This is a genomic window from Pseudomonas sp. GW821-FHT02H09 (genome assembly GCF_059421425.1).
Genome location: NZ_JBWKVA010000014.1, coordinates 113,901 through 162,539, shown reverse-complemented (window position 1 = coordinate 162,539; position 48,639 = coordinate 113,901). Strand labels below are relative to the sequence as shown.

Annotated in this window: 47 protein-coding genes (1 of these 47 cut by a window edge); 25 read left to right on the top strand and 22 right to left on the bottom strand. The window is 59.7% G+C overall.

Annotated features, from left to right (window positions below; genetic code table 11):
• Both AC07VR_RS19660 and AC07VR_RS19655 read left to right on the top strand, forming a co-directional pair.
• Window positions 1-2,856, top strand: a 2,856-nt coding sequence (locus AC07VR_RS19660) for a beta strand repeat-containing protein (protein WP_495012249.1), incomplete at its 5' end; no start/stop codon positions are given.
• Window positions 2,857-2,935: 79 nt separating this feature from the next.
• Window positions 2,936-3,064, top strand: coding sequence for a hypothetical protein (locus tag AC07VR_RS19655; RefSeq protein WP_494994289.1), 129 nt, complete (start codon window positions 2,936-2,938; stop codon window positions 3,062-3,064).
• Window positions 3,065-3,128: 64 nt separating this feature from the next.
• Here AC07VR_RS19655 and lapD read toward each other — a convergent pair whose 3' ends face one another.
• From lapD to AC07VR_RS19635, 4 genes are all read right to left on the bottom strand, one after another.
• Complete coding sequence (gene lapD / locus AC07VR_RS19650) at window positions 3,129-5,069, bottom strand: cyclic di-GMP receptor LapD (protein ID WP_495012248.1); 1,941 nt, start codon at window positions 5,067-5,069, stop codon at window positions 3,129-3,131.
• A gap of 22 nt (window positions 5,070-5,091) precedes the next feature.
• The gene (locus AC07VR_RS19645) at window positions 5,092-5,268 is read right to left on the bottom strand and encodes a hypothetical protein (protein ID WP_495012247.1); all 177 of its coding nucleotides are present in this window, start codon (window positions 5,266-5,268) and stop codon (window positions 5,092-5,094) included.
• Window positions 5,269-5,458: 190 nt separating this feature from the next.
• Complete coding sequence (locus tag AC07VR_RS19640) at window positions 5,459-5,857, bottom strand: YbaN family protein (RefSeq protein WP_494994286.1); 399 nt, start codon at window positions 5,855-5,857, stop codon at window positions 5,459-5,461.
• A 10-nt stretch (window positions 5,858-5,867) separates the two neighbouring features.
• Complete coding sequence (locus AC07VR_RS19635) at window positions 5,868-6,455, bottom strand: UPF0149 family protein (protein WP_494994285.1); 588 nt, start codon at window positions 6,453-6,455, stop codon at window positions 5,868-5,870.
• A 446-nt stretch (window positions 6,456-6,901) separates the two neighbouring features.
• Here AC07VR_RS19635 and recQ point away from each other — a divergent pair, with 446 nt between their 5' ends.
• From recQ to AC07VR_RS19615, 4 genes are all read left to right on the top strand, one after another.
• Window positions 6,902-9,028, top strand: coding sequence for a DNA helicase RecQ (gene recQ, locus AC07VR_RS19630; RefSeq protein WP_495012246.1), 2,127 nt, complete (start codon window positions 6,902-6,904; stop codon window positions 9,026-9,028).
• 119 nt (window positions 9,029-9,147) lie between these two features.
• On the top strand, window positions 9,148-9,582 hold the full coding sequence (locus tag AC07VR_RS19625) for a MarR family transcriptional regulator (protein ID WP_494994283.1): 435 nt from the start codon (window positions 9,148-9,150) through the stop codon (window positions 9,580-9,582).
• Between the two features lie 259 nt (window positions 9,583-9,841).
• The gene (locus tag AC07VR_RS19620) at window positions 9,842-10,960 is read left to right on the top strand and encodes a type IV pilus assembly protein FimV (RefSeq protein WP_495012245.1); all 1,119 of its coding nucleotides are present in this window, start codon (window positions 9,842-9,844) and stop codon (window positions 10,958-10,960) included.
• 47 nt (window positions 10,961-11,007) lie between these two features.
• Entirely contained in the window at window positions 11,008-11,295 is a 288-nt protein-coding gene (locus AC07VR_RS19615) for an Rdx family protein (RefSeq protein WP_494994281.1), read from the top strand.
• On the opposite strand, the gene AC07VR_RS19610 is transcribed toward AC07VR_RS19615, so the two are convergent.
• Together AC07VR_RS19610 and AC07VR_RS19605 are read right to left on the bottom strand one after the other, a co-directional pair.
• A complete protein-coding gene (locus AC07VR_RS19610) occupies window positions 11,289-12,182 on the bottom strand; it encodes a DMT family transporter (protein ID WP_495012244.1) in 894 nt (297 codons plus the stop codon). The two genes, AC07VR_RS19615 and AC07VR_RS19610, sit on opposite strands and share 7 nt — an antisense overlap.
• A 113-nt stretch (window positions 12,183-12,295) precedes the next feature.
• Entirely contained in the window at window positions 12,296-13,054 is a 759-nt protein-coding gene (locus tag AC07VR_RS19605; RefSeq protein ID WP_495012243.1) for a helix-turn-helix transcriptional regulator, read from the bottom strand.
• A 134-nt stretch (window positions 13,055-13,188) separates the two neighbouring features.
• Here AC07VR_RS19605 and AC07VR_RS19600 point away from each other — a divergent pair, with 134 nt between their 5' ends.
• Entirely contained in the window at window positions 13,189-14,010 is an 822-nt protein-coding gene (locus AC07VR_RS19600) for a UDP-2,3-diacylglucosamine diphosphatase (RefSeq protein WP_494994278.1), read from the top strand.
• A gap of 53 nt (window positions 14,011-14,063) precedes the next feature.
• Here AC07VR_RS19600 and AC07VR_RS19595 read toward each other — a convergent pair whose 3' ends face one another.
• Together AC07VR_RS19595 and AC07VR_RS19590 are read right to left on the bottom strand one after the other, a co-directional pair.
• Window positions 14,064-14,654: an HD domain-containing protein gene (locus AC07VR_RS19595; protein WP_495012242.1), complete on the bottom strand. Its 591-nt coding sequence runs from the start codon at window positions 14,652-14,654 to the stop codon at window positions 14,064-14,066.
• Window positions 14,655-14,754: 100 nt separating this feature from the next.
• Window positions 14,755-15,066 carry an Mpo1-like protein gene (locus AC07VR_RS19590; protein ID WP_494994276.1) on the bottom strand — a complete coding sequence of 104 codons (312 nt, stop codon included), beginning with the start codon at window positions 15,064-15,066 and terminating at the stop codon, window positions 14,755-14,757.
• Between the two features lie 160 nt (window positions 15,067-15,226).
• On the opposite strand from AC07VR_RS19590, the gene AC07VR_RS19585 reads away from it, so the two are divergent.
• Window positions 15,227-16,288 (top strand): AraC family transcriptional regulator, encoded by a 1,062-nt coding sequence (locus tag AC07VR_RS19585; protein ID WP_494994275.1) that lies wholly within the window; start codon window positions 15,227-15,229, stop codon window positions 16,286-16,288.
• On the opposite strand, the gene AC07VR_RS19580 is transcribed toward AC07VR_RS19585, so the two are convergent.
• On the bottom strand, window positions 16,245-17,699 hold the full coding sequence (locus tag AC07VR_RS19580; protein ID WP_494994274.1) for a TrkH family potassium uptake protein: 1,455 nt from the start codon (window positions 17,697-17,699) through the stop codon (window positions 16,245-16,247). The genes AC07VR_RS19585 and AC07VR_RS19580 overlap by 44 nt on opposite strands.
• A 161-nt stretch (window positions 17,700-17,860) precedes the next feature.
• Between AC07VR_RS19580 and AC07VR_RS19575 the strand changes: the two genes are divergently transcribed.
• Window positions 17,861-18,427, top strand: a complete 567-nt coding sequence (locus tag AC07VR_RS19575; RefSeq protein WP_495012241.1) for a nitroreductase family protein — start codon at window positions 17,861-17,863, stop codon at window positions 18,425-18,427.
• A gap of 117 nt (window positions 18,428-18,544) precedes the next feature.
• On the opposite strand, the gene AC07VR_RS19570 is transcribed toward AC07VR_RS19575, so the two are convergent.
• The 6 genes from AC07VR_RS19570 to AC07VR_RS19545 form a co-directional block, all read right to left on the bottom strand.
• Window positions 18,545-19,879: a sensor histidine kinase gene (locus tag AC07VR_RS19570; protein WP_495012240.1), complete on the bottom strand. Its 1,335-nt coding sequence runs from the start codon at window positions 19,877-19,879 to the stop codon at window positions 18,545-18,547.
• 65 nt (window positions 19,880-19,944) lie between these two features.
• Window positions 19,945-20,382, bottom strand: coding sequence for an LTXXQ domain protein (locus tag AC07VR_RS19565; protein WP_495012239.1), 438 nt, complete (start codon window positions 20,380-20,382; stop codon window positions 19,945-19,947).
• A 317-nt stretch (window positions 20,383-20,699) separates the two neighbouring features.
• Window positions 20,700-21,377, bottom strand: a complete 678-nt coding sequence (locus tag AC07VR_RS19560) for a response regulator transcription factor (RefSeq protein WP_494994270.1) — start codon at window positions 21,375-21,377, stop codon at window positions 20,700-20,702.
• A gap of 7 nt (window positions 21,378-21,384) precedes the next feature.
• The gene (locus tag AC07VR_RS19555; RefSeq protein WP_494994269.1) at window positions 21,385-21,795 is read right to left on the bottom strand and encodes an SH3 domain-containing protein; all 411 of its coding nucleotides are present in this window, start codon (window positions 21,793-21,795) and stop codon (window positions 21,385-21,387) included.
• Between the two features lie 110 nt (window positions 21,796-21,905).
• The gene (locus tag AC07VR_RS19550; protein ID WP_495012238.1) at window positions 21,906-22,205 is read right to left on the bottom strand and encodes a YciI family protein; all 300 of its coding nucleotides are present in this window, start codon (window positions 22,203-22,205) and stop codon (window positions 21,906-21,908) included.
• Window position 22,206: 1 nt separating this feature from the next.
• Entirely contained in the window at window positions 22,207-22,803 is a 597-nt protein-coding gene (locus AC07VR_RS19545; protein WP_494994267.1) for a septation protein A, read from the bottom strand.
• 87 nt (window positions 22,804-22,890) lie between these two features.
• On the opposite strand from AC07VR_RS19545, the gene AC07VR_RS19540 reads away from it, so the two are divergent.
• The 5 genes from AC07VR_RS19540 (at window position 22,891) to rluB (ending at window position 27,735) form a co-directional block, all read left to right on the top strand.
• On the top strand, window positions 22,891-23,754 hold the full coding sequence (locus AC07VR_RS19540; RefSeq protein ID WP_494994266.1) for a PHP domain-containing protein: 864 nt from the start codon (window positions 22,891-22,893) through the stop codon (window positions 23,752-23,754).
• Between the two features lie 13 nt (window positions 23,755-23,767).
• Window positions 23,768-24,397, top strand: a complete 630-nt coding sequence (locus AC07VR_RS19535; RefSeq protein WP_494994265.1) for an L-threonylcarbamoyladenylate synthase — start codon at window positions 23,768-23,770, stop codon at window positions 24,395-24,397.
• On the top strand, window positions 24,398-25,216 hold the full coding sequence (locus AC07VR_RS19530) for a segregation and condensation protein A (RefSeq protein WP_495012237.1): 819 nt from the start codon (window positions 24,398-24,400) through the stop codon (window positions 25,214-25,216). It abuts the gene before it with no gap.
• 13 nt (window positions 25,217-25,229) lie between these two features.
• Window positions 25,230-26,213, top strand: a complete 984-nt coding sequence (gene scpB / locus AC07VR_RS19525; protein WP_495012236.1) for an SMC-Scp complex subunit ScpB — start codon at window positions 25,230-25,232, stop codon at window positions 26,211-26,213.
• A 292-nt stretch (window positions 26,214-26,505) separates the two neighbouring features.
• Window positions 26,506-27,735, top strand: a complete 1,230-nt coding sequence (gene rluB / locus AC07VR_RS19520) for a 23S rRNA pseudouridine(2605) synthase RluB (RefSeq protein WP_495012235.1) — start codon at window positions 26,506-26,508, stop codon at window positions 27,733-27,735.
• Window positions 27,736-27,981: 246 nt separating this feature from the next.
• Here the strand turns inward: rluB and AC07VR_RS19515 are convergent, their stop codons facing one another.
• Window positions 27,982-28,341, bottom strand: coding sequence for a hypothetical protein (locus AC07VR_RS19515; protein WP_495012234.1), 360 nt, complete (start codon window positions 28,339-28,341; stop codon window positions 27,982-27,984).
• 406 nt (window positions 28,342-28,747) lie between these two features.
• Between AC07VR_RS19515 and AC07VR_RS19510 the strand changes: the two genes are divergently transcribed.
• Both AC07VR_RS19510 and arfB read left to right on the top strand, forming a co-directional pair.
• Window positions 28,748-30,169: an amino acid permease gene (locus AC07VR_RS19510; RefSeq protein WP_495012233.1), complete on the top strand. Its 1,422-nt coding sequence runs from the start codon at window positions 28,748-28,750 to the stop codon at window positions 30,167-30,169.
• A 116-nt stretch (window positions 30,170-30,285) separates the two neighbouring features.
• Window positions 30,286-30,699, top strand: a complete 414-nt coding sequence (gene arfB / locus AC07VR_RS19505) for an alternative ribosome rescue aminoacyl-tRNA hydrolase ArfB (RefSeq protein WP_495012232.1) — start codon at window positions 30,286-30,288, stop codon at window positions 30,697-30,699.
• Window position 30,700: 1 nt separating this feature from the next.
• On the opposite strand, the gene AC07VR_RS19500 is transcribed toward arfB, so the two are convergent.
• The 6 genes from AC07VR_RS19500 to phhA form a co-directional block, all read right to left on the bottom strand.
• Window positions 30,701-31,906 carry an MFS transporter gene (locus AC07VR_RS19500; RefSeq protein ID WP_495012231.1) on the bottom strand — a complete coding sequence of 402 codons (1,206 nt, stop codon included), beginning with the start codon at window positions 31,904-31,906 and terminating at the stop codon, window positions 30,701-30,703.
• 138 nt (window positions 31,907-32,044) lie between these two features.
• A complete protein-coding gene (locus tag AC07VR_RS19495; RefSeq protein ID WP_495012230.1) occupies window positions 32,045-32,227 on the bottom strand; it encodes a hypothetical protein in 183 nt (60 codons plus the stop codon).
• Window positions 32,228-32,302: 75 nt separating this feature from the next.
• Window positions 32,303-32,434, bottom strand: coding sequence for a hypothetical protein (locus AC07VR_RS19490; protein ID WP_494994257.1), 132 nt, complete (start codon window positions 32,432-32,434; stop codon window positions 32,303-32,305).
• Window positions 32,435-32,655: 221 nt separating this feature from the next.
• Complete coding sequence (locus AC07VR_RS19485) at window positions 32,656-33,849, bottom strand: amino acid aminotransferase (protein WP_494994256.1); 1,194 nt, start codon at window positions 33,847-33,849, stop codon at window positions 32,656-32,658.
• Window positions 33,849-34,205, bottom strand: coding sequence for a 4a-hydroxytetrahydrobiopterin dehydratase (locus AC07VR_RS19480; protein WP_419119313.1), 357 nt, complete (start codon window positions 34,203-34,205; stop codon window positions 33,849-33,851). The genes AC07VR_RS19485 and AC07VR_RS19480 overlap by 1 nt, the downstream gene beginning before the upstream one ends.
• Window positions 34,206-34,275: 70 nt before the next feature.
• Window positions 34,276-35,067: a phenylalanine 4-monooxygenase gene (gene phhA, locus AC07VR_RS19475; RefSeq protein WP_494994255.1), complete on the bottom strand. Its 792-nt coding sequence runs from the start codon at window positions 35,065-35,067 to the stop codon at window positions 34,276-34,278.
• 407 nt (window positions 35,068-35,474) lie between these two features.
• Here phhA and AC07VR_RS19470 point away from each other — a divergent pair, with 407 nt between their 5' ends.
• The 9 genes from AC07VR_RS19470 to AC07VR_RS19430 form a co-directional block, all read left to right on the top strand.
• Window positions 35,475-37,046: a sigma-54-dependent transcriptional regulator gene (locus AC07VR_RS19470; RefSeq protein WP_495012229.1), complete on the top strand. Its 1,572-nt coding sequence runs from the start codon at window positions 35,475-35,477 to the stop codon at window positions 37,044-37,046.
• A gap of 336 nt (window positions 37,047-37,382) precedes the next feature.
• Entirely contained in the window at window positions 37,383-38,123 is a 741-nt protein-coding gene (locus tag AC07VR_RS19465) for a flagellar basal body rod protein FlgF (RefSeq protein WP_494994253.1), read from the top strand.
• 45 nt (window positions 38,124-38,168) lie between these two features.
• On the top strand, window positions 38,169-38,954 hold the full coding sequence (flgG, locus tag AC07VR_RS19460; RefSeq protein WP_494994252.1) for a flagellar basal-body rod protein FlgG: 786 nt from the start codon (window positions 38,169-38,171) through the stop codon (window positions 38,952-38,954).
• Between the two features lie 51 nt (window positions 38,955-39,005).
• Window positions 39,006-39,701: a flagellar basal body L-ring protein FlgH gene (gene flgH / locus AC07VR_RS19455; RefSeq protein WP_494994251.1), complete on the top strand. Its 696-nt coding sequence runs from the start codon at window positions 39,006-39,008 to the stop codon at window positions 39,699-39,701.
• A gap of 15 nt (window positions 39,702-39,716) precedes the next feature.
• Window positions 39,717-40,826 carry a flagellar basal body P-ring protein FlgI gene (locus AC07VR_RS19450; protein ID WP_494994250.1) on the top strand — a complete coding sequence of 370 codons (1,110 nt, stop codon included), beginning with the start codon at window positions 39,717-39,719 and terminating at the stop codon, window positions 40,824-40,826.
• Between the two features lie 10 nt (window positions 40,827-40,836).
• Entirely contained in the window at window positions 40,837-42,114 is a 1,278-nt protein-coding gene (gene flgJ / locus AC07VR_RS19445) for a flagellar assembly peptidoglycan hydrolase FlgJ (protein ID WP_495012228.1), read from the top strand.
• A 10-nt stretch (window positions 42,115-42,124) separates the two neighbouring features.
• On the top strand, window positions 42,125-44,170 hold the full coding sequence (gene flgK / locus AC07VR_RS19440; protein ID WP_495012227.1) for a flagellar hook-associated protein FlgK: 2,046 nt from the start codon (window positions 42,125-42,127) through the stop codon (window positions 44,168-44,170).
• Window positions 44,171-44,183: 13 nt separating this feature from the next.
• On the top strand, window positions 44,184-45,749 hold the full coding sequence (locus AC07VR_RS19435) for a flagellar hook-associated protein 3 (protein ID WP_495012226.1): 1,566 nt from the start codon (window positions 44,184-44,186) through the stop codon (window positions 45,747-45,749).
• Window positions 45,750-45,866: 117 nt separating this feature from the next.
• Window positions 45,867-48,639 carry the 5' portion of a glycosyltransferase gene (locus AC07VR_RS19430; RefSeq protein WP_495012225.1) on the top strand. Its footprint extends 824 nt past the window's final position, so 2,773 of the gene's 3,597 nt are visible here — the first part of the coding sequence; it begins with the start codon at window positions 45,867-45,869; the stop codon falls past the right edge of the window.

Sequence of the window (48,639 nt, the reverse complement as noted above, 5' to 3'; positions counted from 1 at the left end):
GCCAGCGTGGTCGGCAACCAGCTGGTGTTCAACCCGGGGAGCGACTTCGATCACCTGGCGCAAGGCGTGGTCGAGCATGTGACCCTCAGCTACCAGATGCAGGATCAGTACGGGGCTCTCTCGAGTTCCACGGTGGACGTGACGATCACCGGCACCAACGATGCGCCGGTAATGACGGCAGGTGGTTCTCTGTCGTACACAGAGAACCAGGCAGCGACGGCGATCAACTCGGTGCTGACGGTCACCGATGTCGACAGTAGCAACCTAACGGGCGCTACGGTATCGATCACCAGCAACTTTGCCTCGGGCGAGGACGTACTCGGGTTCACCAACCAGAACGGCATCAGCGGCAGCTACAGCGCAAGCACCGGCGTGCTGACACTAAGCGGGACGTCGTCGGTGGCGAACTATCAAGCCGCGCTACGCTCGGTGACCTACTCCGACAGCAGCGACAACCCGTCGACGGCACCGCGCACGATTAGCTTCCAAGTGGATGACGGCTCTGCGGCTAACCACGCGAGCAACATCACAACGACGACCGTCACGGTGGCGGCAGTCAATGACGCGCCGATAGTGGACTTGAATGGTGGCGGCGCCGGCAATGACGCAACGGCGAACTATCCAACAGGCATCTCGCAGTTGTTGATTACGCCGTCGGCGACGGTCACCGATGTCGACTCGCCGAACCTGTCGTCAATGACTGTTACGTTGACGAACGCTGTGGACAGCACCAATGCGAACGTCAGGGAAATACTCTCCCTGAACGCGCCGGCATCGACCGCTGCTACGGGTTTGACGGTGACCGGTGTTGCCAGTGGTGCAAACAATGGGATCTATACACTGACGATCACTGGCTCGGCTAGCCAGGCCACCTACCAGACTATCCTCAAAGGCGTTCAGTACACCGACACCAAGACCGGAAGCCACAGCACTACCGACCGAATCGTGAACGTGGTGATCAACGATGGAGCGGCAAATAGCCTCTTGCACACCGTCACAACCCATGTGACAGCTCCGGCTGGCGTAGCCGGCGAGGCTATCAATCTGGCACTGACCGATCCCACGCCCGACACCTCCGACGTCATTACCTACACGGTGAGCGGGGTTCCGATAAACTGGGTGCTGAGTGCCGGAACCAACAACGGTGACGGCAGTTGGACGATACAGACCAGCGACCCTTCCGCACTGACGGTCATGACGCCATCCACCTATGCCGGTGCGATGGAGCTCACAGTAACCTACGGATGGACCAACGCGGACGGCAGCACAAGCAGTTATATCGTTTCCGACAACGTCGAAGCCTACGCCCCCGGCTCGCCGATCTTCGCCTTGTCTACCGACGACAACCTGACCGGCTCGTCCGGTGCCGACACCTTCATCTTCGCCCATCCGATCGACAACAACGTCATCCACAGCTTCGATGCGGCGGCAGACAAGATCGACTTGATCGGCTTCGCGGGCGTCACCGGCTTTGCTGACTTGAGTATCGCTAACGACGCACACGGTAATGCGCTGGTCAGCATAGGCTCCGGCCAGACGATCACCCTGAAAGGTGTCGATGCGGCGGGCTTGAGTGAAGCGAATTTCCAGTTCGATGTGGACCCGCTCACCACCAATACCGGCACCATCAGCATCGCCAACGGGGCGATCATGCCGTTCGGTGGCAGCATCCATAACAGCGGCACCATCGAGCTCGGCTCCACCGGCAGCGAAACCAACCTGGAAATCCTCTTCCGTGGCGCGACCTTGACCGGTGGCGGCCAAGTGCTGCTATCCGACAGCGCGCACAACGTGATTTTCGGTGGCAGCGCCGACACCGTGCTGACCAATTCCGATAACCACATTTCCGGCGCCGGCCAGTTGGGTGCCGGGCAGATGGTGCTGGTCAATGCGGGTTTAATCCAGGCCGACGGGCTGAACAGCCTGGTGCTCGACACTGGTACCCACACCATAGTCAACAGCGGCGTGCTGGAATCCACGGGCGCGGGTGGCATGACGGTGGCCAGCGCAATCGATAACTCCGGCCACTTGTGGGCCAATGGTGGCGACCTGCGCCTGCTGGCCGACGTGACCGGCAACGGCAGCGCCACCATCGACGGCGATGCCAGCCTGACCTTCGCCGGCACTGCCCACGCGTCCGTCGCCTTCCACGGCGAAGGTGCGGGCACGCTGATCGTGGAGCACGCCGCGGATGCCGACTCGCTGGTTGGCATTCTCGGACTCGAAAGCAATGACTCGCTGATGTTCGGCGATCTCGCCTTCGGCGCCAACACCCAGCTCAGCTACAGCGCCAACGCCCTTGGCTCCGGCGGCCTGCTGACGGTGGACGACGGCGTACACCGGGCCGAGGTGAACCTGCTGGGGCACTACTCGGTGGCCGACTTCCAGGTCACCGCCGGCGGCGAGGCCGGTACCTTGGTCGATTACCACGGCGCATCCAGCGGCACACAGGTGGGCAGCATGCTCGCGGACGTGCTCAATGGCGGCGACGGCAACGACATCCTCGCGGGTCGTGGCGGGGCGGACACTCTCAGCGGTGGCGCGGGAGCCGATGTGTTCGCCTACCTCAGCCCGAATGACGGCGGCGACACCATCCTTGACTATAACTTCGCCGAAGGTGACGCGCTCGACCTCTCCGCGCTGCTCAAAGCCAACTTCGTTAGCGGCAGCAGCCAGGCGTCCGACTTCGTCCAACTGGTGAAATCCGGCAGCGACATCACCGTGAAGGTGGATACCGATGGCGCAGCCAATGGTGCGCATTTCACCGATGTGGCGGTCCTCGCCAACGCTGGCACGACTGGCGCCGATCTCGTGCGTATCTGGTTCGGGGATGCCGACCATACGCTGACGGCCTGACACGCTGGGCTGGAGCTGACCGGCGGCAAACTGTGAAGCGGGGCTGGGCCTGCCGATTCACGCAGCGCTCGAACACCAGATGCGCCGCCCGGCGCTGGCGCGTCTGTTGGGTTTTGAAGAAGCCCGCCTACCCATCGGCGCCCGCAACGCTCGCGTCGAACGGTTAGCACGCGACACTTTCGAACAACGCCACGACGGCAAAACTTGATATGACAGGGCCTGACCTGAACTGCGCAGCCGGCGCATAGCACACAGCACGACCAAAACATCACCTACATCGGCTCTGGCGGTCCGATCAATCTTCCCATCACCCCAAACACCCCCAACTCTCTGATGACTTCAAGCTCCCCTTGGGTCTCGACCATCTCGGCAATCAGCGGCAGGTCGATGCTGTTGGTCGCGCGGAAAACGGCTTCGATGAACAGGCGTTTGTCGCTCTGCTGGTCGATGGCGCGGATGTAGCTGCCGTCGATTTTCAGGTAGGCCAGACCGAGGTAACTGAGGTTGCCGATCTGGCTGAAGTTGCCGCCAAAGTGCTGCAGGCCGATCCGGTAGCCGGTGTCCTGAATGCTTTCGCACAGTTGCTGCAGTTTGTCCGGTGGTGGCAGTTGGCGCTCGTCGATTTCCAGAGTCAGCAGCGGCGCGAGATCGGGCAGGCCTTCGAGCAGGGCCAGGATTTGTTGCAGGTGTGGTGCATCAAGCAGGGTGCTCCCGGAAAGACTTAACGCCAGCGGCCAAGGGTGTTCGGCGAGGTAGTCCAGGGTGTGTTCGAGCATTGCCAGGTCGAAACGCGCCGACCAGCCCAAACGCTCGATCCATGGCAGGAAATGCCCGGCGGCAATTGCTTCGCCCTGCGGGTCGAGCAAGCGGGCCAGTACCTTGTGATGCAGCACCTGGCTGGTATCGGCACACTGCACCACCGGTTGGAAGTACAGCTGCATTTTGTCGTAGCTGAGGGCATCGTCGATCCAGTTACGCCAATCGTGCTGAGTCTGCCCGGGCGCGCCATCGAAACTTGCCAGATGCACCCAGGGCCGTTCCGGATGTTGTCGGGCTTGGGCCAGCGCCTGATCGAGATGCAGCAACACCGTGCTTACGGAGTCGCCCGGTTGATAAGCGACGATACCCAGGTGTGCAACTGGCATGCAGTCGCTGGAGCCGGTGAGGCGCAGGTTTTCCAGGGTCGCACTGATCTCGCCGGCCAGGCGTGCAGCGTCTTTGCTGTCCAGACCGGGGGCTAACAGGCTGAATTCGCCGCCACGGTTGCGCGCCGCCAGCCAGTGGCGGCGATCTGCTTGCTGGATCATGCGTTTGAGCAAGTCACCGATCAGTCTGATCAAGGCGTCGGCGCGTTGGCCACCCAGACGTTGGTTCAGGCCGGTCAAATCGTTGACTCGTAACATCAACAGGTGACCATCGCTGCTCTGTTCGGTGACCAGTAGCTGTTCGGCGAGTTGTTCATCCAGCAGGCGCCGGTTGGCCAGCCCGGTGAGGCTGTCCTGAAAGGACTCGGCCCATAATTTTTCACTGCGTGCGGCTTCTTCGGCAAACAGGCCTTTGAGTTTTTCAACCATCTGATTCATGGCCAGCACCACGCGCTTGAGCTCCGACGTGCGGGGGAGTTTCGGCAAACTGAGGAACTCGCGTTTACTGATGGCTTCGGCCTGCTTGACCATGCTGTCGAGCGGACGCAATTGCCGGCGCAGCAGCCAGCCGCCGAACACTGTGCTGAGCAACCCGCACAGCAGCAACCAGACCAGGCTGCCGAGGGTACTGTCCCAGAGCCTGGCCAGGGCGAACTGTGGATTGCTCTGTACTTCGACCCGTGCGGCCTGCTCCCAGCCGCGCATGATCAGCGCGTCGCCTCCTTGAGGATGCAAGTCCACCAGATGCACGAACCAGTCGGGTATGTCCTCGGCAACGGTCGGTGTACTGCGCTCCACCAGCACTTTTTCATTCTCGATGGTCACCACCCGGATGCTGGAGAAGTAACCGCTATCGAAGATCGAACTGACCATCAGTTCAATCATTGCCGGATCGTCGAGTTGCGTGGTCAACGATAGCCCCAGCGCCGTGGCGGCATCCTGGGCGTGGGAGCGTAACTGGCTGAGCATTTGCTCACGCGAGGTCTCCAGGCTGACAAAAAAACTGCCGCTCAACGCCACCAGCAGGAACAGGCAGATGGCGAGAAACAACTGTTTGAGTAGCGACATGAAGCGCTCCTTGTTGGCGGCGTTAGCCTTCACCCACGACAAAACCTTCGGCATTGAAGGTGTACACCGAAAGCGGGTCTTCGCGTTGTGAGGCTGGACGGGCCGAGGGGCCATAGTGTTGCTCAGCGGTTTGCAGGAACAGCGCAAAATCCCGGTTTGCCCGGACATTGCCTCGGCCGGTCAGCAAAAAAACCGACACAACCGGCCATCCGCCGAGCCGAAGTCGGAGCGTTGACCATCCTGGACTACGCGGACGACGGGACATGTCTGGCTGCTCAAGTGCAGATTTCTGAAGTCTAGGCGGTGTTTTATGAAAGATCAGGCAGATTGTCGGTCGATGTGAGAATGGTTTGTGGCGAAAAAAGAGCGCAGCCGGAAACGCTCGAGTATCAAGACCTGTTCAGGGTTTTCTGCCGAAGGATATAAACCGTCACCAATACCGCGCTGGTCAGCATGAAGCCACGGGCCCAAGGCAGGGGGACGAGCACGCAGGACAGGCCAATGCTCGCCCACATCAGGCCGATGGCGTAAACCTTGCCCTTGAGCGGGATGCCGTTGCCGTCGAGGTAGTCGCGGATCCATGGGCCAAGCCGTGGATGCTCAACCAGCCATTGATAGAAGCGCGGCGAACTGCGGGCGAAACAGGCGGCCGCCAGCAGCAGAAAGGGGGTGGTGGGCAACACGGGCAGGAAAATCCCGATCACCCCCAAAGCGACGCTCAGCCAGCCGATGGCCAGCAGAACGTAACGCAGTATCAGGGGGCGATTGCCTATGGAGTTGGCCGCCATAGGCCGCAACTCAGTGGTGACGAGGCTTGAGAATGGCCGGTTTTTCGTCCGGTGCGTTGCACAGCAGGTACAACGCGGTCAGGGCTTCAGGGATCTGTACGATCATGTCGTCCATCAGGTTGGCATCGCTGGCGATATCGGAGAACTCAGGCTGTTCGTCGAACAGGCCGGAGCCGACCATGATCGGCAGGAGCATTTCACTGACTTCGTCCTCGGCGGTTTCGAACCAGGCCGCTTCGCGCAGGAACACGCCTTCCATGAAGCCGATGCACCAACCGCGCAGGTCAGAGTCGTCCGGATCGTCGCCGAGATCGAGGTCACACGGCAGCTCGAATTCTTCATCGGAGGCCAGCTGACGGGCGATGTGCGCCTTGAGCAGCAGCAGGGTAGCTTCGATCTCCTCACGCTGGGCGGCGTCGCGGTAATGCGGCTCTTCGGCGAACAGAGCGTCGATCCACTCACGGTCGGGAACGATCTCGGAGCAGATCGATAGCGCAGTCATGTAACCGTGGGCGGCCACATAGTCCAGCGCCTCGTCATGCAGCTCGTCGGCGTCGAGGAAGGCTTGCAGGCGGGTTAGTTGCTCAGCGAAGGACATTGAAGGGCTACCTTGGGGGAAATATACGATGCTGAATTCTAGGCCTTCTTGAGCGCTCAGGCCAGTCGCAGGGCCGATTGCCTGCATTCAAAACACGCCTTAACGCGGTCCGTAGCAGCTGGCGAAGCCTGCGTTCGACCGTGTAGTGGTCGTAAACCCTGGCGACTTGGTCCGCCTGAAGCGCCCTACAGCCCGATTTTGCGACGGCTTCGCCGCCGAAAGCAGGCTTCGCCAGCTGCTACGAGGAAGGGGGCAAGCCTGATCGGGCGGCTATTCGTCACTGGCGCCCTTTGCCCTGGACCGCTCGGGTATACTGCCGCGTTTTGTAATGCCCTGCAGGTGTTGCGACGGATCAGGAAAAGTCCGCTTACGGATTTGTCCGTGAAGACCGTGACGTTTTCATCCAGCCTGCGCGCAGGGATATTCGGCGATATTTGGAGTTTTTCATGCTCGAACAGGCTCAGCGCGTCCTCAAGGACATCTTCGGCTACGACAGTTTTCGTGGCCGTCAGGGTGCGATCATTGAGCGCGTGGCCAGTGGCGGCGATGCTCTGGTGCTGATGCCTACCGGCGGTGGCAAGTCGTTGTGTTTTCAGGTCCCGGCGCTGCTGCGTGAAGGTCTGGCGGTGGTGGTGTCGCCGTTGATCGCACTGATGGACGATCAGGTCGCGACCCTGGAAGAGCTGGGCGTTGCCGCAGCCGCCTTGAACTCGACCCTGAGCGCCGAGCAGCAGCGCGATCTGGCGGCGCGAATCAAACGTGGCGAAGTGAAGATGCTCTATCTCGCGCCCGAGCGCCTGGTACAGCCGCGGATGCTGGCGTTCCTGCAGAACCTGGACATCGCCCTGTTCGCCATCGACGAAGCGCACTGCGTCTCTCAATGGGGCCATGACTTCCGTCCGGAATACCTGCAACTGGGGCAGTTGGCGGAATTGTTCCCCAATGTGCCGCGCATCGCCCTGACCGCTACCGCCGACAAGCGTACTCGCGAAGAAATCGTCAATCGCCTGTATCTGCAGGACGCCGAACGTTTTTTATCGAGTTTCGACCGACCGAACATTTTCTACCGCATCGTGCCCAAGGAGCAGCCGCGCAAGCAGTTGTTGGCGTTCCTGTCCGAGCGCCGTAGCGATGCGGGCATTGTCTACTGCCTGTCGCGCAAAAAAGTCGACGAAGTCGCTGCGTTCCTGTGCGAGCAAGGCTTTCCGGCCCTGGGGTATCACGCCGGGTTACCCAACGAGATGCGTGCCTTCAACCAGAAGCGCTTCCTCAATGAGGAAGGCCTGATCATGGTTGCCACCATCGCCTTCGGTATGGGCATCGACAAGCCGAACGTGCGTTTTGTTGCGCACCTCGACTTGCCCAAGTCCCTGGAGGCCTATTACCAGGAAACCGGTCGCGCCGGTCGCGACGGTTTACCCGCAGACGCCTGGATGGCCTACGGCCTGCAAGACGTGCTGATGCTCAAGCAGATGCTGCAAAACTCCGAAGGCGATGAGCGCCACAAGCGTCTGGAACAGCACAAGCTCGACGCCATGCTGGCACTCTGTGAAGAAACCCGTTGCCGGCGCCAGACCCTGCTGGCGTATTTCGACGAAGACATGCCGCAACCGTGCGGCCACTGCGATAACTGCGTTGACGGTGTCCAGACCTGGGACGCCACCGAGCCGGCGCGTCAGGCGCTCTCGGCGATCTACCGCACCGGCCAGCGTTATGGCGTCGGGCATCTGGTGGACGTGCTGCTGGGCAAAGACAACGACAAGGTACGCAGCTTCGGTCATCAACATCTTTCGGTGTTTGGTGTAGGCAAGGCGCGGACCGAGGGCGAATGGCGCTCTCTGTTCCGACAGCTGGTGGCTCGAGGTCTGGCGGACATCGATCTGGAAGGCTACGGCGGCCTTCGCTTGAGCGACAGTTGCCGGCCGTTGCTCAAGGGCGAAGTCACACTGGAGTTGCGCCGCGATCTCAAACCGCAGACGACCGCGAAAAGCAGTACCAGCCAGGCCAGCCAACTGGTGCGTGGTGAAGAGCGCGAGCAGTGGGAAGCGTTGCGGGCCCTGCGGCGCAAACTGGCCGAAGAACATGGCGTGCCACCGTACGTCATTTTTCCCGATTCAACGTTGCTGGAAATGCTCCGCAGCCAGCCGGGCTCCTTGTCGGAAATGGCCAGGGTCAGCGGCGTCGGTGCGCGCAAACTGGAACGTTACGGCGAGGCGTTCCTTGAAGTGTTGGGCGGTCAGGCCGAGGCGCCGAAAGTGGTCGCCGATATCCGTCACGAGCTGATCACCCTGGCCCGCGCCGGCATGACGCCGATGCAGATCGCCGGTCAATTGCAGTGCTCGGAAAAGAACGTCTACACCTTGCTCGCCGAGGCCATTGGCAAGCAGCAGCTATCGCTTGAGCAGGCGCTGGATCTGCCGGAGGACTTGCTGGGTGAAATACAGGACGCGTTCCTTGACGGCGAGGGCGAGCTACCGCCTGCCGCAGAGGTGATCGAGCTGTTTGCCGGGCGCGTTCCCGAAGGCGTTCTGTACTGCGTGCGTGCGGCCTTGCAGTCGGAATTCGAGATTTGAGTGGTCTGGTTTATAGATGTAACGATTCAGTACATAGCATGTCTTGCCTCGGGGCAGGGGGCATGCTTAGCTGACTAATAATTAGTTTCGCCCTATTTCAGTCTAATCATGAGTTTTTTATGCCGTTAACCGATCAACACCGTTTTGGCATGCAGTTGGCGCAGATGTCTCGAGGCTGGCGTGCCGAACTGGATCGCCGTCTGGCCGGGCTTGGCTTGTCCCAGGCCCGTTGGCTGGTGCTGCTGCATCTCGCCCGTTTTGACGAGGCGCCGACTCAACGTGAGTTGGCCCAAAGCGTGGGCGTCGAGGGTCCAACCCTGGCGCGGTTGCTCGACAGTCTGGAAACTCAGGGGCTGGTGCAGCGACAATCGGTTGCTGAAGACCGCCGGGCGAAAAAGATTGTCCTTTGTGCTTCGGCCCGGCCATTGATCGAGCAAATTGAAACCATCGCCACCGCGTTGCGCCACGAGCTTTTCGTCGGTGTCGACGAAGAAGAATTGCGCGTGTGCATGCGGGTTCACGGGCGCATTCTGGCCAATCTGGAAAAATCTTGAGGTATTACAACCCCGCAGACTTTTGAGATTCAGTGCTTGGCGGACTATAAGAGATAGCCGTGTTTGTGCAGGACGCATGAACGCCCGCAGGTTGGTTTCGGTTATCCAAAGGATGCTCATGCTCGAGAGTTTGCAGTCCGCATTGCGCTGTTCAGTCAGATTGAACTCATCTGAAAAAAAGCCCCGCTTTTTCAACATCCGCTCGCTGTTAGCAGCGTGCGGTGCCTTGTGTTACTCGGCATTGGCCCCGGCGCTGGGGTTGGGCGATATCACGCTGCATTCGGCGTTGAACCAACCGCTCAATGCCGAGATTGCGCTGGTGGAGCCGGGTGATCTGGTTGAAGGCCAATTGTCCGTGAGCCTGGCGACGGCCGAAGAGTTCAGCCGCGCCGGGATCGAGCGGGAGTTCTTCCTCAATGACTTGAGTTTCAGCCTGATCCTGCACGGCAACCGCAGCGCGATTCGGGTGGTTTCGAGCAAACCGGTCAACGAGCCTTTCCTGAACTTTCTGGTACAAGTGAATCAGCCCAATGGGCGTTTGCTGCGTGAATACACCCTGCTGATCGACCCACCGGGCTCACCGGGGATCGTACCCTGGAGTGCGTTCGGGCAAGGGGCACCCGCGACATCTCCGTCACCTGCTTCGCTCTCCCGGCAAGTGGCTGCGCTCGGGCCACCGACAGCGGTGCAGCCGAAGTCGCCCGAACCCGCAGACGACACTCAATCAACCGCCGTGGCACCGTCTCAGGAGTCGCCTGCATTCACTTCCGGGCAGTTGGCCGAGGTCAAAAGGCTCTCCGCCAGTCCTGCCGCGCCGCCGGCAGCAAGCCTGCCACTGGTTGCTCCGCAGACCGAAGAGTCCGGCGGACCGAACGTGTGGGTGATGACGGGGTTGGTGGTGCTGTCAGCTCTGTTAATGCTGGCATTGCGGGTTCGCCGTCAGCGGCATCAAGCTCAAGTAACCCCTGAGCCGTTGCCCATACAGCCCGTGGCCCGTGAGTCACTCGCTAGCCAAATGGCCCCTCACGTGCCGGAAAAAGCGGACCATGAAACGAACTCCGTGGCTACGGTGCAGAAAACCGTGGCACCACACCCTGCGTGCGCTGAAGCGTCCGTTGTCATCGAGGGGGGCAGTCTTTACGTTGCTGCCAGTGCTGAGTCCGAAGCCAAAGCATCGGGCAGCCCGGCACTGGATGAGTTCCGGCTGAACCTGGACGACCTGTCGATGGACGCGGACCGGGATTTGATCAGCCCGTTTGAAGCCGCGCCGCCGTCTCTCGACAAACCAGCCGCCGATACGTCGCCCGACTTCGCCCCAAGCCCCCTGCAAGACATCGAACTGTTGCCAATAACTTGCACATCTCGGGACGAGCGTTAAAGGCGGTTATTATAACGACGCCATCGAGTTCAGGAGTTCGCCTCACCATGACTGCCAGTAAACCGGAAATCATCATCACCTACTGCACGCAATGCCAATGGCTGTTGCGCGCCGCCTGGCTGGCCCAGGAACTGCTCAGTACCTTTAGCGACGATCTGGGTAAAGTCTCCCTTGCACCTGGCACGGGCGGAATTTTCCACATCACCTGCAATGGCGTTCAAATCTGGGAGCGCAAGGCTGACGGTGGTTTTCCCGAGGCCAAAGTACTCAAGCAGCGGGTTCGCGATCAGATCGATCCGGAGCGCGATCTCGGGCATAACGAGCGAACTCAGTGAGACGCTGCTTCAGCCACCACTGTTTTTTTGTTTGAGCCGCTTGAGACGCTGCTGGAAACCACGATGGCGACAATGATCAAGGCGCCGCCTATGAGCATGCGCAGGGTCGGGTTTTCACCAAACAACAGCCAGGCAACAGTGATGCCATAGACCGGTTCCAGAGCAAACACCACGGCAGCCGTGCGCGCTTTGATCACCGCGAGGCTGGCGACGAACAGGCTGTGGGCGACGCCGGTGCAGAACACCCCGAGCAGACCGATCCACAGCCAGTCAATGGCGCGAACCTCGGTCAGCCCTGGCGCAGCCACCGGCAGCAGGCACAGGGCGACCACCACGTTCTGGCACAGCGCGGCCTGCACCGCCGGGATTCGCCCCGAACTGGCGCGGTTAGTCAGCGATAGCAGGGCGAACAACAACCCCGAACCCATCGCCCAGAGCAGCCCGCTGGTAGCCTCACTGGCGAGGTCGAAGTCCGGGGTCACCAGGACCAGGCCGACACTCACCAGCACCACCAGCAGGATTTCATTGGCGCGAATCCGCTCGCGGAAAATCAGCCCTTCAAGGATCACGGTAAACGCCGGGAAACTGGCAAAACCCAGGGTCGCAATTGCCACACCGGCCACTTTCACCGCGATAAAGAAGCTCACCCAGTGCCCCGCCAGCAACAGGCCGCTGAGCAGAAGACGACGCCAGTCGGCAGCCTCAAGTTTCTGCCAGCGAGTGTTGCTGGCAAAACGGGCAAAAAAAGCCAGCGCGATCACCGCAAATGCGGCACGGCCAAAGACGATAATCGCAGGCGTGGCGGCGGCGAGTTTGCCGAACACGCCGGTCAGGCCGAACATCAGTGCGCCGATATGCAGGGCGCCAAGGGCGGTACGCGGAGTCATTGCAATCCTTGATAAACGTGTTGAGCGGGGACAATAGCGCGATGCTGTCCCTACATTGAACCTCGCTACTCTCACGTTTGTCTGTCGCGATCCTCGCGCCTTTTATCGCAGGCCTAGCGTTCGACAGCCTGGCGGCGCAATTTGCCGGGCGAGGCACCGAACTCACGCATCACCGCCGCAGCGAACGCGCTCTGGGAGCTGTAGCCGACTTTGTTGGCGACTTCGCCGATCGGCAATCCGGACTCGCGCAACAGCCGCACGGCGATGTACAGGCGGCGACTACGGATGTAGTCCATGGGCGTCTGGCCGCATTCGGCGATAAATCGTGCGTGCAGGCGTGCGCTGGAGAGGCCGGCAACGCGGGCCAGGTCCGCGACTTGCAACGGGTACGCGGCGTATTGATCGATATGTGCGTTCAACGCGGCATAAGGCAAGCGTCGACCGCCGACGCTGTTCGGCGCGGCGTTATTGAGGCTGGCCAGTAACAGAACGGCACCTTGCTGAGCAATCAATGGGTCATTCACCGAGCTGCCAGCCAGCCAGCTGACCAATTGGCTTTGCCCGGCATTCAATGGCAGCCGAGCGGGGGTGTCGAGCAAGCGGCGGCTGGCATCGGCGTGCTCGCCCAGAGATTGCGTCACCCAGTGATCGCTTGGCACGTCCAGCACCAGACAGCGGCTGCCATTCGCACTGCCACAGGTGTGATGGGCATCCGAGGGGACCACCACGAAGCTCTGCTGAACCACCTGGCTGCCGCGGCCATCGACCTCGAAGTCGAGCTGGCCCGACAGGCCGAACACCAATTGGGCGTGTTCATGGCTATGGACAATCAAGTCGTGGGTGTATTGGCGTAGCGTGAGGATCGGTCTCATCGCAGTCTCCTTGGCAGACCGGCAGTTTACACCGTCACTGCCCGGGCTTTCGCTGTCATCGGACTGCCGTATTAGTGTCATGGGCTATTAATCGCTCTGGCGCAAGCTCGCAAAAAATACCGGAGAGGTTGTCCATGACCAGCGCTGAGCTCGCCAAACCCAGTCGTAAGCAACGCGTGCGCACATTGTGGATTTCCGATGTACATCTCGGTACCCGGGATTGTCAGGCGGAACATTTGTCGCAGTTTCTCAAGAGCTACCATGCGGACCGGGTTTACCTGGTCGGTGACATTATCGATGGCTGGAAGCTGCGCAGCGGCATGTACTGGCCCCAGGCACACACCAATGTCATTCGCCGGTTGCTGACCATGAGTAAACGCGGTACCGAAGTGATCTACGTCACCGGTAACCATGATGAGTTCCTGCGGCGTTATTCGAAACTGATCCTGGGCAATATCCAGTTGGTGGACGAGGCCGTGCATGTCACCGCAGATGGCCGGCAATTGTTGGTGATCCACGGCGATCAGTTCGACGTGATTACCCGTTATCACCGCTGGTTGGCGTTTCTGGGCGACTCGGCCTATGAGTTCACCCTGACCCTCAACCGCTGGCTTAATCACTGGCGTGCACGGTATGGCTACGGCTATTGGTCGTTGTCGGCGTACCTCAAGCACAAGGTCAAAACCGCGGTCAGTTTTATCAGTGACTTTGAAGAAGCCATCGCCCATGAATGCACCAAGCGGGGCCTGCACGGCGTGGTTTGCGGGCATATTCACCACGCTGAAATCCGCAAGGTCGGCGAGGTGGAATACCTCAATTGCGGAGATTGGGTGGAGTCATGCACCGCGTTGATCGAGCACTGGGATGGCTCGATCGAGCTGTATCGGTTGGCCGACGCCCAGGCTCGAGAAGCGCAGCTCAAGGCCGGGTTGGTGAAGGTGGTGGAGCCAGGTTAGGACACAAGGAATATGTTGCCTGGCCTGGCGTCATCGCAAGCTTGCTCAGGGGGTCACGCCGGTGCGTGCTGTTTCATCGCCGCCTTGTAGATCGAGTTCTTCGGATGGGCAAACAAGCGCTCCAGCATCGGTTCGAAGAAGCTTAGGGGCAGGGTGTCGTAAGTCGGGTCGAAGGCTGCAGCGTCGTACTTGGCGCAGAACTCGATGGTTCGCCGGTATTGTGGATGTTCGCTGAATTGCTCACGCAAATGTCGATCCATGCCCAGGTAATGGAAGAAGTAATAACCCTGGAAAATACCGTGTTTCTCCACCATCCACAGGTTTTCGGCGCTGACAAAGGGCTTGAGGATCGCCGCAGCGATGTCCGGGTGATTGTAGGACCCCAGGGTGTCGCCAATATCGTGGAGCAGGGCACAGACCACATATTCTTCGTCACGACCATCACGCCAGGCACGGCTGGCGGTTTGCAGTGAGTGGGTCAGACGATCTACCGGGAAGCCGCCAAAGTCGCCTTCAAGCAACTTGAGATGCGCAACGATTCGCGTCGGCAGCTGCCTGGCATAGGTACTGAAGTCTGCGGCGATGATCGCCCAGTCATCCTGCGTGCCATCTCGCATATGGGTGAAGCGGGCGTTGGCATTCATTGACGATTCTCTTAATGTTTTCGAAAGGATGTCTTTTCAGTGTATGCATTGGATCCAATCCTGCACTGGCTGCACGGGACGGCTTAATGACCCGGTGAGCCTAAAATGGCACTTTGCCAAGGATCATGTCGCGGTACATGACAAAGTCGCCGAGCAGGCTGTAGAGCGGATGCTGGAAAGTCGCAGGGCGGTTTTTTTCAAAGAAGAAGTGGCCAACCCAGGCGAAGCTGTAACCGGCCAGGGGAAGCACCCACAACAGTAGCCAGGCACTTTTGCCAATGGCAAAGGCCAGAATGAGAATGACCAGGCTGGTGCCGATGAAGTGCAGCCGGCGGCAAGTGCTGTTTCGGTGCTCACTTAAATAGTAGGGGTAGAACTGGGCAAAGCTGTTGAAGCGTTTGATGTTTCCCACGACTGCGATCTCTGTGGTTATTGTGCTGATGGCCAGATGTCCTACGGGGAGTTTATTTGAGTCTAGAGTGATCAGTGGTAACAGCCAGTGACAATAGGCGCCACTTTAGTATCCTTCTGAAATCAGCCGTGGGATGCGGCTCATCATGCAAGTAAACGCCATGAGCGAAAGAACGACTTCTGCAAGCTGGGCGATGGGGATTGTCGAAGCGCTGGAGATGGACGGTCTGGATTGCCGTGTATTGTTCAAGCAATTGGGGCTCGACTACGCGGCTCTGGACGACCCGGATGCGCGATTCCCTCAGGACTCCATGACGCGGCTTTGGCAGCGAGCCGTGGAGCTGTCCGGCAATCCGGCGATCGGCTTGAACATGGGCAAGGTGGTACGCCCGGCATCCTTTCACGTGGCCGGTTACGCCTTGATGTCCAGTAGGACCCTGGCCGAAGGCTTTCAGCGGTTGGTGCGTTATCAACGGATAATCGCCGAAAGCGCTGACTTGAGCTTTCGTCTTCTGCCCGAAGGCTATGCGCTGATTCTGACCGTGCATGGCGATCATCTGCCGCCGACCCGGCAAAGTGCCGAGGCCTCGCTGGCCTGTGCGCTGGCATTATGTGGCTGGCTGACCGGGCGCACCTTGCAGCCGCGCCAGGTGTTGGTCGAAGGCGATCAGCCAGCCAATATCGAACCCTACAAACAAGCCTTCCACGCGCCGTTGGTGTTTAACGCGCCGTACGATGCGCTGATTTTCGAGCGGGCGGACATGGAAGCACCGCTACCGACGGCCAATGAGGCGATGGCTCTGCTGCATGACCGGTTTGCCGGTGAGTATCTGGCGCGGTTCTCTGAAAGTCGGGTCACGCACAAGGCGCGGCAGGTGTTGTGCCGCCTGTTGCCCCAGGGCGAGCCCAAGCGTGAAGCGGTCGCGCAGACCCTGCACTTGTCTCAGCGCACTCTGCAACGGCGTTTACAAGAAGAGGGCACCAGTTTCCAGACACTGCTTGACGACACCCGTCGCGAGCTGGCTGAGCAGTATCTCGCGCAGCCAGCCATGACCCTGCTGGAAATCGCCTATCTGCTGGGTTTCGCCGACCCGAGTAACTTCTTCCGGGCCTTTCGTCGCTGGTTCGATGTCACGCCCGGTGAATACCGGGTGCGGCTGCTGGAGGCACCGGCGTTGCTCAATGACGCCAAAACGCCGGAATACACAGCACGAACACGGTGATGATTTCCAGTCGACCAAGCAGCATGCCGAGCGAAAGAATCCATTTGGCGGCATCCGGCAGCGTGGCGAAATTGCCGGCCGGGCCGATGGTCTCACCCAGCCCCGGGCCAACGCCGGAGACGGTGCTGGCCGCGCCGGTCAGGGCGGTCATCCAGTCCACGCCCAGCAGCGACAGCGCCAGGGCGATCACGCAGATGGTGATGGCGAAGAAGAACGAGAACATCAGAATCGAGCGGACGATTTCTTCGTCGAGACGATGACCGTTGTACTTCTGTTTGATCACTGCCCGCGGGTGAATCAACTGATTAAGGTTGGCCTTGAGCAGGATGTAGGCGACCTGAAAACGGAAGATCTTGATCCCGCCGGCGGTCGAGCCGGAGCAACCGCCGACAAACCCCAGATAGAAAAACAGCATCAGTGAGAAGTTGCCCCACAGGCTGTAGTCGCCCAGGGCAAACCCGGTGGTGGTGACCACCGAGGTGACGTTCAGCGCCACATGCCGCAAGGCGTCCAGCCAGTGCAGGTTGGTGGTCCACCAGTACCAGGTGCCCAGCACCAGCCAGGTCACGAGTAACATCCCGAGCAAGCCTTGAACCTGCTGGTCCTTGATCAACGCCCGGCGATTGCCGCGCAAGGTCGCAACGTAGAGGGTAAAAGGCAGGCTGCCGAGGATCATGATCACCACCGCGACCCAATGCACCGCCGGTTGGGTCCACTTGGCCAGGGATTGGTCGGAGGTCGAAAAACCGCCGGTGGAAATCGCTGACATGGCATGGTTGATGGCGTCGAACGGGCTCATCCCGGCCAACCAGAACGCCAGGCTGCCAAGGATGGTGATGCCGACGTAGGCGCCGACGATCAGTCGGGCCACCATGTGCGAGCGCGGCATGACCTTTTGCGAGCGGTCCGAGGACTCGGTCTGGAACAACCGCATGCCACCGATGCGCAGCAACGGCAGAATCGCCACCGCCATACCGATAAAGCCGATCCCGCCGAGCCAGTGAAGCAGCGAGCGCCAGATCAGAATGCCGGGAGACATGGTGTCCAGGCCGCTGAGCACGGTGGAACCGGTGGCAGTGATGCCGGACATACTCTCGAAAAACGAGTCGGTGTAACTGATGTGTTGGGTCAGCAGGAACGGCAGCGCGGCGAAGACGCAGACCACCACCCAGCTGGTTACGGTGAGCAGGTACATGTCCCGCGGGCGCAGGTGAATGTGCTCTGGACGTCCGGGAATCACCAGCGCAAGGCCTGCGATAAAGGTGATCATGCTGGCCCAGAGGAACGATGGAAGATCGCTGGTGCGTTCGAAAATCAGCAGGGTCGCCATCGGTACGACCATGCTGATGGCCAGGGTAATCAGGAAGATGCCGATAATGAAACCGATAATCCGTAAGGTCGGCAACGCCATGAGGTCCGCTCGGGCTGATAAGGGAAGGGCGCCATTCTACCTGCGGGGCAGGGCATGTAAACGGGCATCCCCAGGACCGCCGTTGCGACCGTCACCAAACGTCTGCAGACCTTGGGCAGTTACCGCTAGAATGGCCGGACATTTTTCTCAGGAGGTAGCCGATGCAGGCTCTCGACGTTTTGCTCAACCGTGTTTCCGTGCCGCGTTTGCTCGACCCGGCGCCCACTGCGGCGCAACGCGAAGTCCTGTTTGGCGCTGCGTCGCGCGCCCCGGATCACGGCCAACTACGGCCATGGCGCTTTCTGACGGTCGAAGGCGCGGCACGCGAGCAATTGGGCGAGTTGCTGGTCGAAGCGGCGCAGTTGCAAGGTGGTGACGTGACCCAGGCTGCGTTGGACAAGGCCCGCGCCATGCCGATGCGCGCGCCGTTGGTGGTGGTGGTCATTGCGCGATTGCAGGATCACTTCAAGGTACCGAAGTCCGAGCAATTGCTGGCCGCCGGCTGTGCCGCCCACGGTATTTTGCTGGCCGCCTATGCCCAAGGCATCGGCGCGGTGTGGCGTACCGGTGAATTGTCCTATTCGCCCCATGTTGCCAAAGGCCTGGGGTTGGCCGAGGGCGAAGAGGTGATTGCCTTCCTGTACCTCGGTACACCGCAGAATGAGCCGCGTACGGCGCCGAAGGTAGACCTCACCGAGTTTGTCAGCGCCTGGTCGGCCAGGACCTGATGATCGTTCCCACGCTCCCGCGTGGGAATGCCTCATTGGACGCTCTGCGTCCATTCTGTGACGCAGAGCGTCACGGGCTGCATTCCCACGCGGAGCGTGGGAACGATCATCTATCATCTACGCGACGGTCCCGGGCACCAACGGCAAATCCAGGCTGGCAATGAATCCGCCTTCCGGGTGATTGGCCAGGATCAAATTACCGCCATGTCGTTCCGCCGCCCGGCGGGCGATCGCCAGCCCGAGGCCATGCCCCGGAGCAGTCTGGCCGGGCGCTCGGTAGAACGGTTCACCCAATTGGCTCAGATGTTCAGCGTCAACGCCCGGCCCATGGTCGCGCACGCTGATGACAATCCTTTCCCCCCGCCGTAACGCCAGCATTTCAATCGGCTGCCCTGCCGGATTGAAGCGCTGGGCGTTACGCAGCAGGTTATCCACGGCGCGTTCGATCATCGTTGGCCAACCCTTGAGACTCAGCTGTGATTCCATCTCAATCCTCACGTTTTGCTCGGCTGAGTTGAGAAAGGCGTCTTTTTGCAGGTTGTTCAGCAGCCCATTGAGATCAATCTCTTCAGCACTGGCGTTGTCGGCATCCACCCGTGCCAGCACCAGAATTTCACTGATCAAGGCTTCCAGGCGATCACACTCGCGGGTCAGCCGTGGCCAGAGTTTTTCTCGTTCTTCAGGGGTGGCGCGCTCTGCCAATGCCAGGGCGATACGCAGTCGGGCCAGTGGGGAACGGAGTTCGTGGGAGACATCGCGAAGCAATTGCCGCTGGCTGCCGATCAGGCTTTGCAGGCGTGCGCCCATGCGGTTGAAGTCGTTGGCCAGCACGCCGAACTCATCACGACGATTGGCCAGTTTCGCCAGGCTGTTTTGTTGATAGGTGGTCTGGCCAAGGTCGTGCACCGCGCCGCGCAAACGGCTAAGGGGGCGGGTGATGGAGAGAGTGACCAGCAGACTGAATAAGGTCAGCACCACCAATGCGATACCCAAGGCGCTGAGTGGCCAAAGCAGGCTCTCACGGTGCCAGGCATTCAGTTCGGGGTGCGGAATACGGTAGATCAGCAGGTAGGTATCACCGGTTTTCGGGCTGGTGTATTCGACGGTCAGTCGGCGCCACGGCAGGCGTCGGTCATCATTGTTTTGCCGTGCTTCGAAGGCGGCCGCGCGACGTGGAAAGGTGCCATGCACCACCGGGTCGCCACTTTCATTGAGCACCTGGACATCGATGTGATACTGGCGCTTGCGTTGCTCAAGAATATCCTGCGCAGCCTCTTCGCCTTGGGTCTCAAAGGTCTGTGTCCAGTCTTCGGCCAGGGTATTGAGGCCGGGGTGGCGGCTGAGGATCCAGGCGTCCTGATTCAACATGTGCCCGAGCAGGATCGAAAGCCCTGCAACCAGGGCGATAGCCAGCCAAAAGCTGGCTAGGATGCGCCAGAACAATGAACGCACGGGAAGTCCTCAACAAAGAAAGCCCAACGGCGTGAACCGTTGGGCTGGAAATGAGCGCTAACGCATTATTGCGCTTTTTTCGCTTGTTGCGCTTTCCAGGCCTGGAATTCGGCCCATTCAGCGCGACGCTCGGCCTGCTTTTTCTGAATCTCGTCGAATTGCTTCTGCTGATCAGGTTTCAGCAGCCCGCGAACCTCGGCTTCGGCCTTCTTGTGTCTGGCAGCCATTTCGTCTTTCAAGGCTTTCTGATCGGCTGGCGAGAGTTTTTCCAGGTAGGTTTCGATCAGGTGCTGACGCTCACGCATCTGTTCGCCCATGATTTTGCCAATCTGATGACGCTGTTCGCGACTCAGGTCCAGTTGACTGTACGGACCTTTGCCGTGCATGTGCTCGCTGTAGCGCGGGCCGTCCATTGGACCCATCGGGCCCGAGCCTTCTGGCATGGCCATGGCAACGGTCGGCAGGGCAGCCGCGAACATCAGAGCGATAAGGGTCTTGCGCATCGTGTATCTCCTGTTTCGATTCCGGTGAGTCCGGATGTGTGCAGATTACGGAGATCAAGGTCAGCGGCGGTCAGCGGAGCGTAAAGCTTGGGTAAAGATGTTTTTGGACGGACCTGACAAATCCAGTACTTTGCCGATTTCTTCCTGACGAAGCATGACCTATGTAGCAGCTGCCGAAGGCTGCGTTCGGCTGCGAAGCAGTCGTGATCCGGACAACTCGGGCACCCTGAAAGACCGAGCTGTTTGCTTTTACGACTGCTGTGCAGCCGAACGCAGCCTCGCGGGCTCGGCAGCTGCTACAGGAAATGGTGTCGGGCTTACAGGCTGTAGTAGTAGCCGCGGCTGCGCAGGGCAACGATGCGTGGACGACCATCAGGGTGTGGTCCGATCTTTTTGCGCAGGTTGCTGACGTGCATGTCCAGGCTGCGGTCATACAGCGTCAGTTTGCGTCCCAGAGCGATCTGCGCCAGTTCCTGTTTGTCCAGCGGCTCGCCCGGTTGCTTGAGCAGCGCTTCAAGCAAGCGACTCTCGGAGATGGTCAGGGTGAATTCCTGCTCATCGATACTGACTACGCCACGGACCGGGCTGAAACACAGGTCACCCAGCTCGAGCTGGCTGGACACCGCCGTCGGATGGCTGCGACGCAGCACGGCGCGCAAACGGGCGGTCAACTCCCGTGGATCGCAGGGTTTGGCCAGGTAATCGTCAGCGCCCAATTCCAGACCGAGGATGCGGTCCAGCGGCTCGCCGCGGGCCGAGAGCATCAGCACCGGCAAATCCGGATGATCGTTGCGCAGTTGCTTGAGCAGCTCCAGACCGCTGCCGTCAGGCAGCATCACGTCCAGCACCACGGCGGCTGGCGCGGCTTGGGCCAAGGCGCGGCGAGCGCTCAGGCCATCGTGGCAGGCATGCACCTGAAAGCCTTCCTGGCTCAGCCAACTGGTCAGGAGCTCACACAGCTCCTGGTCATCATCTATCAGTAACAGGTCGCTCATGACTCACTCAATTTAGCCATTGCCGACGTTGTCTACGTCCGCCACTGGCGAAGATACCGCAGAGCAGGGCCAATAGCGCTACCCCGGCACCGGTGACGAACCACCGCTGCTGATCGGTCAGCAGGTGCGGTACCGAGCTGGCCTGGGTTTCCTTGAGTTGCAGCTTGAGGCGCTGGTTCTCTTGGTGCAGACGGGTCAGCTGGGCGCTCTCGCGTTCGGCATCGGCACTTTGCAATTGTTTGTTCAGCTCATCGCGCTGGCGTTCGCTTTCTTTCAAACGCTGCTGCAACTCGGTGATCTGACTGCCGGCGCTCAGGGACAGAGGCGTTGAATTGCCCGAATCAGAGCGTTCTTCGGCATGGGCAGGGACCCCGATCGATAACATGACCAACAGCAGACACAACGGACCTTGGCGCATCGGAACTCCTGATTCCAATCGAGTGTTAGGCAAGTTGTCGGCCGTTAAACGAGAATAATGAGCGATTGAGCGCGCGATGAACCGACAGGATTCACCGCGCAAGGGACACTTTACGGCAGGACTTGCTTGAATGGCTTGACCAGAACACTGGCGTAGACGCCTGCCGCGATGTACGGATCGGCATCGGCCCAGGCTTGGGCGGCCGTCAGCGAGTCGAACTGGGCGACGATCAGGCTGCCGGTAAAACCTGCAGCGCCCGGATCATTACTGTCGACGGCCGGGTGCGGACCTGCCAGCACCACGCGACCTTCGGCCTGCAGCTGTTGCAGCCGCTCCAGATGCGCGGGGCGTGCAGCCAGGCGATTTTCCAGGGAATTGGCGACGTCTGTAGCAATAATTGCGTAAAGCATGTCAGTCCTCGGTTTTTGGAGTGGTGGTGTCGGCGTCATGCAGGTGGCGGGACAGGTAGATACCCTGGCCGACCAGGAACAGCAGAGTCATGCCTAGGCTGCCGAAGACTTTGAAGTCGACCCAGTAGCTCTGGAAGGTAAAGGCCACGAACAGGTTGGCACCGCCACAGAACAGGAAAAACGCGATCCAGGCAATGTTCAGGCGGGTCCAGACCGGGTCCGGCAAGGACAGCGCGTGGCCCATGATGCGTTTGATCAGCAGTCGGTCACCAATGAAATGGCTACCGGCAAAAGCCACGGCGAATAGCCAGTTGACCACCGGGGCTTTCCACTTGAGGAAGGTTTCGCTGTGGAAGGCGAGGGTCAGGCTGCCGAAGACCAGGCAGGCGATCAACGTCAGCCATTGGCTTTTTTCCAGCTTGCGCTGGGAAACGAACAACGTGCCGTAAACCACCAGTGAACTGATGATCAGCATCGCGGTGGCGCTGTAAATACCGCCTACAGTCAGCTCATGGCCGGCGATGTCGACGACCCGAGGATCGATTTTGTAGACGATGAAAAACAGGAACAGCGGGATGAAGTCGATGAATTGTTTCACAGTGGCAGCCAGAAGCAGGATGTGGCGGCATAATAACAAACATCTTAGGCCGCGAAAGCGCCAGCTGATTTGAGGTTACAGAGTCCTGTGAATGTTGATTTGCACTGCCATAGCACGGCCTCCGATGGCGCCCTGGCGCCTGCGGCACTGGTTGCGCGTGCCTTCGAGAGAGGCGTGCGAGTCCTGGCCTTGACCGACCATGACACCCTCGAAGGCCTGGAAGAGGCCCGCAGTGCAGCGGTTGCGCTGGGTATGCAACTGATCAACGGTGTCGAACTGTCCTGTACCTGGGGCGGTGCGACCATTCATGTATTGGGCTATGGTTTCGACATTAATGCCCCGGCTTTGGTCGAGGCCATCGGCAAGTTGCACCACGGTCGCTGGCTAAGGTCCGAAGAAATCAGCCGCAAACTTGCGCTCAAAGGCATGCCGGGAGCGCTGGAAGGTGCCCGGGCGGTTCAGCAGGAGTTGGGGGACAGCGGCAATGCACCCGCTCGGCCGCACTTCGCTGATTACCTGGTACGTGCCGGTTTCGTGAAGGACCGCGCCGAGGCATTTCGCAAATGGTTGGGCGCCGGCAAGCTGGGGGACGTCAAGCAGCATTGGCCGACCCTGGAGGAAACCGTCGAGACGCTGCGTGCGGCGGGCGCCTGGGTCAGCCTGGCACATCCTTGGCACTACGATTTCACTCGCAGCAAACGTCGTCGCCTGATTGCCGACTATATTCAAGCGGGTGGCCACGCGATTGAGGTAGTCAATGGCCATCAGCCCGCCGAGCAGGTGGGCAGCCTGGCTATTCTGGCTCGTGAATTTGGGCTGCTGGTCAGCGCCGGCAGTGATTTCCATGGACCTGGAGGCTGGTCCGAGATTGGCGAATACCGTCCGCTCCCGGAGGATCTGCCGCCGCTTTGGTGTCGGTTCAAACATGACCCAATTATTGCCGCCGTCTGAACAGGTAGAGAATGTGAGTCAATTTTTCCAGATTCATCCGGAAAACCCGCAAGCGCGCCTGATCAAACAGGCTGTTGAGATCATCAGGTCCGGTGGGGTGGTGATCTATCCAACTGACTCCTCCTACGCCATTGGTTGCCAGATCGGCGACAAGAACGCCATCGAACGTGTCCGTCGTTTGCGGCAACTGGACGACAAGCACAACTTCGCGCTGATCTGCAGCGACCTGTCGCAACTGGGGCTGTTCGCCAAAATCGATACCGGTACCTTTCGCTTGCTCAAGGCCCATACGCCGGGCCCGTACACGTTCATTCTCAACGCTACCCGCGAAGTCCCGCGCCTGTTGCTGCACCCCAAGAAGCGGACCATCGGTCTGCGGGTGCCGAGCCATCCGATTGCCCTGGCGTTGCTTGAAGAGCTGGGGGAGCCGCTGATGAGCGTGACGCTGATCATGCCCGGTGAGACTGAGCCAATGAGCGATCCTTACGAGATGCGCCAAATGCTTGAGCATCAAGTCGATCTGATCATCGATGGCGGTTTCGGCGGCATCAAGGCGTCCACGGTGATCAATCTGGCTGATGGCGAGCCTGAAGTGATCCGTGTCGGTTGCGGCGACCCGGCGCCGTTCACGGTCGAAGCCTAGATGTCTGCAGTCGAATCAGTGGACAGCCAGGCGGGAGCGCAGCAAGAACTGCCGTTCGCCATGGTCTATGGCCAGGCGGTCATGGAAATGCCGCTGGACCTGTACATCCCGCCGGATGCGCTCGAGGTTTTCCTCGAAGCCTTCGAAGGCCCGCTGGACCTGCTGCTGTACCTGATCCGCAAACAGAACATCAACATTCTTGACATCCCGGTGGCGGAAATCACCCGCCAGTATATGGGCTATGTCGAGTTGATGCAGTCGGTGCGCCTGGAGCTCGCCGCCGAGTACCTGGTCATGGCGGCAATGCTCGCCGAGATCAAATCGCGGATGCTGCTGCCTCGGTCTAGTGAGATCGAGGTGGAAGAAGACGATCCGCGCGCCGAGCTGATCCGCCGCTTGCAGGAATACGAACGCTTCAAAGCCGCGGCAGAAGGCATCGACGGGTTGAGCCGGGTAGGGCGCGATGTGGTGGTGCCCAGGCTCGATGCCCCGGAAGCCCGGGCGCGCAAATTGTTGCCGGACGTGAGCCTGGAAGAGTTGCTGATGTCCATGGCCGAAGTCCTGCGCCGTGGCGATATGTTCGAAAGCCATCAGGTCAGCCGCGAGGCGTTGTCCACCCGTGAGCGCATGAGTGATGTGCTCGAACGCCTCAAGGGCGGCGGCTTCGTGCCCTTTGTCGAGCTGTTCACCGCTGAAGAAGGCCGCCTGGGTGTGGTGGTGACCTTTATGGCAATCCTCGAGCTGGTCAAGGAATCTTTGGTCGAGCTGGTGCAGAATGAGCCTTTTACGGCTATCCATGTGCGGGCGCGAGCCGAATAACGAGCCGAAATCAATGAATCTGAGTGAACCCCGCGAGCTGGCGCCATTGCTTGAAGCCTTTCTGTTGGCCTCGGGAAAGCCGCAAACCATGGAACGTCTGTTTGAGCTCTTCGAAGAGGGTGAGCGGCCGGAACCTCCGGTTTTCAAGAAAGCCCTGGAGATCTTGCGCAAATCCTGTGACGGCCGGGCCTTTGAGCTCAAGGAAGTCGCATCCGGTTATCGCCTGCAGATTCGCGAGAAGTTCTCGCCTTGGGTTGGGCGACTGTGGGAAGAGCGGCCGCAGCGTTATTCCCGGGCCATGCTGGAAACCATGGCCTTGATCGCCTATCGCCAGCCGATAACTCGGGGCGAGATCGAGGATGTGCGCGGTGTGGCAGTCAACAGTCATATCGTCAAAACCCTGCTCGAACGTGAGTGGATCCGCATCGTTGGTTACCGCGAAGTGCCAGGTAAACCGGCGATGTTCGCCACCACCAAAGCCTTTCTCGACCACTTCAACCTGAAAAATCTCGACGACCTGCCGCCGCTGGCCGAACTGCGTGAGCTGGAGCCCGATCCGATTCTCGATTTCGACGACGCACCAGTGCCGCAGAGCCTGCAAGAGCTGGCCGATGCCAGCGCCGAGCCGGAAGAACCGAAAGACGAAACCAGCTTCCATACCCTGTTGCTGGAACTGGACTCGATGGAGGAAGGGATCAAGACCGACTTCGACGATTTGCTTCGGGATGGGGCAGTGAACGAGACCAGCGTCGAGAGCGAGACCGAAGTCCAAGCCGAAGCACAACCCGAAATTGAGGTTGAGCTTCACGTTGAGGCTGAAGCCGAAACTGAGGAAGAGCAGGAAGACGACCTTATCGGCGTCGCAGAGGCCCGCGCCAAACTGCTGGCCGCTGTCGCCGCGCTGGAGCAAGCAACACCAGTCTTGAGCGACGAAGAAGCCGAAGCCCAGGCCCTCGCCGAAGCAATCGAGAACGAAAGACGCTTGCTGGAAGAGTGATCGTTCCCACGCTCTGCGTGGTAACGCATCCCGTGACGCTCTGCGTCGCAGCCGAAGGCGGACGCAGAGCGTCCATGGCGGCATTCCCACGCAGAGCGTGGGAACGATCTGATCACCTTTCCCCTCACCGGTCGGCGGAAAAACAACTAACCGACCGTTTATCCGCTAGTCTCTGATGCGCGAACAGCGCCATGCGCGTATGATTCGCGACCCTTTGGCGATCCTTGCGCCCAAAGACCAGCTTTCAACGCTTCAGGCCAGGCCTGAACAGACCACACCGGGAGGTGCCCAGATGAGTGACAACGACCAGAAAGACAGCCAGGAAATCGGCCCAGCAGGCGAAAAACTGCAGAAAGTCCTCGCCCGTATCGGCGTTGGCTCGCGCCGTGACGTAGAGGCCTGGATCAGCCATGGCCGGATCAAGGTCAATGGCAAAGATGCCACCCTTGGCCTGCGCGTCGACCTGCATGACGCCATCACTATCGATGGCAAGGTGATCAAGCGTGAAGAGGCCGCCGAGTCGGTGCGCCGCGTGATCATGTACAACAAGCCCGACGGCGAAATCTGCACCCGTGACGACCCTGAAGGCCGTCCGACCGTGTTCGATAAAATGCCGCGTCCGAAAGAAGGTCGCTGGATCAACATTGGCCGTCTGGACATCAACACCACCGGTCTGCTGATGTTCACCACCGACGGTGAGCTGGCCAACCGTCTGATGCATCCTTCCTACGAAATGGACCGCGAGTACGCGGTGCGTGTGCGTGGCGAAGTCGATGACGAGATGATCGAGCGGCTCAAGGCCGGCGTGGTCCTCGAAGACGGCCCGGCGAAGTTCACCGATATCAAGCAAGCACCGGGCGGCGAAGGCTTCAACCATTGGTACCACTGCGTAGTGATGGAAGGCCGTAACCGTGAAGTGCGTCGTTTGTGGGAATCCCAAGGGCTGGTGGTCAGCCGTCTGAAGCGTGTACGTTTTGGTCCGGTGTTCCTCAACTCCGACCTGCCGATGGGCCGCTGGCGCGAAATGAGCCAGTACGAAGTCGATATTCTCAGCGCTGAAGTCGGCTTGACGCCGGTCGCCATGCCGCAGATGAACGCCAAGAGCAAAGACAAGCTTGAGCGTATGCAACGCAAATCGTCCCGCCCGGTTGGCAAGGCCGAGCGCGTGCGGACCCTGCGTCCAGCCGCTGGTGCACCTGCCGCTGGCCCGCGTCCAGTCCGCGAGCCGCAGATCGAAGGCGAGCGCCCGGCGCGCAAACCTTCTCCACGTCAGGATGGCGAGCGCGGCCCACGCACTCCGCGTCCGGCTACCGGTCGCGGTGCTCCAGCAGGCGGTCGCAGCGATCGTGGTACGCCAGTGGCAGACCGTCCGGCCGACACCAAGCGTCCAGCCAAGCCTGGGCCAAAGTCCAAGCGTCCGGGTATCGGCCTGGTCGACAGGGATGCGCCATCCGGCAAACGCCGCGGCGCACCGGCCGGCTCCGGTCAGCGTCCAGGCTTTGGCCGTCGCAAGCCTGAGTAAGCGGTAAGCTGCAAACAAGAACGCCAACCCCAGGGTTGGCGTTTTTTTTTGCGCTTCGTATTGATCGTTCCCACGCTCTGCGTCACTAGTGTTGATCGTTCCCACGCTCTGCGTGGGAATGCCGCCTTGGACGCTCCGCGTCCGCTTCGGCAGTGACGCGGAGTGTCACGGGATGCATTCCCACGCGGGAGCGTGGGAATGATCATGTGTTGCACTTAAAACACAAACCACCCATCAAACACCATCTTATGGGCGTTGTGATTCAGCAAATGACCAATCCCTGGCGGATCTGTATTGGAAATTTTGCGTGCCGCCTCGTAAACAAATATTTACGAAATTCCAGCTTTCCACCCATGGAATCGACAATTCATCCCAACCGTAAGGAAAACCTGCCGGAAAAGTGTTGAAGCGAGCTATTCCAAGGCTCTGCCCCGGTTGTTTCGCAACGCTGGGGAGGGTGTTATGCGTCCATGCCTGTCGTGCAGGCCATAACAACAAGGAGGCGCAATGAACGCTGTGACTCATTTTCTGCGAGGCGAAATCGACTTCGCCCTTAGCGACCACCCATGTGGGTATGTCCATTCCTTTGCTGCTATTGAAGACCATCGAGCAAGCCCCAGCCTGACGCTGCGTGATCCGCGCTGACCAAGCGGTGTCTGGCAGCAGGAGGTTACGGGTGTACAATGCGCGGCGTTTTAACTGTGACTCAACTGCGTATCCGCGCATTTTGCGCCTGTCGGCTGTCATGACTCGCTGCGAGCTTTTGCTCCCGGCAACCCGCTCGATTGCCCAAGGCCAATAAACTCAAGGCTATCCGCCTTGTTCACTCCGCCGCGTCACAAGCGTGGTGGGTTCGATCTCGTCACAGATAAAAACAAACAGGTGACGCATGACCCGTGAAAAAACGCTGAACTCCTGGTGCCTGCGCTGGGGTTTGATCTGTGCTGCTTAAACCCGTATTCAAGCAGCAACGTAAAACGAACATCATCAAACCTTGCGTGAGACCCTTTTAATGAGTGGACAAAACTCGCATTCAGGTACGCTTCAGCGCGGCCTGAAAAATCGCCATATTCAACTTATCGCCCTCGGTGGCGCGATCGGTACCGGGTTGTTCCTGGGCTCCGCCGGCGTTCTGAAATCGGCCGGTCCGTCGATGATCCTCGGCTACGCGATCTGCGGCTTCATTGCCTTCATGATCATGCGCCAACTGGGCGAAATGATCGTAGAAGAGCCGGTGGCCGGTTCGTTCAGCCACTTCGCCCACAAATACTGGGGCGGATTTGCCGGCTTCCTGGCGGGCTGGAACTGCTGGATCCTCTACATCCTGGTGGGTATGTCGGAGCTGACCGCTGTCGGCAAATACGTGCACTACTGGTGGCCGGATGTCCCGACCTGGGCTTCGGCAGCCCTGTTTTTCGTGATGATCAACGCGATCAACCTGGCCAACGTCAAAGTCTTTGGCGAGGCCGAGTTCTGGTTCGCGATCATCAAGGTCGTGGCCATCGTCGGCATGATCGCCCTGGGTAGCTACATGCTGGTCAGCGGTAATGGCGGCCCACAGGCTTCAGTCAGCAACCTGTGGGAACACGGCGGTTTCTTCCCCAATGGCGTCAGTGGTTTGGTGATGGCCATGGCGATCATCATGTTCTCCTTCGGGGGCCTGGAAATGCTCGGTTTCACTGCCGCCGAGGCTGACCAGCCGAAGACCGTGATCCCGAAAGCCATCAACCAGGTGATCTACCGGATCCTGATTTTCTACATCGGCGCACTGGTGGTGCTGTTGTCGCTGACCCCATGGGACAGCCTGCTGGTGAGTTTGAACGCGTCCGGCGATGCCTACAGCGGCAGCCCGTTCGTTCAGGTGTTCTCGATGCTCGGCAGCAACACCGCGGCGCACATCCTGAACTTCGTGGTCTTGACCGCCGCGTTGTCGGTGTACAACAGCGGTACTTACTGCAACAGCCGTATGCTGCTGGGTATGGCCGAGCAGGGTGATGCACCGAAGGCGCTGGCGAAGATCGACAAGCGCGGCGTACCGGTGCGTTCGATTCTGGCGTCGGCGGCGGTGACCTTCGTCGCTGTGGTGCTGAACTACCTGATCCCGCAACATGCACTGGAATTGCTGATGTCGCTGGTGGTTGCGACGCTGGTAATCAACTGGGCGATGATCAGCTTCTCGCACTTCAAGTTCCGTCAGCATATGAACCGTACCAGGCAGACCCCGCTGTTCAAGGCGCTCTGGTACCCGTACGGCAACTATATTTGCCTGGCGTTCGTGGTGTTTATTCTCTGCGTCATGCTGATGATTCCGGGCATCCAGATATCGGTCTATGCGATTCCGGTGTGGGTGGCATTCATGTGGATTTGCTACGGCATCAAGAACAAGCGCAGTGCTCAACATGCGTTGAGCGTGGCCGGTTCTGCGGTGAAGTAAGCGCAACCTGCTGACAACAAACCCGGCCTGTGCCGGGTTTGTTGTTTCTGGGCTTTTTGTTTATTGAAACGGGTAGACCCGCGTATCCTGAAGGCCCTGAAACCGGATCGTTTTCCATGCTGGTGATTTCCAACAATGTGCATCTGCCAGATGCCGAGATCGAGTTGACCGCAATTCGCGCCCAGGGCGCGGGTGGGCAGAACGTCAACAAAGTCTCCAGCGCGGTGCATTTGCGCTTTGATATACCGGCTTCGTCCTTGCCACCGTTCTACAAGGAGCGGCTGTTGGCGCTGCGCGACAGCCGGATCACCAGCGAAGGGGTGATCATCATCAAGGCGCAGCAGTATCGGACCCAGGAACAGAACCGCGCTGATGCGCTGGAGCGCTTGACCGAGCTGATCCTCAGCGCCACCAAGGTCGAAAAGAAGAGGCGTGCAACCAAGCCGACCCTGGGTTCGAAGAAGCGTCGGCTGGAATCCAAGACCAAGCGTGGTTCGATCAAGGCCGGGCGCGGCAAGGTCGATTTCTAGTTCAGGCAGTAGTGGCCGCGCGCTCTTCACGGTATTTCGGCGCTCGCCGGTACAGGTAGATGCTCAGTATCAAACCGGCCATGGCGGCCAATGCGGCGAACAGGAAGATCGAGGCAAAACCAAAGCCTGCCGCAATCGCCCCGGCCAAGGGGCCAGTGATGCCCAGCGACAGGTCGATGAACAGCGAATAGGCCCCGACCGCCGCACCACGGCTGGAGGCCGGTACCAGATTCACCGCTTCCACACCCAGGGCCGGGAATACCAGCGAAAATCCGAAGCCGCTCAGCGCTGCGCCAGCCAGAGCCCAGTGGGCGTCCGGGGCCAGCCACAGGAGCAAGAGCCCGAGGATTTCTACCGACAGGCAGGCAATTGCCACACGAAAGCCGCCGAGGCGGTTGATCAGGTTGCCGAACAGCAGTCGCGCACCGATGAAGCAGGTACCGAACAGGCTCAGGCAGAGTACGGCGTTGGACCAGTGCTGAGTGGCGTAGTACAGCGTAATGAACGTGGCGATGGTGCCGAAACCGATTGAGCCAAGGGCCAGGCCGCAACCGTGGGGCAGCACTCGCCCCAATACATGCAGGAACGGCAAGCGCTCGCCGGCCACGATCGGCGCGGCGATTTTTGGCCAGGCCAACAGCAGGCCCAGTGCAGCCAGCAACAAAATGCTGACGCCCATGCTCCATAGTCCCAGTTGATTGACCAGCAATACCCCCAGCGGAGCACCAATGGCCAGCGCGCCGTAACTGGCGATGCCGTTCCAGGAAATAACCTTGGCGGTGTTCTGCGCGCCGACCCGGCCAATACCCCAGCCAATCGAGCCGGAACCCACCAGGCTTTCGGCGCTGCCCAGCACCAGTCGGCCGATCAACAGGCTGATCAGGCTCAGGGCCGGCATGCTCTGCAGCCAGGCCGAGAGCAGCATGAACACACCACTCAAACCGCAACCGGCCAGGCCGTACATCACTGCACGTTTGCTACCGAGGTTGTCGATGATCCGGCCGGCATAAGGACGGCTGAGCAGGGTGGCGAGGTATTGCACGCTGATCACCAGGCCCGCGATCACCGCGCCGAAGCCCAGATCGCTGTGCACGTAACCTGGCAGCACGGCCAGGGGAATACCGATATTCAGATAGCCAATGAAGGTGAAAAGTACGATGGAAACGACTTGCAGCGTGACCGCCATGGGGCGTTGGGTATCTGGCATCGGTAAAGGTCCACTGGCGCAGCAGGATAGATAGGCTGCTTATGATACCGATGGTTGCGCCGATGCAGGGGGGCTAAAACGAAAAACTATCTCGCCGACGATGAGGTTCCGGCAGCGGTTTGATCGGGATGAGAAAAATCAGGATTTGGCGGGTGCCAGCATCTGAGTGGCGACCAGAGCGGCGAGCGCATTTTCCTGGTTGCCGAAGCGTTGCAGCAGGGTGGTTTGTTTTTCTGGAGTGAGGCGATTCCAGACCTCGATCATTTTTTCAGCGGTGTCGATCAGGATGCCGGCTTGGGTTTCGCTGAAATTGTCGGTCATGGTTCGGGTCTCTGGCGTTCAGGCTGTGTGGAAAGCGCATGAATCAGCGCTTTCCACACGGTCTGGGTATCGCGTTCAGTCTTTGCTGTCGGCCTTGCGGCGTTCAGCTGCTTCTTTTGGCTCGGGCTGATGGGCGCCGGCTTGCCGCGGGGTTGTCTGCTCAGTTTCGTGCAGGCTTGGGAAGGGGAGATTAGGGATCTCGTGCATCGTAGTCGCTCCTCGCAAGGTCTGTTTTTAAATCGCTGGTAGATCCACGCTTTTAAAAAGCCTGCGCAGCATACAGCACTGTAAAAGACAAAAAGGCTTTTATATCCAGTTGTTACGACGGATGGGGTTGTCTAGACAGGTGAAGGGGTTCTGGCTCAGCCCGCTTCCCCATAGCAGCAGGCTTCGCCAGCTGCAACGGGCCGCGTAATGGTTTAATGAAGTTATGCGCAAACCTCAGCAATCGCTTCAGCCAGCAAATCCAGGCGCGTCGCATCGATACCGGCGACGTTGGCGCGCCCGGAACTGACCATGTACACGCTGTGGTTTTCTCGCAGGCGCTGCACCTGTGTCGGAGTCAGGCCGGTGTAGGAAAACATTCCGCGCTGTACGCCAATGTGCGCGAAGCGCTCGCCAAGACCATGAGGGCCAAGGGCTTCCACCAGGCCTGAACGCAGTTGTGCAATACGCAGGCGCATGGCCTCGACCTCATCGGCCCAGAGGCTTTTCAGCTCTGGATCGCCAAGGATGGTCGCGACAACCGCTGCGCCATGATCCGGCGGTGTCGACCACAGGTTGCGGGCGATAAAGGCCAGTTGGCTACGGATATCCAGCAACTTGTCGGCATTGGCCGCGCAGACGATCAGTGCGCCGGTGCGTTCACGGTACAGACCGAAGTTTTTCGAACAGGAGCTGGTGATCAGTAACTCAGGCAGTGCTTCTGCGAACAGGCGTACCGCCCAGGCGTCCTGCTCCAGACCGTCGCCGAAGCCCTGGTAGGCGAAGTCGATCAGTGGTAACAGTTCGCGACTGCGCACGACCTCCAGCACCCGACGCCAGTCATCGCGGGACAGATCGAAACCGGTGGGGTTATGGCAGCAGGCATGCAGCAGCACAACGTCGCCCTTGGGCGCCAGTTTCAGAGTCGCCAACATGGCTTCGACGTCGAGGCGGTTGTCGCTGCCGACATACGGATAGTGACTGACCTTGAGGCCAGCCGCCGCGTAGATGGTTTCGTGGATCGGCCAGGTCGGGTTGCTCAGCCAGATGCCACGGCCCGGCAGGCAGCGGGCTATGAAATCGGCGCTCAGACGCAATGCGCCGGTGCCGCCAGGTGTCTGGGTCGCGCCAGCACGCTGGTGGGCGAGCAAGGCCGAGTCCGCGCCCAGCACCAACTCATTGATGACCTTGCCGAACGCCGCGTCGCCGTGACCACCGATGTAGGTCTTGGTGGTTTGCCGGTCGACCAACCGTTGCTCGGCCAGCTTCACTGACTGAAGAATCGGCGTCAGGCCCTGGGCGTCTTTGTAGACGCCAACGCCCAGGTCGAATTTGTGCGGGTTGGTATCCGAAGCGTAGGCCTCCATCAGGCCGAGAATCGGGTCGCCGGGCACTCGACCGATGGCATCGAAATGCATTATTTGCGGCCCTCGGCGTCTTTGGCCACTTCGTCAGTGCGCGCGGCCATGATGAAGTCGTTGCGGTGCAGGCCCTTGATCGAGTGGCTCCACCAGGTCACGGTGACTTTGCCCCACTCGGTGAGCAGGCCTGGGTGGTGACCTTCGGCCTCGGAGATTTCGCCGACAGCGTTGGTGAAGGCCAGGGCAAATTTGAAATTTTTGAACAGGAAGACTTTTTCCAGCTGCATGACGCTATCGCGTACTTCAATGTTCCAGTCAGGAATCTGCTTGATCAATACCGGCAGTTCTTCGTCGCTGACTTGAGGAGCGTCGGCACGGCAGGCTTCGCAATGGGCTTGGTTCAGAGTGGACATGGTGTATTCCTGAATTCGGTTCTTATTGAAAACTACTATTTTTTTGAGAGCGTCGCGAGTGCTGCCGTTCTCAAGCCGCCTTGGGCCTAGGCGGAAATTTTGGTGCGTGCAAGCCCAGCTGCATGCCGCGCTGGACCATTCCCATGATGTCTTCATGAGCCAGGTCGAACAGGCGCTTCAAGTCAGGCAAGACAAAGTACAGCGGTTGCAGGATGTCGATGCGATATGGCGTGCGCATCGCTTCCAGTGGGTCAAAGGCCTGATGTTCAGGCTCTGCGGACAAGCTGTAAACCGTTTCTTTGGGTGAGGAAAGAATGCCGCCGCCGTAGATGCGCTTACCTTGCGGTGTGTCGACCAGGCCGAACTCGATGGTCATCCAGTATAGCCGCGCCAGGTAAACCCGCTCCTCCTTGGAGGCCTGCAGGCCAAGCTTGCCGTAGGTGTGGGTAAACTCAGCGAACCAGGGGTTGGTCAGCAACGGACAGTGGCCAAAGATCTCGTGGAAAATGTCCGGCTCTTGCAGGTAATCCAGCTCTTCGCGGGTGCGAATAAAGGTCGCCACCGGAAACTGTTTGTTGGCCAGCAACTCGAAAAAAGTCTGGAAGGGAATCAGCGCCGGAACCCGGGCGACTTGCCAGCCGGTGGTGGCGCCCAGCACCTGATTGATTTCGCCGAGCTGCGGAATGCGATCGTGAGGCAAGCCGAGTTTTTCAATGCCGTCCAGGTATTCCTGGCACGCACGACCCTGGACCACTTTCAGTTGGCGAGTGATCAGCGTATTCCACACCGCATGTTCTTCGGCGGTGTAGTCGATAAAACCTTGCGCATCGGGCTCGCGGGCCACGTATTGCGTCTGCTTCATGCTGCTCTCCTGCGAGGGGATTCGTTCTTGTTATGTCCAGCTATGTCCATAGAGATAGCTCAGAGAAGAACAAGTTGCAGCACCTTGGTCGCAGCGTAAGCGGGAATTTCCCCTGCTATTTGTAAAGTTTTCGTTACGTAACGACCTCGATCCCACACTCATTGAGATTTGTCGGTTTGAAAAGGCCTGTAACTGTCACATAATCTTGACGACTAACTGAGCCTGGCTGCAAAAAAAAAAGTGGCAGGCCTTGTCTTAATACCTTGTAGGAGCCGAGCTTGCTCGCGATGGACTCAAGGGCGGCGCGTTCATTCAGAAAACACGCGTTATCGTTAACGTCCATCGCGAGCAAGCTCGGCTCCTACAAGGTGCAGCGTCGATCTCCCAATAAAATTGCGGACCTTTATATGCGTATCAAAGTCCACTGTCAGAATCGCATTGGCATCCTGCGCGACATCCTCAATCTGCTGGTGGAGTACGGGATCAACGTCGCCCGCGGGGAAGTCGGCGGTGAGCACGGCAATGCGATCTACCTGCATTGTCCGAATCTGATCAACATCCAGTTCCAGGCGTTGCGTCCGAAGTTCGAGGCGATTGCCGGGGTGTTCGGCGTCAAGCGGGTAGGGCTGATGCCCAGCGAGCGTCGGCATATGGAACTCAATGCGTTGTTGGGGGCGCTGGAGTTTCCGGTGCTGTCTATCGATATGGGCGGTTCCATCGTTGCGGCAAACCGCGCGGCTGCGCAGTTGCTTGGTGTGCGGGTGGATGAAGTGCCGGGGATTCCGCTGTCACGCTATGCCGAAGATTTCGATTTGCCTGAACTGGTTCGTGCCAACAAATCGCGGATCAATGGCCTGAGGGTCAAGGTCAAGGGCGATGTGTTTTTGGCCGATATCGCGCCGCTGCAATCCGAGCACGATGACAGTGAGGCCATGGCCGGAGCCGTGCTCACGCTGCACCGGGCCGATCGGGTCGGTGAGCGTATCTACAATGTGCGCAAACAGGAGCTGCGTGGCTTCGACAGCATTTTTCAGAGTTCTAAAGTCATGGCAGCGGTGGTCCGCGAAGCGCGCCGCATGGCGCCGCTGGACGCGCCCTTGCTGATTGAAGGCGAGACTGGCACCGGCAAGGAATTGTTGGCTCGGGCTTGCCATCTGGCCAGCCCGCGTGGGCAGTCACCGCTGATGGCACTCAATTGCGCCGGGTTGCCGGAGTCGATGGCCGAGACCGAGCTGTTCGGTTATGGCCCGGGTGCTTTCGAAGGTGCACGGGCAGAAGGCAAGCTCGGTCTGCTGGAGCTGACGGCCGGTGGCACGCTGTTTCTTGATGGGGTGGGGGAGATGAGCCCGCGCCTGCAGGTCAAGCTGCTGCGTTTTCTGCAGGACGGCTGTTTCCGCCGGGTCGGCAGTGATGAAGAGGTCTATCTGGATGTACGGGTGATTTGCGCGACTCAGGTCGATCTGTCCGAGTTGTGTGCCTGTGGTGAGTTCCGCCAGGATCTTTACCATCGGCTCAATGTGCTGTCCCTGCATATTCCGCCGCTGCGCGAATGTCTCGACGGTCTGACACCGCTGGTGGAGCACTTCCTCGATCAGGCCAGCCGGCAGATCGGTTGCTCGTTGCCGAAACTGGCACCGGCGGCGATGGATCGGCTCAGTCATTACCATTGGCCGGGCAACGTTCGGCAATTGGAGAACGTGTTGTTTCAGGCGGTTTCACTGTGTGATGGCGGGACGGTCAAAGCTGAGCATATCCGCTTGCCGGACTACGGCGTGCGCCAGCCACTCGGCGATTTTTCGCTGGAAGGAGGGCTGGATGCGATTGTCGGGCGCTTCGAAAAAGCAGTGCTGGAGCGGCTGTATTCGGAGCATCCAAGCAGTCGGCAACTGGGCAAGCGGCTTGGGGTTTCCCACACCACCATCGCCAACAAATTGCGCGAGTACGGGGTGGGAAAGAACGATCAAGAGTCGAGTGCATAACCTTTAAAAGATCGTTCCCACGCTCCTGCGTGGGAATGCCTCATTGGACGCTCTGCGTCCGCTTTAGCTGTGACGCGGAGCGTCGCGGGCTGCATTCCCACGCAGAGCGTGGGAACGATCAGATCAAAAGATCGCCGCCTGCGGCAGCTGATACGCCGCAAGCGGCATAACGGCGCCGGTTTTTCGTCTTTGACACAATTCATAAATCCCCTCTGATTCCATCAAGTCCTTTGTTTGCCTGCCCTCAAGCCACCAAAAGAAAGTTGGTGCACTTATTGCTTATGGCTCAGCAGTACAGCGGTGGGCGGCAAACGTCCGGCAGACAGAGGAAAGACTGTGGACAAGTACCTTTACGTGGCAATGACCGGCGCCAGCCAGAATGCACTGGCGCAAAAGGCGCATGCCAACAATCTGGCGAACATCTCCACCAACGGTTTTCAGCGTGACCTGGAGCAGGCGCGCTCGATGCCGGTGTTTGGCGACAGCTTTCCGGCGCGTGCGTTTGCTTTGTCTGAACGTCCGGCAACCGATTTTACTGCCGGGTCCATGGTGGAAACCGGCCGCGACCTCGATGTGGCGGTGAGCGGCGACGGCTGGATCGCCGTGCAGACGCCTGATGGCAGCGAAGGTTACGTGCGCACCGCAAGCATGAATGTGGACGCCCTTGGCGTACTGCGGGCCGGCAACGGTATGCCAGTGTTGGGCAACGGTGGGCCGATTGCCGTGCCGCCAGAGCAGAAAATCGAAGTCGGTCAGGACGGCACCATCAGTATCCGTGCGATGGGCGAAGGTCCGCGGGTAATGGCTGAAGTCGACCGCATCAAGCTGGTCAAGCCGGACCTCAAAAACATGACCAAGGGCCTGGATGGTTCGATCCATACCATGGACGGCAAGCCAGTGGTGGCTGATGCCAGCGTGCAGGTGGTGTCCGGTTTCCTTGAGTCGAGCAACGTCAATGCCGTCGAAGAGATGACCTCGGTGCTGGCTCTGTCCAAGCAGTTTGAGCTGCACATCAAGATGATGAACACCGCCAAAGACGACGACCAGGCCATGGCTCGGGTCTTGCAGATCAGCTAATTATCAGAACGTAGCGCCGTAAAACAGGCGCGCGAGGAGAATCGAATGCTTCCGGCTCTATGGGTTGCCAAAACAGGTCTGTCCGCCCAGGACACCAACCTCACGACTATTTCCAACAACCTGGCGAACGTCTCGACCACGGGCTTCAAGCGTGACCGTGCCGAGTTCCAGGACTTGCTGTACCAGATCAAGCGTCAGCCAGGTGCCCAGTCGACCCAGGACAGTTCGTTGCCATCGGGCCTGCAAGTGGGTACCGGTGTGCGCATTGTCGGTACCCAGAAGAACTTCACTGCCGGTAGCCTGCAAACCACCGAGCAGCCTCTGGATCTGGCCGTCAATGGCCGCGGCTTCTTCCAGATCCTGCAACCGGATGGCACGACCGCCTATACCCGTGACGGTACCTTCCACCTGGACTCCAACGGCCAGATCGTGACGGCCAACGGCTTCGCTCTGGAGCCGGCGATCGTCGTTCCAAACAATGCGCAAACCTTCACCGTAGGCCAGGACGGTACCGTTTCGATCACGACCGCCGGTAGCGCTGCGTCGCAAGTGATCGGCAACCTGCAAACCGCCGATTTCATCAACCCGGCCGGTCTGCAAGCGGCTGGTAGCAACCTGTTCCACGAAACCGCCGCCAGCGGCGCGCCGCAAATCGGCACGCCAGGCCTGAACGGTTTCGGGACCACGCTGCAGAACACCCTGGAAACCTCCAACGTCAGCACCGTTGAGGAGATGGTCAACATGATCACCACTCAGCGTGCTTACGAGATGAACTCCAAGGTGATCTCCACCGCCGACCAGATGCTCTCGTACGTAACGCAGAATCTGTAATCAAGTCTATGGGGCGGCCTGAGGTCGCCTGCAATACCGTGAGGTAAGGTCATGAATCGGTTTGTTTCTGTTCTGGCACTGAGTGGGATCGCTGTGCTCGCGGGCTGTGTCGGCCCGACGCCGAAGCCCAATGACCCTTACTACGCGCCGGTGTTGCCGCGTACGCCGTTGCCTGCTGCGGCGAACAACGGTTCGATCTACCAGGCCGGTTTCGAACAGAACCTGTACGGTGACCGCAAGGCGTTCCGGGTCGGTGACATCATCACCATCACCCTGAACGAGAAAACCCAGGCCAGTAAAAATGCCAACTCGCAACTGGCCAAGACCAGTAAGACCAGCATCGGCCTGACCTCGCTGTTCGGTAGTACGCCCAACACCAATAACCCGTTTGGCAGTGGTGATTTGAGTCTGGACGCCAGCTACAACGGTGACCGCGCGACCAAGGGTGACAGCAAGGCCGGGCAGGGCAACAGCCTGACCGGTTCGATCACCGTGACCGTCGCTGAAGTCTTGCCGAACGGCATCATCGCCGTGCGCGGCGAGAAGTGGATGACCCTCAATACCGGCGATGAGCTGGTGCGGATTGCCGGTCTGGTACGAGCTGACGATATCGCCACCGACAACACCGTGTCTTCGACCCGGATCGCGGATGCGCGTATCACGTATTCGGGTACCGGTTCGTTTGCCGATACGAGTCAGCCAGGCTGGTTCGACCGTTTCTTCCTCAGCCCGCTGTTCCCTTTCTAGGTGATGACCCGCCCCATGTTGAATTTCAAGCACCTGATGGCGGCCATGGTTTTGCTGTCGATTTCCCTGGATGCTCATGCCGAGCGGCTGAAGGACATCGCGAGTATTTCGGGCGTACGTTCCAACCAGTTGATCGGCTATGGCCTGGTTGTCGGGCTTAACGGCACGGGTGACCAGACCACGCAAACCCCGTTCACCCTGCAGACCTTCAACAACATGCTATCGCAGTTCGGTATCAAGGTGCCGGCAGGCTCGGGCAACGTGCAGTTGAAGAACGTCGCAGCGGTATCGATCAGTGCAGATTTGCCGGCGTTCGCCAAGCCGGGGCAGCAGGTGGATATCACCGTGTCCTCCATCGGTAACTCCAAGAGCCTGCGTGGCGGTACCTTGCTGCTGACACCGCTCAAGGGTATCGACGGCAACGTCTACGCCATCGCTCAAGGTAATCTGGTGGTCGGTGGTTTTGATGCTGAAGGTCGCGATGGTTCGAAGATCACCGTCAACGTTCCGTCGGCCGGCCGGATTCCCGGTGGTGCCTCCGTCGAGCGTGCGGTGCCGAGCGGTTTCAATCAGGGCAACAGCCTGACTCTTAACCTCAACCGTTCAGACTTCACCACCGCCAAGCGCGTCGTCGACAAGATCAACGACATGCTGGGCCCTGGGGTCGCTCAAGCCATCGATGGCGGTTCGATTCGGGTGACGGCGCCACTGGATCCGAGTCAGCGCGTCGACTACCTGTCGATCCTGGAAAACCTCGAAGTCGATCCGGGGCAGGCGGTGGCCAAGGTCATCATCAATTCGCGCACCGGCACCATTGTGATCGGCCAGAACGTCAAGGTGTCACCGGCCGCCGTGACCCATGGCAGCCTGACCGTGACCATTACCGAAGACCCGATCGTCAGCCAGCCGGGCCCTCTGTCCAACGGCCAGACGGCGGTCGTGCCGCGCTCGCGGGTCAGTGCCCAGCAAGAAGCCAAACCGATGTTCAAGTTCGGTCCGGGTACCACGCTCGACGAAATCGTCCGGGCGGTGAATCAGGTTGGCGCTGCGCCGGGTGACTTGATGGCAATCCTGGAAGCCTTGAAACAGGCCGGCGCCTTGCAAGCCGACCTGATCGTGATCTGATATGGCGGCCATGGATATTCGCAAGAGCGGTCTGGTCACCACTGGCGACTCGGGGGCTTACTCCGACCTCAACCGGCTTAACCAGCTCAAGGTCGGCGACAAGAACAGTGACGGCAACATGCGCAAAGTCGCGCAGGAGTTCGAATCGCTGTTCCTCGGCGAAATGCTTAAATCCATGCGCTCGGCCACCGAGGCGCTGGGCAAGGACAATCCGCTCAACACGCCAGCGGCCAAGCAATACCAGGAAATGTACGACCAGCAGCTGGCGGTTTCCTTGTCTCGTCAGGGTGGTGGTATCGGTCTGGCTGACGTGCTGATGCGGCAAATGTCGAAAGCCCACCCGGCCACTGCTGTCACAGAGTCAGCGTTGCCGGGCGCCGCGCCAGAGACCAGGGTATCGACGCCTACTGCCATTGCCGCGGGCACCAGCGCGGTGGATGGCCCATTGACTCGTCTCAATGGTCAGCGTCCGCTGTGGGCATCGCGCGCCGTGGACCCGCACAAGTCCGCCAATGGCGCGGTGCATAACGACATGGCATTGCTCAATCAGCGACGTTTGTCGTTGCCGAGCAAAATGACCGATCGCTTGCTGGCGGGGATTGTTCCTTCGGCTGCGAATGCCACGGATACCATTGGTAGAACCGCTGTGCCGAACCGCACCACCGCCGCTACGGATGCGGTGATCAAGGGTGACCGGCTGACCGCGCGAAGTGCCGTTGCGCCCCGTGGACAGATGCAGATTTACGGTCGTGCCGTGGCTCAGCCGCCCTTGGCGCCAGCCAGGCAGTCGTTCAATTCCCCTGACGAATTCGTCGCGACCATGATGCCGTTGGCGCAGCAGGCGGCTGACCGGATCGGCGTCGATCCGCGCTATCTGGTCGCCCAGGCTGCGCTGGAAACCGGCTGGGGTAAATCGGTGATGCGTCAGCAGGACGGCACCAGCAGCCACAACCTGTTCGGGATCAAGGCCAGCAGCAGTTGGCAGGGCGCTCAGGCCCGTGCGATCACCAGCGAATTCAGAAATGGCGAGATGGTCAAGGAGACGGCTGAGTTCCGCTCCTATGACTCTTATCAGGACAGCTTCCATGACTTGGTGACCATGTTGCAAAGCAACAATCGCTATCAAGATGTGCTGAAGTCGGCCGATAACCCAGAACAGTTTGTACGCGAATTGCAAAAAGCCGGGTATGCAACAGATCCGGATTACGCAAGCAAGATTTCGCAGATAGCGAAACAGATGAAGAGCTACCAGAACTACGCTGCGGCGGGCGCTTCCACGAATTTATAAGGTTTGAATCATGAGTTTGCTCAATATCGGCTTGTCGGGTCTGGCTTCGAGCCAATCGTCTCTGGCGACGACCGGCAACAACATTGCCAACGTTGATACCGCCGGTTATTCGCGCCAGCAAACCGTGCAGAGCAGCAAGGCCTCGAATCAGTACGGCAGCGTTTTCATCGGCACTGGCACGACCCTGGCGGATGTGCGCCGGGTCTATAGCGCCTACCTGGATGCCCAGTTGCGCACTTCGACCTCGCTCAGCAGCGATTCGTCGTCCTACCTGGCGCAGGTCACGCCGACCGACACGCTGCTGTCCGACAGCAACACCGGCGTCACCGGTGCGCTGCAGAAGTTTTTCACTTCCCTGCAAAGTGTGTCGAGCACGCCGACCGATGATGCGTCCCGTCAGTCGGTGCTGACCAATGCCCAGGCCTTGAGTGATCGCTTCAACTCGATTTCCAAACAGTTGACCGACCAGAACACCGGCATCAACACCAACCTGTCGGACCTGTCGTCCCAGGTGAACAAACTGGCAACCACGATCGCTCAGTACAACCAGCAGATCTCTCAAGTGTCGGGCGGCGCCAGTGCGCCGAACGACCTGCTCGACAAGCGTAACGAGTCGGTCCGTCAGTTGTCCGCGCTGGTCGGTACCCAGGTAGTGGAGCGCGGCACGAATTACGACGTCTACATCGGCAGTGGCCAGCCGCTGGTAATGGGCAATACCACCAACACCCTGGAAACCGTGCCGGGCAAGACCGATCCGAGCCGTTCGACGCTCCAGTTGAATCGCGGTTCGAGCACCATCGATATCACGTCGGTGGTGACCGGCGGCCAGATCGGTGGCTTGCTGCGTTATCGCAACGAAGTGCTCGACCCGGCGATGAACGAGTTGGGGCGGGTCGCGTTGGTTGTCGCCGATCAGATGAACAGTCAGCAGGCCCAGGGCATCGACAAGAATGGCGACTTTGGTTCGGCGATCTTCGGCGATATCAACAGCGCGGCGCTGATCAGTCAGCGCAGCATTGCCCAGACGGGCAACAGCGCAGGTTCCGGAAACCTGAATGTCACCATCAAAGACACCAGCAAACTGACCGCCAACGATTATCAGGTGACCTTCAGCACTGCCACGGACTACAGCGTCAAACGCTCCGATGGCACCAACATGGGTACCTTCAGCACCACCACTACACCGCCTCCGGTCATCGACGGCTTCAACATGACACTCAGTGGCGGCGCCATGAGCGCTGGCGATACCTTCAAGGTAACGCCGACCCGCAGTGGCGCCACTGATATCCAGACCGTGCTCACCGATCCGAAGAAAATCGCTGCAGCGGCACCTCTGACCGGAGTCACCAGCGCCAACAACAAGGGTACCTACAGCCAGCCAACACTGACCAGCACCCTGGATATTTACGATCCCGCGGCCAGTACCGATCTGCAAACCGGGCTCACGTATTCGACGCCGGTCAAACTGGTGTTCAATGCCGCGAGCGCCGGTAGCCAGGGCTATACGCTCTACGATGCCAAGGGCGCCAGCATGGGCACGGGCACTATCGTTCCCGGTCAAAGCAATACCCTGAACCTGCAAGTGAACATGATCGATGGTAGCGGCAATCCGATCATGGACAACACGGTCGTGCCGGCAGTGCAGAAGACCTTCACGGTTCAAACGACAGTCGCAGGCTCACCCGCCACCGGTGAAAGCTTCAGTATTTCGTTGACTGGCGCAAGCTCCTCGGACAACCGCAACAGTACGGCGCTCGTTGGCTTGCAGAGCAAACAGACGGTCGACACCGGTTCGGCGAGTAAAGGCATCAGCCTCTCGGATGCCTACGGCAGACTGGTTTCCAACGTCGGCGCCCAAGCCGCCCAGGGCAAGTCTGACAATGACGCCACCACGGCGATTCTGACCCAGGCCAAGAGTGCCCGCGACTCCCTGTCCGGCGTCGATCTGGACGAAGAAACCGGCAATCTGGTCAAGTACCAGCAGTACTACACGGCCTCTTCGCAGATCATCAAGGCTGCGCAGGAAACCTTCAGCACGCTGATCAACAGTCTTTAAGGAGTCGTAATTCATGCGCATTTCTACCGCCCAGTATTACGAAACGACCGCCGCTAACTACCAGCGCACCTACACGAACATGATCAAGAGCAGTGCCGAAGCCAGCAGCATGACCAAGCTCAACACGGCCGCCGATGATCCGATAGGTGCCGCTCGATTGCTGCAGCTCGGGCAGCAGAGTTCGATGCTGGATCAGTACGCCGGCAACATCAGTAGCCTGAAGGGTGCGTACAGCCAGTCGGAAACAGCCCTGAGTTCCATTGGCAATGCCTTGCAGCGGGCCAAGGAGTTGGCGCTCGGCGCCAATAACGGTACCCAGACCGATGCGGACCGCCAGGCCGCTGCCCAGGAGTTGGGGCAAATCCAGAGTCAGGTGTTGGGCCTGATGAACAGTCAGGATGCCAACGGCAACTATCTGTTCGGCGGTTCGAAAACCAGTACGCCGCCGTACACGGCAAACTCCGACGGCACCTACAGTTACAATGGCGACCAGTCCAGGTTGAACCTGGCCATCGGCGATTCCATGTCGGTCGCCAGCAACACCACGGGTTGGGATGCTTTCCAGCAGGCGATCAACACCAGTCGTACCCAGAGCAGCATGACGGCACCGGCGGTGGATGACGGTCGGGTGACGCTGTCCAACGGTCAGGTCAGCAACACCGGGACTTACGATTCCAAATTTGCCGCTGGTCAGCCCTACACCGTGAACTTTCTCAGCAGTACGCAGCTGCAGATCACCGATAGCCTGGGCAATGATGTTACCGCCGAAGCCAGCCAGAACGGTGTGATCAGCAATAGCAACGGCGCCAACCAGACTGTCAGTTTCCGTGGTGTCGACCTGAGCTTGAACATCAATCTGAAGTCAGGGGATGTCCCGGATGCGGTGATTGCCGGCCATACGTTCCAGTTGTCGGCCCAGGCGGACACCATCAACGCATCGCGTAGCGCGGGCAACCCTTCCACGGCGGTGATCACTGGCGCTGTCCAGAGCAACTCGGCGGCCTATAACAGCACCTTCCCGGCGGGCGGGGCGATCCTCAAGTTCACCAGTGCCACCGCTTACGATCTTTATGCTTCGCCGATCACGGCAGGCAGCAAACCGGTTTCCTCGGGCATCACGGCGGGCGCCACGGCGACGGCGGCCGGGGTCACATTCACCCTCGGCGGTACTCCGGCGGCCGGTGATCAATTCGTGGTCCAGACCAATAACCACCAGACCCAGAACGTTCTGGACACCCTGGGGCAGTTGCGTACCGCGTTGAATACGCCGGCCGATAACAACCCGGTCGCCTTGCAAAAAATGCAAGCGGCGGTGGCTTCGGGAATTGGTAACCTGGACAGTGCGCAGGCGCAGGTGGGTTCGCAAATCACTTCCGTGGGCGTACGCGGCCAGGTCCTGGATGATCAAACGACAACCAATGAGAGCCTGGTGCTTGCCAACAAAGCCAGCCAGTCGGCGATTCGCGACTCCGACACGGCCGAGGTCATGACTCGCCTGACCCTGCAGCAAACCATGTTGCAGGCCGCGCAACTGGCGTTCAGCAAAGTCAGTCAGCTGGGCCTGTTCAACAAGATCTAAGGGGGGGGCTGGCGAGTAAGCGCCCGATCGTAACAACCGCCGAATACCAACCGCCTTTTTTCAGCGGTTTCAGGGGTTCACCCGACCGGGTGAGCCCCGCCGCTTGAGAGCCCTGCCGTGAATCCAGTCCCGCTAGTCAGCCTTGTCATTCCCGCCTTCAATCCACGCTTTTTCGGCAGGGCCCTGCGCAGCGCCTTGATCCAGCACTACGCGAACCTGGAGATCATTGTGTGCGATGACAGTCGCAACGATGAAATCAAGCAGGTTGTCGAGTCGTTGACCGCAGAGGCGGCAGGGCGCGTGCGCTATGTACGAAATCCGCAGACGCTGGGTTTTGTCGGCAATCTGCAGGCGTGTCTGGAGCAGGCGCAAGGCGAGTTCATCAAGTTTCTCTGTGATGACGATCAACTGTCCCCAGCCTGTATCGAGCGCCAGGCGCAAGTGCTGATCGAGCAGGCGGATATCAATCTGGTGCTTGCTCAGCGGGTATTCTGGGACGCTGACGATCACCCCTTGCCGTCGCGCCTGGAGAACAGCACGCTCTCGCCTGTATGCGGGATGTTCAAGGGCGATGACCTGCTGGCGATTTTCGAGAGCTTTCCGGTCAACTTCCTCGGCGGGTTCAGCAGTGCACTGTTTCGCCGTGAGGATGTGCTGGAGTTGTTGCCGGCTTTGACTCAGCCCGGTCATTGCTTTGTCGCATCGCTCGATCTTGCCTTGTACATTTGCCTGCTGCGACGGGGCAATCTGGCGCAGCTGAACTATGTCCTGAGTGTCGAGCGCCAGTATCCGGAACGGCTGATCCGTCAGCAGCCGATGAAAGATGCGGCCGACACGGAAAAGCAATGGCTGGTGCAAATGCTCAAGGTTCGTGGTGGCGAGGGAGCACCTGCGGCTGGCTGGGTTCGTTATCTGCCGTTGGCCCGGGCCGATGAGGCGCCGAGGGTCTGGGACGAGTTGCCCTTGAGTCGAACCCTGGGCGCGCGGCAGGCCAACCAGGAATATCGGGTTGGCATCGCCAGCGAAAGTTTTTCCCAGCTTTACGCGCAGTGGCTGGCCTGTCGCACGCTCAGTGATACTCAGCGGCGTCTATTGCCGGAAACGTTGGCCGGTTGGTCGCGGCAGCCGAAAATTGTTCCGATCATCATCGATGAGCAAGCCAGCCGCGCCGGTCTGGATATCACCCTTCAGAGCCTTGCCGGGCAGCTCTATGCGCCGGAACTGATACTGGTATTGTCCAGTGCCTGTACCGAAGCGCAGCTCGATGAGCGGGTATTCACCTTGCCGTTGCAGGAAGATTGGTGCCAGCAGCTCAATGAGTTGCTGGCACAACTGGACGGGGTTGACTGGTTCTATGTCGTGCGTGCCGCAGATCGTCTGGTGGAGCCAGCGTTGCTGCTGCTGGCCGAGCGTATCTGCGCCTCGCCAAGCGCTCTGTGCATCTACGGCGATGAGGGTGGTTTGCGTGACGGTGAATCGGTAGACCCCGTCTTCAAGCCGGACTTCAATCTGGACCTCATGCGCAGTTACCCCTATGTAGGACGGTCTCTGGCATTTGAGCGCGAGCGCTTCCTGGCGCTGGGCGGTTTCAACTCGTGCTATGGCGAGCTGGCACCGCACGATGTGCTTTGGCGCATGGTCGAGGATGACGGCATTCAGGCCGTCGAACATATCGCCGAGGTATTGCTGGAATCGACGCTTGGCTTGTCTCAGTGGCTCGCGTTGCCCGAGGTGATCGAACTCAACCCGCAGGTGCTGGAGGCGCATCTTCAGCGTATGGGGGTTGCCCATGAGATTCGCCAAGGCAGTTTTACTCTGCTCAATCGCGTCGATTACCGGCACGCGGAACGGCCGCTGGTGTCGATCATCATTGTCTGCAAGGACCAGTTGGCGGTGCTGCAACGCTGTGTCGAGAGCCTGCTGGAGAAAACCGCCTACAGCGAATACGAGCTGTTGCTGATCGACAACGGCAGTGAAACCCCGCAGGCGCTTGACTGGCTGGCCGGTATGGCGCAGTTGGGCAGTGACAGGTTGCGGGTGCTGGAGTATCCGCAGCAGGGTAATGTCGCGGCGATTCGCAACTTCGCGGCGCAGCAGGCACAGGGCGAATACTTGTTGATGCTCGACCCTTATGTGGTGGTCACCCGTGCGGACTGGCTGGATGAGCTGCTCAACCATGGGCAGCGCCCGGAAGTCGGTGTGGTGGGGGCCAAGCTGTTCAACCCGGACGGTCGTATTCTGCATGCTGGCCTCATTCTCGGGCTGCAAGGGCCGGCCGGTTCGCCGTTTTTCGGCGATTCGCTGGACGCGGTCGGCTACATGCACCGGTTGCAGGTGGTCCAGGACTTGAGTGCGGTCGGTGCCGATTGCCTGATGGTGCGCAAACAGGTCTTTGACAGTGTGGGCGGTCTTCAAGAGCAGGACTTTGCCTCGACCCTCAGCGAGGTGGATCTGTGTCTGCGTGTCCGCCAAAGCGGCTATCTGGTGGTATGGACGCCGTATGCCCAGCTGGCTCTCGGAACCCAACCTGCAGTAGCGCCGGACGTTGCCCAGCAGGCGCTTCGAGGAAAGGAACAGGAAAGGTTCTACCAGCGCTGGCTGCCCGTCGTTGCCCGCGATCCTGCTTACAACCCTAACCTGATGTTGAATACGCTGGGGGGTTCCAGTTTCAGTCTGGAGCCAGGCTTGCGCACAGGATGGAACCCGTTTTCCATTCGCCAGGTACCGAAGGTGATGGGCCTGCCGGTCAACTCCTCGGCTGTCGGGCATTATCGGGTGATACAGCCACTGGTTGAGCTGGAGGCGGCAGGCCGGGCGGGCGGGCGTATCTACCATGACCTGCCTACGATCATCGAGATCGAGCGCGAATCGCCCGATGTTATCGTTTTGC

Excerpts from the sequence above, each read along its gene's own strand:
- AC07VR_RS19655 (WP_494994289.1), top strand. The coding sequence starts at position 2,936 with ATGCGCCGCCCGGCGCTGGCGCGTCTGTTGGGTTTTGAAGAAGCCCGC.
- lapD (WP_495012248.1), bottom strand. The coding sequence starts at position 5,069 with ATGTCGCTACTCAAACAGTTGTTTCTCGCCATCTGCCTGTTCCTGCTG.
- AC07VR_RS19640 (WP_494994286.1), bottom strand. The coding sequence starts at position 5,857 with ATGGCGGCCAACTCCATAGGCAATCGCCCCCTGATACTGCGTTACGTT.
- AC07VR_RS19635 (WP_494994285.1), bottom strand. The coding sequence starts at position 6,455 with ATGTCCTTCGCTGAGCAACTAACCCGCCTGCAAGCCTTCCTCGACGCC.
- recQ (WP_495012246.1), top strand. The coding sequence starts at position 6,902 with ATGCTCGAACAGGCTCAGCGCGTCCTCAAGGACATCTTCGGCTACGAC.
- AC07VR_RS19625 (WP_494994283.1), top strand. The coding sequence starts at position 9,148 with ATGCCGTTAACCGATCAACACCGTTTTGGCATGCAGTTGGCGCAGATG.
- AC07VR_RS19615 (WP_494994281.1), top strand. The coding sequence starts at position 11,008 with ATGACTGCCAGTAAACCGGAAATCATCATCACCTACTGCACGCAATGC.
- AC07VR_RS19610 (WP_495012244.1), bottom strand. The coding sequence starts at position 12,182 with ATGACTCCGCGTACCGCCCTTGGCGCCCTGCATATCGGCGCACTGATG.
- AC07VR_RS19605 (WP_495012243.1), bottom strand. The coding sequence starts at position 13,054 with ATGAGACCGATCCTCACGCTACGCCAATACACCCACGACTTGATTGTC.
- AC07VR_RS19600 (WP_494994278.1), top strand. The coding sequence starts at position 13,189 with ATGACCAGCGCTGAGCTCGCCAAACCCAGTCGTAAGCAACGCGTGCGC.
- AC07VR_RS19595 (WP_495012242.1), bottom strand. The coding sequence starts at position 14,654 with ATGAATGCCAACGCCCGCTTCACCCATATGCGAGATGGCACGCAGGAT.
- AC07VR_RS19585 (WP_494994275.1), top strand. The coding sequence starts at position 15,227 with ATGAGCGAAAGAACGACTTCTGCAAGCTGGGCGATGGGGATTGTCGAA.
- AC07VR_RS19580 (WP_494994274.1), bottom strand. The coding sequence starts at position 17,699 with ATGGCGTTGCCGACCTTACGGATTATCGGTTTCATTATCGGCATCTTC.
- AC07VR_RS19575 (WP_495012241.1), top strand. The coding sequence starts at position 17,861 with ATGCAGGCTCTCGACGTTTTGCTCAACCGTGTTTCCGTGCCGCGTTTG.
- AC07VR_RS19565 (WP_495012239.1), bottom strand. The coding sequence starts at position 20,382 with ATGCGCAAGACCCTTATCGCTCTGATGTTCGCGGCTGCCCTGCCGACC.
- AC07VR_RS19560 (WP_494994270.1), bottom strand. The coding sequence starts at position 21,377 with ATGAGCGACCTGTTACTGATAGATGATGACCAGGAGCTGTGTGAGCTC.
- AC07VR_RS19555 (WP_494994269.1), bottom strand. The coding sequence starts at position 21,795 with ATGCGCCAAGGTCCGTTGTGTCTGCTGTTGGTCATGTTATCGATCGGG.
- AC07VR_RS19550 (WP_495012238.1), bottom strand. The coding sequence starts at position 22,205 with ATGCTTTACGCAATTATTGCTACAGACGTCGCCAATTCCCTGGAAAAT.
- AC07VR_RS19530 (WP_495012237.1), top strand. The coding sequence starts at position 24,398 with ATGTCTGCAGTCGAATCAGTGGACAGCCAGGCGGGAGCGCAGCAAGAA.
- scpB (WP_495012236.1), top strand. The coding sequence starts at position 25,230 with ATGAATCTGAGTGAACCCCGCGAGCTGGCGCCATTGCTTGAAGCCTTT.
- rluB (WP_495012235.1), top strand. The coding sequence starts at position 26,506 with ATGAGTGACAACGACCAGAAAGACAGCCAGGAAATCGGCCCAGCAGGC.
- AC07VR_RS19515 (WP_495012234.1), bottom strand. The coding sequence starts at position 28,341 with ATGGTCTTCAATAGCAGCAAAGGAATGGACATACCCACATGGGTGGTC.
- AC07VR_RS19510 (WP_495012233.1), top strand. The coding sequence starts at position 28,748 with ATGAGTGGACAAAACTCGCATTCAGGTACGCTTCAGCGCGGCCTGAAA.
- arfB (WP_495012232.1), top strand. The coding sequence starts at position 30,286 with ATGCTGGTGATTTCCAACAATGTGCATCTGCCAGATGCCGAGATCGAG.
- AC07VR_RS19500 (WP_495012231.1), bottom strand. The coding sequence starts at position 31,906 with ATGCCAGATACCCAACGCCCCATGGCGGTCACGCTGCAAGTCGTTTCC.
- AC07VR_RS19495 (WP_495012230.1), bottom strand. The coding sequence starts at position 32,227 with ATGACCGACAATTTCAGCGAAACCCAAGCCGGCATCCTGATCGACACC.
- AC07VR_RS19490 (WP_494994257.1), bottom strand. The coding sequence starts at position 32,434 with ATGCACGAGATCCCTAATCTCCCCTTCCCAAGCCTGCACGAAACTGAG.
- AC07VR_RS19485 (WP_494994256.1), bottom strand. The coding sequence starts at position 33,849 with ATGCATTTCGATGCCATCGGTCGAGTGCCCGGCGACCCGATTCTCGGC.
- AC07VR_RS19480 (WP_419119313.1), bottom strand. The coding sequence starts at position 34,205 with ATGTCCACTCTGAACCAAGCCCATTGCGAAGCCTGCCGTGCCGACGCT.
- phhA (WP_494994255.1), bottom strand. The coding sequence starts at position 35,067 with ATGAAGCAGACGCAATACGTGGCCCGCGAGCCCGATGCGCAAGGTTTT.
- AC07VR_RS19470 (WP_495012229.1), top strand. The coding sequence starts at position 35,475 with ATGCGTATCAAAGTCCACTGTCAGAATCGCATTGGCATCCTGCGCGAC.
- flgG (WP_494994252.1), top strand. The coding sequence starts at position 38,169 with ATGCTTCCGGCTCTATGGGTTGCCAAAACAGGTCTGTCCGCCCAGGAC.
- flgH (WP_494994251.1), top strand. The coding sequence starts at position 39,006 with ATGAATCGGTTTGTTTCTGTTCTGGCACTGAGTGGGATCGCTGTGCTC.
- AC07VR_RS19450 (WP_494994250.1), top strand. The coding sequence starts at position 39,717 with ATGTTGAATTTCAAGCACCTGATGGCGGCCATGGTTTTGCTGTCGATT.
- flgJ (WP_495012228.1), top strand. The coding sequence starts at position 40,837 with ATGGATATTCGCAAGAGCGGTCTGGTCACCACTGGCGACTCGGGGGCT.
- flgK (WP_495012227.1), top strand. The coding sequence starts at position 42,125 with ATGAGTTTGCTCAATATCGGCTTGTCGGGTCTGGCTTCGAGCCAATCG.
- AC07VR_RS19435 (WP_495012226.1), top strand. The coding sequence starts at position 44,184 with ATGCGCATTTCTACCGCCCAGTATTACGAAACGACCGCCGCTAACTAC.